Origin of the sequence: Pseudooceanicola nitratireducens (genome assembly GCF_900109195.1) — a bacterium.
Classification (GTDB): domain Bacteria; phylum Pseudomonadota; class Alphaproteobacteria; order Rhodobacterales; family Rhodobacteraceae; genus Pseudooceanicola; species Pseudooceanicola nitratireducens.
The window spans coordinates 1-57,671 of the sequence record NZ_FNZG01000003.1 but is presented as its reverse complement, the minus strand read 5'-3'; the positions used below and the strand labels follow the sequence as shown (position 1 = coordinate 57,671).

47 protein-coding genes and 2 tRNA genes (1 of these 49 running past the window's edge) are annotated in these 57,671 nt (G+C 64.6%); 33 read left to right on the top strand and 16 right to left on the bottom strand.

Features of this window, described 5'->3' with window-relative positions; translation table 11 throughout:
* Positions 1-545, bottom strand: partial view of a nucleoside triphosphate pyrophosphohydrolase gene (mazG, locus tag BMX99_RS10930; RefSeq protein WP_093451491.1) — the 5' portion only. 337 nt of this gene lie to the left of the window's left edge; the window shows 545 of its 882 coding nt (coding positions 1-545); its start codon is at positions 543-545; its stop codon lies off the left edge, out of view.
* Positions 546-609: 64 nt separating this feature from the next.
* Here mazG and BMX99_RS10925 point away from each other — a divergent pair, with 64 nt between their 5' ends.
* From BMX99_RS10925 to BMX99_RS10860, 14 genes are all read left to right on the top strand, one after another.
* Positions 610-1,770, top strand: coding sequence for a M20 aminoacylase family protein (locus tag BMX99_RS10925; protein WP_093451488.1), 1,161 nt, complete (start codon positions 610-612; stop codon positions 1,768-1,770).
* Between the two features lie 3 nt (positions 1,771-1,773).
* Positions 1,774-2,739: an agmatinase gene (gene speB, locus BMX99_RS10920; RefSeq protein WP_093451485.1), complete on the top strand. Its 966-nt coding sequence runs from the start codon at positions 1,774-1,776 to the stop codon at positions 2,737-2,739.
* Positions 2,740-3,072: 333 nt separating this feature from the next.
* A complete protein-coding gene (gene yajC / locus BMX99_RS10915) occupies positions 3,073-3,363 on the top strand; it encodes a preprotein translocase subunit YajC (protein WP_093451483.1) in 291 nt (96 codons plus the stop codon).
* A gap of 31 nt (positions 3,364-3,394) precedes the next feature.
* Entirely contained in the window at positions 3,395-5,026 is a 1,632-nt protein-coding gene (secD, locus tag BMX99_RS10910) for a protein translocase subunit SecD (RefSeq protein ID WP_093453202.1), read from the top strand.
* Between the two features lies 1 nt (position 5,027).
* Positions 5,028-5,996: a protein translocase subunit SecF gene (secF, locus tag BMX99_RS10905; protein ID WP_093451480.1), complete on the top strand. Its 969-nt coding sequence runs from the start codon at positions 5,028-5,030 to the stop codon at positions 5,994-5,996.
* A 34-nt stretch (positions 5,997-6,030) separates the two neighbouring features.
* On the top strand, positions 6,031-6,747 hold the full coding sequence (locus tag BMX99_RS10900) for a sulfite exporter TauE/SafE family protein (RefSeq protein WP_244525553.1): 717 nt from the start codon (positions 6,031-6,033) through the stop codon (positions 6,745-6,747).
* Between the two features lie 24 nt (positions 6,748-6,771).
* The gene (locus tag BMX99_RS10895) at positions 6,772-7,125 is read left to right on the top strand and encodes an Mth938-like domain-containing protein (protein WP_093451477.1); all 354 of its coding nucleotides are present in this window, start codon (positions 6,772-6,774) and stop codon (positions 7,123-7,125) included.
* A 106-nt stretch (positions 7,126-7,231) separates the two neighbouring features.
* Positions 7,232-7,849 carry a heme ABC exporter ATP-binding protein CcmA gene (gene ccmA / locus BMX99_RS10890; protein WP_093451474.1) on the top strand — a complete coding sequence of 206 codons (618 nt, stop codon included), beginning with the start codon at positions 7,232-7,234 and terminating at the stop codon, positions 7,847-7,849.
* A complete protein-coding gene (gene ccmB / locus BMX99_RS10885) occupies positions 7,846-8,502 on the top strand; it encodes a heme exporter protein CcmB (protein ID WP_093451471.1) in 657 nt (218 codons plus the stop codon). Before ccmA ends, ccmB begins: the two co-directional genes overlap by 4 nt.
* Before the next feature lie 64 nt (positions 8,503-8,566).
* Positions 8,567-9,298 (top strand): heme ABC transporter permease, encoded by a 732-nt coding sequence (locus tag BMX99_RS10880; RefSeq protein ID WP_093451468.1) that lies wholly within the window; start codon positions 8,567-8,569, stop codon positions 9,296-9,298.
* The gene (ccmD, locus tag BMX99_RS10875) at positions 9,298-9,453 is read left to right on the top strand and encodes a heme exporter protein CcmD (RefSeq protein WP_093451465.1); all 156 of its coding nucleotides are present in this window, start codon (positions 9,298-9,300) and stop codon (positions 9,451-9,453) included. Before BMX99_RS10880 ends, ccmD begins: the two co-directional genes overlap by 1 nt.
* Entirely contained in the window at positions 9,446-9,991 is a 546-nt protein-coding gene (locus tag BMX99_RS10870) for a DsbE family thiol:disulfide interchange protein (protein WP_170848753.1), read from the top strand. Before ccmD ends, BMX99_RS10870 begins: the two co-directional genes overlap by 8 nt.
* A 333-nt stretch (positions 9,992-10,324) precedes the next feature.
* Positions 10,325-15,601 (top strand): ExeM/NucH family extracellular endonuclease, encoded by a 5,277-nt coding sequence (locus BMX99_RS19805; protein WP_212632869.1) that lies wholly within the window; start codon positions 10,325-10,327, stop codon positions 15,599-15,601.
* 26 nt (positions 15,602-15,627) lie between these two features.
* The gene (locus tag BMX99_RS10860; RefSeq protein ID WP_093451459.1) at positions 15,628-16,170 is read left to right on the top strand and encodes a hypothetical protein; all 543 of its coding nucleotides are present in this window, start codon (positions 15,628-15,630) and stop codon (positions 16,168-16,170) included.
* Positions 16,171-16,294: 124 nt separating this feature from the next.
* On the opposite strand, the gene acnA is transcribed toward BMX99_RS10860, so the two are convergent.
* Positions 16,295-19,069 (bottom strand): aconitate hydratase AcnA, encoded by a 2,775-nt coding sequence (acnA, locus tag BMX99_RS10855; protein WP_093451456.1) that lies wholly within the window; start codon positions 19,067-19,069, stop codon positions 16,295-16,297.
* A 278-nt stretch (positions 19,070-19,347) separates the two neighbouring features.
* Here acnA and BMX99_RS10850 point away from each other — a divergent pair, with 278 nt between their 5' ends.
* Entirely contained in the window at positions 19,348-20,049 is a 702-nt protein-coding gene (locus BMX99_RS10850) for a DUF1223 domain-containing protein (RefSeq protein WP_244525554.1), read from the top strand.
* Between the two features lie 28 nt (positions 20,050-20,077).
* On the opposite strand, the gene BMX99_RS10845 is transcribed toward BMX99_RS10850, so the two are convergent.
* The 5 genes from BMX99_RS10845 to purB all read right to left on the bottom strand — a co-directional run bounded on the left by BMX99_RS10845 (position 20,078) and on the right by purB (position 24,897).
* Positions 20,078-21,013, bottom strand: coding sequence for a lysophospholipid acyltransferase family protein (locus tag BMX99_RS10845; protein WP_093451449.1), 936 nt, complete (start codon positions 21,011-21,013; stop codon positions 20,078-20,080).
* A gap of 9 nt (positions 21,014-21,022) precedes the next feature.
* The gene (locus BMX99_RS10840) at positions 21,023-21,922 is read right to left on the bottom strand and encodes a DMT family transporter (RefSeq protein ID WP_093451446.1); all 900 of its coding nucleotides are present in this window, start codon (positions 21,920-21,922) and stop codon (positions 21,023-21,025) included.
* 296 nt (positions 21,923-22,218) lie between these two features.
* On the bottom strand, positions 22,219-23,271 hold the full coding sequence (locus BMX99_RS10835) for a flagellar motor switch protein FliG (protein ID WP_093451443.1): 1,053 nt from the start codon (positions 23,269-23,271) through the stop codon (positions 22,219-22,221).
* A gap of 114 nt (positions 23,272-23,385) precedes the next feature.
* On the bottom strand, positions 23,386-23,538 hold the full coding sequence (locus BMX99_RS19690; protein ID WP_170848754.1) for a hypothetical protein: 153 nt from the start codon (positions 23,536-23,538) through the stop codon (positions 23,386-23,388).
* A gap of 54 nt (positions 23,539-23,592) precedes the next feature.
* Positions 23,593-24,897, bottom strand: a complete 1,305-nt coding sequence (gene purB, locus BMX99_RS10830; protein ID WP_093451441.1) for an adenylosuccinate lyase — start codon at positions 24,895-24,897, stop codon at positions 23,593-23,595.
* Positions 24,898-25,009: 112 nt separating this feature from the next.
* Between purB and BMX99_RS10825 the strand changes: the two genes are divergently transcribed.
* Together BMX99_RS10825 and BMX99_RS10820 are read left to right on the top strand one after the other, a co-directional pair.
* Positions 25,010-25,432 (top strand): DUF6314 family protein, encoded by a 423-nt coding sequence (locus BMX99_RS10825; RefSeq protein WP_093451438.1) that lies wholly within the window; start codon positions 25,010-25,012, stop codon positions 25,430-25,432.
* 174 nt (positions 25,433-25,606) lie between these two features.
* Positions 25,607-26,212 carry a biotin transporter BioY gene (locus tag BMX99_RS10820; RefSeq protein ID WP_093451436.1) on the top strand — a complete coding sequence of 202 codons (606 nt, stop codon included), beginning with the start codon at positions 25,607-25,609 and terminating at the stop codon, positions 26,210-26,212.
* A gap of 57 nt (positions 26,213-26,269) precedes the next feature.
* Here the strand turns inward: BMX99_RS10820 and glpD are convergent, their stop codons facing one another.
* From glpD to BMX99_RS19685, 6 genes are all read right to left on the bottom strand, one after another.
* On the bottom strand, positions 26,270-27,832 hold the full coding sequence (gene glpD, locus BMX99_RS10815) for a glycerol-3-phosphate dehydrogenase (protein ID WP_093451433.1): 1,563 nt from the start codon (positions 27,830-27,832) through the stop codon (positions 26,270-26,272).
* 7 nt (positions 27,833-27,839) lie between these two features.
* Positions 27,840-29,159 (bottom strand): HlyC/CorC family transporter, encoded by a 1,320-nt coding sequence (locus BMX99_RS10810; RefSeq protein WP_093451430.1) that lies wholly within the window; start codon positions 29,157-29,159, stop codon positions 27,840-27,842.
* Between the two features lie 74 nt (positions 29,160-29,233).
* Positions 29,234-29,713, bottom strand: coding sequence for a hypothetical protein (locus BMX99_RS10805; protein WP_093451427.1), 480 nt, complete (start codon positions 29,711-29,713; stop codon positions 29,234-29,236).
* Between the two features lie 92 nt (positions 29,714-29,805).
* Complete coding sequence (locus BMX99_RS10800) at positions 29,806-30,744, bottom strand: site-specific tyrosine recombinase XerD (RefSeq protein ID WP_093451424.1); 939 nt, start codon at positions 30,742-30,744, stop codon at positions 29,806-29,808.
* The gene (locus tag BMX99_RS10795) at positions 30,741-32,423 is read right to left on the bottom strand and encodes a hypothetical protein (RefSeq protein WP_139216906.1); all 1,683 of its coding nucleotides are present in this window, start codon (positions 32,421-32,423) and stop codon (positions 30,741-30,743) included. The genes BMX99_RS10800 and BMX99_RS10795 overlap by 4 nt, the downstream gene beginning before the upstream one ends.
* 52 nt (positions 32,424-32,475) lie before the next feature.
* The gene (locus tag BMX99_RS19685) at positions 32,476-32,625 is read right to left on the bottom strand and encodes a hypothetical protein (RefSeq protein WP_170848755.1); all 150 of its coding nucleotides are present in this window, start codon (positions 32,623-32,625) and stop codon (positions 32,476-32,478) included.
* Positions 32,626-32,760: 135 nt separating this feature from the next.
* Here BMX99_RS19685 and BMX99_RS10790 point away from each other — a divergent pair, with 135 nt between their 5' ends.
* The 12 genes from BMX99_RS10790 to BMX99_RS10735 all read left to right on the top strand — a co-directional run bounded on the left by BMX99_RS10790 (position 32,761) and on the right by BMX99_RS10735 (position 46,119).
* On the top strand, positions 32,761-33,306 hold the full coding sequence (locus BMX99_RS10790; protein WP_093451417.1) for a shikimate kinase: 546 nt from the start codon (positions 32,761-32,763) through the stop codon (positions 33,304-33,306).
* Positions 33,303-34,430 carry a 3-dehydroquinate synthase gene (gene aroB, locus BMX99_RS10785; RefSeq protein WP_093451414.1) on the top strand — a complete coding sequence of 376 codons (1,128 nt, stop codon included), beginning with the start codon at positions 33,303-33,305 and terminating at the stop codon, positions 34,428-34,430. The genes BMX99_RS10790 and aroB overlap by 4 nt, the downstream gene beginning before the upstream one ends.
* Before the next feature lie 247 nt (positions 34,431-34,677).
* The gene (locus BMX99_RS10780) at positions 34,678-36,324 is read left to right on the top strand and encodes a BCCT family transporter (protein WP_093451412.1); all 1,647 of its coding nucleotides are present in this window, start codon (positions 34,678-34,680) and stop codon (positions 36,322-36,324) included.
* A gap of 106 nt (positions 36,325-36,430) precedes the next feature.
* A complete protein-coding gene (locus tag BMX99_RS10775; RefSeq protein WP_093451409.1) occupies positions 36,431-37,861 on the top strand; it encodes a cryptochrome/photolyase family protein in 1,431 nt (476 codons plus the stop codon).
* Positions 37,862-37,964: 103 nt separating this feature from the next.
* Positions 37,965-39,173, top strand: a complete 1,209-nt coding sequence (locus BMX99_RS10770) for an SAM-dependent methyltransferase (RefSeq protein WP_093451406.1) — start codon at positions 37,965-37,967, stop codon at positions 39,171-39,173.
* A gap of 58 nt (positions 39,174-39,231) precedes the next feature.
* Positions 39,232-39,684 (top strand): TrgA family protein, encoded by a 453-nt coding sequence (locus BMX99_RS10765; protein ID WP_093451404.1) that lies wholly within the window; start codon positions 39,232-39,234, stop codon positions 39,682-39,684.
* Between the two features lies 1 nt (position 39,685).
* On the top strand, positions 39,686-40,804 hold the full coding sequence (locus tag BMX99_RS10760; protein WP_093451401.1) for an NUDIX domain-containing protein: 1,119 nt from the start codon (positions 39,686-39,688) through the stop codon (positions 40,802-40,804).
* Positions 40,805-40,858: 54 nt separating this feature from the next.
* Positions 40,859-41,890: a cysteine synthase A gene (locus tag BMX99_RS10755; RefSeq protein WP_093451398.1), complete on the top strand. Its 1,032-nt coding sequence runs from the start codon at positions 40,859-40,861 to the stop codon at positions 41,888-41,890.
* Positions 41,842-44,337, top strand: coding sequence for a DUF3772 domain-containing protein (locus BMX99_RS20010; RefSeq protein WP_280140394.1), 2,496 nt, complete (start codon positions 41,842-41,844; stop codon positions 44,335-44,337). Before BMX99_RS10755 ends, BMX99_RS20010 begins: the two co-directional genes overlap by 49 nt.
* A 237-nt stretch (positions 44,338-44,574) precedes the next feature.
* On the top strand, positions 44,575-45,225 hold the full coding sequence (locus BMX99_RS10745) for a DUF1236 domain-containing protein (RefSeq protein ID WP_093451393.1): 651 nt from the start codon (positions 44,575-44,577) through the stop codon (positions 45,223-45,225).
* 243 nt (positions 45,226-45,468) lie between these two features.
* Positions 45,469-45,834 (top strand): glyoxalase superfamily protein, encoded by a 366-nt coding sequence (locus tag BMX99_RS10740; RefSeq protein ID WP_093451390.1) that lies wholly within the window; start codon positions 45,469-45,471, stop codon positions 45,832-45,834.
* A gap of 195 nt (positions 45,835-46,029) precedes the next feature.
* Positions 46,030-46,119: transfer RNA gene (locus tag BMX99_RS10735), tRNA-Ser, on the top strand.
* A 136-nt stretch (positions 46,120-46,255) separates the two neighbouring features.
* Here the strand turns inward: BMX99_RS10735 and putA are convergent.
* The gene (gene putA / locus BMX99_RS10730; protein ID WP_093451387.1) at positions 46,256-49,690 is read right to left on the bottom strand and encodes a bifunctional proline dehydrogenase/L-glutamate gamma-semialdehyde dehydrogenase PutA; all 3,435 of its coding nucleotides are present in this window, start codon (positions 49,688-49,690) and stop codon (positions 46,256-46,258) included.
* A gap of 118 nt (positions 49,691-49,808) precedes the next feature.
* Between putA and BMX99_RS10725 the strand changes: the two genes are divergently transcribed.
* Together BMX99_RS10725 and BMX99_RS10720 are read left to right on the top strand one after the other, a co-directional pair.
* Positions 49,809-50,276 carry an Lrp/AsnC family transcriptional regulator gene (locus BMX99_RS10725; protein WP_093451382.1) on the top strand — a complete coding sequence of 156 codons (468 nt, stop codon included), beginning with the start codon at positions 49,809-49,811 and terminating at the stop codon, positions 50,274-50,276.
* A gap of 99 nt (positions 50,277-50,375) precedes the next feature.
* Positions 50,376-51,383 carry a LacI family DNA-binding transcriptional regulator gene (locus tag BMX99_RS10720; RefSeq protein WP_170848756.1) on the top strand — a complete coding sequence of 336 codons (1,008 nt, stop codon included), beginning with the start codon at positions 50,376-50,378 and terminating at the stop codon, positions 51,381-51,383.
* A gap of 38 nt (positions 51,384-51,421) precedes the next feature.
* Here the strand turns inward: BMX99_RS10720 and BMX99_RS10715 are convergent, their stop codons facing one another.
* Both BMX99_RS10715 and BMX99_RS10710 read right to left on the bottom strand, forming a co-directional pair.
* Complete coding sequence (locus BMX99_RS10715; RefSeq protein ID WP_093451377.1) at positions 51,422-51,886, bottom strand: disulfide bond formation protein B; 465 nt, start codon at positions 51,884-51,886, stop codon at positions 51,422-51,424.
* Positions 51,883-52,458 carry a YqaA family protein gene (locus BMX99_RS10710; RefSeq protein ID WP_093451374.1) on the bottom strand — a complete coding sequence of 192 codons (576 nt, stop codon included), beginning with the start codon at positions 52,456-52,458 and terminating at the stop codon, positions 51,883-51,885. The genes BMX99_RS10715 and BMX99_RS10710 overlap by 4 nt, the downstream gene beginning before the upstream one ends.
* Positions 52,459-52,629: 171 nt before the next feature.
* Between BMX99_RS10710 and BMX99_RS10705 the strand changes: the two genes are divergently transcribed.
* Together BMX99_RS10705 and BMX99_RS10700 are read left to right on the top strand one after the other, a co-directional pair.
* Positions 52,630-52,715: transfer RNA gene (locus tag BMX99_RS10705), tRNA-Leu, on the top strand.
* A 733-nt stretch (positions 52,716-53,448) separates the two neighbouring features.
* A partial coding sequence (locus tag BMX99_RS10700; protein WP_175480272.1) for an Ig-like domain-containing protein occupies positions 53,449-57,671 on the top strand: 4,223 nt, incomplete at its 3' end.

The window sequence follows — 57,671 nt, the reverse complement described above, 5'->3', positions numbered from 1 at the left end:
ACCTGATCGGTGGAAGGCCAGTCAAATCCGACCCTTGCGGCGCGTTTCTGAAGCTTCAGGGCACGCAGAAGGGCGGGCAGCCCCACGGCCACGTCATCCAGCACGCCGGTCGCCCCCTTGGCGGCGCGTTCGGCGGCCTTGACCTTTTCCCAGTCGCGGGTCTGCTGGTCGGCAGACTTGTCGCGGCTTTCGTCGCCGAAGACATGGGGGTGACGGCTGATCATCTTGGTTGCGACTTCGTCCGCCACATCAACAAAGCTGAAATGCCCTGCTTCTTCAGCGATTTGCGCGTGAAAGACGACCTGAAGCAGAAGATCCCCCAGCTCTCCCTGCAGCTCGTCCATGGCGTTGCGTTCGATGGCATCAGCGACCTCGTAGGCCTCTTCGATCGTGTAGGGCGCAATGGTGGCGAAGGTCTGTTCCACATCCCAGGGGCAGCCGGTTTCGGGATCACGCAGACGGCGCATGATGGCCAGAAGCTGGGGCAGCCCGCGGTCGTGCTGGTGAATCGGATCTTGGGGCGGGGTCTGGGTGCCTTGGGGCATTGCGGCTCCTCTCGGATTGCGATTTGGTGCCAAGGTGGCGAGCGTAATGACAGGAGTCCAGCCGATGCCCGTAATCAATCGTATCGCCGGGTTCGCCGACGAAATGCAGGGCTGGCGGCGCCACCTGCACCAGCACCCGGAACTGGGCTTTGACTGCCACCAGACCGCCGCCTTCGTGGCTGAACGGCTGCGCGAATTCGGTGTCGACGAGATCCATGAAGGCATCGCCAGGACCGGGCTGGTGGCGCTGATCCACGGGCGCGGCAAGGGCGGGGTCATCGGGCTGCGGGCCGATATGGATGCGCTGCCGATCGAGGAAGCCACCGGGGCCGACCATGCCTCGACCGTGGCCGGCAAGATGCACGCCTGCGGCCATGACGGCCACACGACGATGCTGCTGGGTGCCGCCAAGTACTTGGCGGAGACGCGGAATTTCACCGGCACCGTGGCGCTGATCTTTCAGCCCGCCGAAGAAGACGGCGGCGGCGGCGGTGTCATGGTGGACGAAGGCATCATGGACCGGTTCAAGATCGACCAGGTCTATGCAATGCACAATGCGCCGGGCTTTCCGGCGGGCATGTTCATGACCGGGCCGGGACCGGTGCTGGCGGCGGTCGATACCTTCCATGTGCATGTAAAGGGCGTGGGCGGCCATGCGGCCAATCCGCATGAGACCCGTGATCCGATTCCCTGTGCGATCTCGATCATCCAGGCGGTGAACACCATCGTGTCGCGCAACGCCTATGCGGGGGATGAACTTGTCGTATCGGTTACCCAGATCCACGCCGGATCGGCCGAGAACGTGATTCCCGACAAGGCCTATGTGAACGGCACCGTGCGGACCTTTGATCCGGCGGTTCAGGACCTGGTCGAGGCCCGGTTGAAAGAGATCGTCGACGGCCAGGCTGCGGCCTTTGGGGTCGAGGCGCGGCTGGGGTATGACCGCCATTACCCGGCCACCGTGAACGACGTCGCCAAGTCGGAATTCGCGGCCGAGGTGGCGCGCGATGTCTCGACCCAGGTGGAATATCGCGAGGCGCGCGAAATGGGGGCCGAGGATTTCAGCTTTATGCTGCAGGCGCGACCCGGGGCCTTCATGATGCTGGGGCAGGGCGTGGACAGTGCCGGGCTGCACCAGCCAGACTATGATTTCAACGACGAGATCGCGCCGATCGGCGCATCCTATTTCGTGCGCCTGGTCGAGCGCGCCCAACCGGTGGAGTGAGAGATGGCCCTTGAAGACGCCAAGACAGAAATCGACGGAGCCTTTACCCGCAAGGATCCCAAGGGGCTGGCCTATGAGAACGCCTTTGCCGGCGCGACCTCCTTTCTGCGCCGGACCTATACCAAGGACCTGAGCGGCTATGATCTGGCGGTGACGGGCGTGCCTTTTGATCAGGCGGTGACCAACCGTACCGGCACGCGGTTCGGGCCGCGCGCGATCCGCGAGGCATCGACCCTGCAGCCCTATGATCCGCCCTATGGCTGGGGCTTTGATCCGCTGTCCGAATTTGCCGTGGCGGATTACGGCGACCTGGCGTTCGACTATGCCAAGGTCTGGGAATTCCCCGATGCGCTTCAGGCGCATATGGCGGGGATGCTGGCCCAGGGCGTGGGGACGGTGACGCTTGGCGGGGATCACTTCATCACCCTGCCGATCCTGAAGGCGCATGTGGAAAAACACGGGCCGCTGGCGCTGATCCAGTTCGACGCCCATTCGGACACCTGGGCCGATGACGACATGGATCGGATTGATCACGGGACCTTTGTCTACAAGGCGGCCAAGCTGGGGCTGATCGATGTGGACCGGTCGGTCCAGGTTGGAATTCGCACGGTCTGTGACGATCATTGCGGCATCCATGTGATCGACGCGCCCGAGGTGCATCGCATCGGCCCGCAGGCGGTGGCGGATCGGGTGAAAGAGATCGTTGGCGATGCCAAGGCCTATCTGACTTTCGATATCGACTGTCTTGATCCGGCCTATGCGCCGGGGACGGGCACGCCGGTCTGGGGCGGGCTTTCCTCGGCCCAGGCGGCGGCAATCCTGCGCGGGATTGCGGGGGTCCACCTGACCGGCGGCGACGTGGTCGAGGTATCCCCGCCGTTTGATCATGGCGGGATCACCGCCGTGGCAGGGGCGCATGTGGCGATGGAGATCGCCTGTCTCTGGGCCTGGACCCGGCGGGGCGGCTGATCCGACTGCTCCCTACTTGCGCGCCGATCCGACGGGCGGGATCCAATTGCGCGCGCCCATAGGGGCGCGCAAGCGATTCAAGGCTGCCTTGCGGGGCAAGGCAGCGGGGCCTCCGGCGGGGATATTTGGGAAAACCAAAGAGGGGTGGGTCGCGTGCCAGCGTGGGCAGCGGGGTAGGCTGTTTGAAGAGAGGGCCTGTGCGGGGCTGTTTGCGGGTGGTTTCCAGGTGGTTTTCCGGGGCGGCAGGCGGGGCGGAGGCTTGCAATCCCGCAGTCGCGCCCATAGGTTCCGCCAAACCTTGCGGATCCCCGCACATACAGAAGGAAGACCCCCATGGAAGGTGGCGCAGTCGCCCAGTTTCTCCCGCTCATCCTGATCTTTGCGATCATGTATTTCCTGCTGATCCGTCCGCAGCAGAAGAAGCTGAAGGACCATCAGGCCATGGTGAATGCCGTGCGTCGCGGTGACCTGGTCGTGACCCAGGGCGGCATCATCGGCAAGGTCGTGAAGGTGCGCGAGGACGGCGAGGTCGAGGTCGAGATCGCCGAGGGCGTCAAGGTCCGCGTCATCAAGTCCACCCTGGCAGACGTGAAGTCCAAGACGGAGCCGGCCGAGGCCGCGTAAGTTCTGAACCTCCGGGCAAAGGGGCCGCATGATGCTGCAGATCGATCTGTGGAAACGTATTCTGATCTGGGGCACGGTGGCGCTTGGGCTGCTTCTGGCCCTTCCGAATGCCTATTATTCCCGCGTCGAGGGATACAATGACCAAGTGGCTGTCGGTCAGCCCGGCGAAGGCTGGGTTGACTGGCTGCCGTCGAACCTTGTGAACCTGGGCCTGGACCTGCGCGGGGGCGCGCATCTTCTGGCCGAGGTGAAGGTCGAGGATGTCTATGCCTCGCGCATGAAGGGCCTGTGGCCCGAGATCCGCAACCGCCTGCGCCAGGAGCGGGACGTCGTGGGCACCATCCGCCTGCAGGACGGCCCCGAGGACGAGCTGCGCATTCGCATTTCCAATGCGGATGCGATTTCCCAGGCGGTGTCGATCGTGCGAGAGATCTCGCGCCCGATCGTCAGCCTGACCGGTGCGGGCCAGAACGACATCGAAGTCACCAATGAAGGGCCGGTGCTGATCGTGCGCCTGTCGGAGGCCGAGCGGCTTGCGACGGATGACCGCACGGTGCGCCAGTCGCTGGAAATCATCCGCCGCCGGATCGACGAGGTCGGCACGCGCGAGCCGACGATCCAGCGTCAGGGGTCCGACCGGATCCTGATCCAGGTGCCGGGGGTCGAATCGGCCTCGGAACTGAAGGACATCATCGGGACCACCGCGCAGCTGACCTTTCAGCCGGTGATCCGCCGCACGACGGACGATCAGACCGTCGCGGGTCCGGGCAATTCGCTGCTGCCCTCGATGGACGAGGAGGGCCAGTTCTACGTGCTGGAAGACACGCCTGTCGTCACCGGCGAAGAGCTGGTCGATGCGCAGCCGTCTTTCGATCAGAACGGCCGGCCTGCGGTGTCCTTCCGGTTCAACCCGGCCGGGGCGCGCAAGTTCGGCGATTACACCGCCAACAACATCGGCAACCCCTTTGCCATCGTCCTGGACAACGAGGTCATCAGCGCCCCGGTGATCCAGAGCCATATTGCCGGCGGGTCGGGGATCATCACCGGCAACTTCTCGGTCGAGGAATCGACCAACCTCGCGGTTCTGCTGCGTGCGGGTGCCCTGCCTGCGGGGCTGGATTTCCTTGAGGAGCGCACGATCGGGCCGGAACTGGGGGCGGACAGCATCCAGGCGGGCAAGATCGCCTGTATCGTTGCCGGCATCGCGGTTCTGTTCTTCATGTGGGCGTCCTATGGGCTGTTTGGCCTGTTCGCCAATATCGCGCTGATCCTGAACGTGGGCATGATCTTTGGTCTGCTTAGCGTGATCGGGGCGACGCTGACCCTGCCGGGCATCGCGGGCATCGTACTGACCATCGGCATGGCGGTGGACGCCAACGTGCTGGTCTTTGAACGGATCCGGGAAGAGATGAAATCGGCCAAGGGGCCGGCCCGCGCGATCGAGCTGGGCTATGAACGGGCGCTGTCGGCCATCGTCGACGCCAATATCACGACCTTCATCGTGGCGGTGATCCTGTTTGTCCTGGGCTCGGGCCCGGTGCGGGGCTTCTCGGTCACGCTTGGGATCGGGATCCTGACGTCGGTCTTCACCGCGATTTGGGTCACCCGACTGCTGATCGTCACGTGGTTCGAACGGGCGCGGCCCAAGACAATCGAGGTCTGAGATGCGTTTGAAACTTGTACCCGAAAACACCAACTGGGATTTCTTCAAGTATCGGACCCTGACCTTCGGGGCCTCGATCGTGATGATGATCGCAAGCCTGGCGCTTTGGCTGACGGTCGGGCTGAACTTCGGCATCGACTTTCGCGGCGGCACGACCATCCGGACGCAGTCCGAACAGCCGGTCGACGTTGGTGCCTATCGCGACGCGATCGCGCCGCTTGGGCTGGGCGATACCTCGATCTCGGAGGTGTTCGATCCGTCCTTTGACGACGACCACCACGTGGCGATGATCCGCATCCAGGCCCAGGACGGCCAGGAAAGCATCAGCGCCGAGACCGTGACCCAAGTCGAACAGGCGCTGGAGGCGCTGGACGAGACCGTGCATTTCACCCAGGTGGAATCGGTTGGTCCCAAGGTCTCGGGCGAATTGATCCAGACCGCCGTGCTGGCGGTTGCGGCGGCGCTGGCGGCGATCTTGTTCTACATCTGGCTGCGGTTCGAATGGCAGTTCTCGGTCGGGGCGGTGGTTGCGCTGTTCCATGACGTGCTGATCACCATCGGGGTGTTTTCCCTGCTGCAGATCCGGTTCGACCTGGCGACCATTGCGGCGCTGCTGACCATCATCGGCTATTCGATCAACGATACCGTGGTGATCTTTGACCGGCTGCGGGAAAACCTGCGCAAGTTCAAGACCAAGCCGCTGATCGACGTGATGAACCTGTCGGTGAACGAAACCCTCAGCCGGACGCTGATGACATCCGGCACCACCCTGATCGCGCTGATCGCGCTTCTGGTGCTGGGCGGCGACGTGATCCGGGGCTTTGTCTTTGCCATCACCTGGGGCGTGGTGATCGGGACCTATTCCTCGGTCTATGTGGCGAAGAACGTCGTTCTCTGGCTGGGCGTGAAACGCGACTGGTCCAAGCCCACGGACACCACCGGCAACCAGTTTGCCAATGTGGATGCCTGATCTTCTGCCCGAGGGGGTCAGCTCCCTCGGGTTGATGCTTCTTCTTTTCACGACATTCGTGGCCGGCGTGGTCTATGGCTTTGCGGGCTTTGGCGCGGCGCTGATCTTCTTGCCGGTGGCGGCGCGGATCGTGCCGTTGGAGGTCGCGATCGCGGTCTTCAACATTTCGGCGGTGGCCTCGGTGTTTACCGTGGTGCCGCAGGCCTGGGGCAAGGTCGACCGACCGGCCCTGGCCTTGCAGATCGGTCTGGCCTGCCTTGCGGCGGTGGCGGGGATCTGGGTTCTGAAGACAGCGGATGTGACCTGGCTGCGCTGGACGGTCATCGCGGTGATCGGCGTGACGCTTCTGGCGCTGGTGTCGGGGTGGCGCTACCAGGCGCGGCCCGGACGGGCAACGCGCGGGGCCGTGGGCCTGGGCGCGGGGTTCCTGGGCGGGGCGACGGGGCTGCTGGGCCCGGTCGTGGTGATCTTCCAGCTGGCCGGACAGGACGGAGCCGAGAAGAACCGCGCAACGACACTGGTCTTCCTGACCGTGACCTCGATCCTGCTGCTGCCCCTTATGGCGCTGCAGGGAGTGATCACTTGGGCGGTTGTGCCGCTTGGTCTGATCCTGCTGCTGCCCTATGGTCTGGGCTCATGGATCGGGCGTCTGATGTTCCGGCCGGGGAACGAACGCGCCTACAGGGTGACGGCCTATGTGCTGGTCGCGGTGGCGATGGTCTTGGGGCTGCCGCTGTTCGATGCGGTCTGAGGGGCTTTTGACAGGAGGGGTGCGATGCAACTGAACGAAATCGACTATGGCAAGGCGCGGCCGATCGACGGCTATGGCGAAGGTTTCTTCCGCATCGGGGGCGCGGTGCACCAGGCCCCGTTGCTGGTCACCGCCGACAGCGTGCAGTCCTGGGGCGGCTATGACGACCTTGGGTCCGTTCTGGCGCTGGCGGGGCAGATTGATGTGCTGTTCGTCGGCACGGGGGCCGAGATGGCCTATGTTCCGGCTGCCTTCCGCGCGGCGGTCGAAGGCGCGGGCATCGGGGTCGAGCCGATGACAAGCCCAGCCGCCTGCCGCACCTTCAACGTCCTGCTGAGCGAGGGCCGCCGGATCGCGGCGGTCCTGTCCTCGGTCTGAAGCCCCCGAAGGCGGGAACCTGCACCGCAACCCAAGGGCGAAATTCTGTCTGTCCTGAACGGGATGGGTGCTTTTCGCCGCGCAACAAATCCGCTAGGTCGAATGTATGAGCTTGAAGGTCGTGGATCTTGGTGTGGCCCGCGGAGGCGTGCCAGTGCTGGAGGGGGTGAATTTCGCCGCCGATCCGGGCGAGGCCGTCGTGCTGACCGGCCCCAATGGGGTGGGCAAGACGACCCTGCTGCGCACGCTGGCCGGGCTGCAACCGCCCTATGCCGGCAAGATCATCCTGCCCGACGCAGAAGCGATCGCCTATGCCGGCCATGCGGATGGCATCAAGGCGGTGCTGAGCGTGCGGGAAAACCTGTCCTTCTGGGCGCGGGTCTATGGCCATGGCGATATCCAGCCCGCGCTTGAGGGCTTCGGCCTGATCGATCTGGCCGAGCGTCCGGCGGGCAACCTTTCTGCCGGGCAGAAACGCCGGCTTGGGCTGGCGCGTCTTGCGGTGACGGGGCGGCCGATCTGGGTTCTGGATGAACCGACGGTGTCGCTGGACAAGCAGTCCGTGGCGATGTTCGGCGCGGCGGTGCGGCGGCATCTGGACGGTGGCGGAACGGCGGTGATCGCCAGCCATATCGACATGGGGCTGCCGGTGCGCGTGATCGACATGACGCCGTTCCGCGCGCGCGCCAGCGTGTCGCGCCAATATGACGAGGCCTTCCTGTGATCGCGCTTTTCCTGCGGGACATTCGGCTGGCGGTGCGGGCCGGGGGCGGCTTTGGCCTTGGGCTGGCCTTCTTCCTGATCGTCATCGTTCTGGTGCCCTTTGCCGTGGGGCCGGAGACGGCGCTGCTGGCGCGGATCGCGCCGGGGATCCTTTGGGTAGGCGCGCTGTTGGCCTGTCTGCTGTCGCTGGATCGGATCTTTGCGCTGGACCGCGAAGACGGATCGCTGGACCTGATCGCGACCTCTCCGCTGCCGCTGGAAGGGGTCTGCGCGATGAAGGCGCTGTCGCATTGGGTTACCACGGGGCTGCCGCTGGTCATCGCCGCGCCGGTGCTGGGGCTGCTTATGTCGCTGCCGTCTGAAGGATACCTCTGGCTGGTGGTGTCGCTGGCGCTTGGGACGCCGGCGCTGTCGGTGATCGGCACCTTCGGGGCGGCGCTGACCGTGGGGATCAAGCGTGGCGGGCTGCTGCTGTCGCTGCTGGTGCTGCCGCTATACGTCCCGACGCTGATCTTCGGGGCCGAGGTCGCCCGCGCCGGGGCCACGGGGCTGGCGGTCGAAACGCAGCTGGTGCTGCTGGCGGCGGTCACCTGCGTCACCATGGCCCTGTTGCCCTTTGCCAGCGCCGCGGTACTCAGGATGAACCTGAGGTAGATCAAGGTCGGGCTGGCGCGAACGTGACTGTATCGCCAAAACGCCACAGGATAGAGGGGGACTCATGGGATCGATCTGGGAATACGCCAATCCGAAAAAGTTCATCGCCACGGTGGACCGGGTTCTGCCCTTCGTGGCAGGGCTGGCGGTGCTGTCGCTGGTGGTCGGTCTGATCTGGGGCTTTTTCTTCACCCCCGAGGATTACCGCCAGGGATCCACGGTAAAGATCATCTACTTGCACGTGCCTTCGGCGCTGATGGCGATCAATGCCTGGATGATGATGCTTGTGGCGTCGCTGGTCTGGCTGATCCGGCGGCACCATGTCAGCGCGCTGGCGGCGCGGGCGGCGGCCCCCGTGGGCGCGGTGATGACGGTGATCGCGCTTCTGACCGGGGCGATCTGGGGTCAGCCGATGTGGGGCACATGGTGGGCCTGGGATCCGCGCCTGACCTCGTTCCTGATCCTGTTCCTGTTCTACCTTGGCTATATCGCGCTTTGGGCGGCGATCGAGAATGACGATACGGCGGCGGATCTGACCAGCGTGCTTTGCATCGTGGGGTCGGTCTTTGCGGTGCTGTCGCGCTATGCAGTGAACTTCTGGAACCAGGGGCTGCATCAGGGCGCGTCGCTGAGCCTCGACAAGGAGGAAAACGTGGCGGATGTCTTCTATCACCCGCTGCTGGTCTGCATTGCGGGGTTCATCCTTTTGTTCATCGCGCTTGTGCTGCTGCGGACCCGGACGGAAATCCGGGCGCGGCGGACACGGGCGCTTCTGGCACGGGAGCGGATGACATGATGCCCGAACTTGGAAAATACGCGCAGGCGGTGCTGTCGTCCTATGGGCTGTCGCTGCTGCTGCTGGCGGGGCTTGTCGGGATCAGCGTCATCCGGTCGCGCCGCGTCGCACGTGATCTGCGGGCGGTGGAAGAACGGGTGAAGCGCAATGGCTAAGGTATCCTGGTTGATGATGGTGCCGCCGCTGGCCTTTGCCGCCTTGGCGGGGGCTTTCTATATTGGCTTGCAGCGGGAAGATCCCGATCAGCTGCCCTCGGCCTTCGAAGGGCGGGCGGCCCCGGCGGTCGAACTCACGCCCCTGGGCAACCTGCCGGGCTTTGACGCCGGGTCCCTGCGCACCGGAGAGGTCACGCTGGTGAATTTCTGGGCCTCGTGGTGCGCGCCCTGCCGGGTGGAACACCCCAGCCTGACCGCCCTGGCGGAAGAGGGCATCAAGGTGCTGGGCGTGAACTACAAGGACCAGCCCGACAAGGCGCTTGGCTTCCTTGAGGAACTGGGCAACCCCTATGCCGGTGTCGGCGCGGATCCCCAGGGGCGCATGGCGCTGAACTGGGGCCTGTATGGCGTGCCCGAGACCTATGTGATCGACGGAGAGGGCAAGATCATCCTGCGCTTTGCCGGTCCGGTCACGCAGCGCGTCATCGAAAGCGATATTCGTCCGGCGATCGAAAAGGCCCGCGCGGCGACCCAGTAGTTTAAGCCGTCGCGGCGGGGCTGGACGGGCAGGGTGCCTGCCTGCGCCATTTGTTCACCAGCGTTTTTGCAGGGATCAAAGGTCGTGGGACTGCATCCCGGGGCGGTCGCCGCCCGGGATCAACCCTGCATGGCACGTGACGCCTGGGGGCGTCGGGCCCGCCTGACCAAGCGGACCTAACGGCAAGCAGCGCCGTTTCCAAACCTTCAGCAAATCGTAGCAAAACCGTTACCGCCGCCCCCTAGCCCTGCACAGGTCAGAGGTGGGGGCCTCGTGGCTGCCAATGTGCCGTGCGATCCCCGCCCGATTTGCGTCAACTGGGTGGGCAGAAACATGCGTCGCGCGATTTATACGAACGATTTCAACGATTTTCTTGGGAATGGGTTTTCCTATGATCCGATCTACGGTCAGCTGGACCTGGATCAATGGACGGTCACCGGCTTTAGCGCCGAAGACGACCTGTCGCGCGGCGAGACCGCGGGCGATGTCACCACCGGTGGCCTTTATGCGCTGACGCGTGGCGGCGAGGACGGCAATGCGCTGATGATCCAGCCGACGGGTTCGGACTTCACGCCGGGCTCGTTGGTGCTGGACCTGAATTCGGGCGACAAGGCGCTGACGGATGTGATCGCCAGCTTTGACCTGCTGGTGAACAACAACGCCACGCGCGGCAATTCCTTTGATTTTGCCTATTCGCTGGATGGCACCACCTGGATCCCGCTCAGCTCGTTCACCTCGACCGCCGCGGCCGACAGCAACGGCTTTGTCGCCCAGACCGTCGCGGTGATGCTGCCGGATCTGGCCGCCGGCACCGATTTCCAGCTGCGTTGGAGCGGCGCGGACGTCGACGGCTCAGGCTCGCGCGACGAATTCGGCATCGACAACCTTGAGGTCACCGGCGTCGAGGTGATCGACAGCGAACAGGGTGTCTTCACGCTGGAACTGCTGCATATCGCGGATCAAGAGGCATCCTCGGGCGCGGTGCTTGACGCGCCGAACCTCTCGGCCGTGCTGAACGCCCTGCGGGCGCAGGACCTGGGCGAAGACGGTCTGGCCGACAATACGCTGACGCTGTCCTCGGGCGATGCCTTCATTCCGGGGATCTTCTACGACGCCTCGGAGGCCGTCTTTGGCAGCGCCGGGATCGCCGACATCCAGATCCAGAATGAGCTGGGCATCCAGGCGATCGCGCTTGGCAACCATGAATTCGACTTCGGGACCGAGGTTCTGGCCGATCTGATCTCGGGCGCGGCCCCGGGTACGATCCTGGGCGAGGACTTCGCAGGTGCGCTGTTCCCCTATCTGTCGACGAACCTCGACTTCTCGACCGACGTGAAGCTGGCCCCGCTTGAGGTCGCAGGCGGCGGTGATCCGCTGGCCAATACCGTGACGTCGTCGGTCGTGCTGGAAACCAATGGCGAAAAGATCGCCGTGATCGGGGCCACCACCCCGACGCTGGATCGCATTTCCTCGCCCGGGGGTGTGGGCATCCTGCCCGGTGACTTCGACGACACGCCGACCGCAGATCAGCTGGATGCGCTGGCCGCGCAGATCCAGGCCGAGGTCGACAGCCTGCTGGCCGCCGATGCCAGCCTGAACAAGGTGGTGCTGATGGCGCATATGCAGCGCATCAACATCGAACAGGACCTCGCCGCCCGTCTGGAAAACGTCGACATCATCGTCGCCGGTGGTTCCAACACGCGGCTGTTCGACGACAACGACCGCCCGCGCGATGGTGACAGCGATCAGGGCCAATACCCGATCTTCATCGAAAACGCCGGTGGCACCACGACCGCCGTGGTGAACACCGACGGCAGCTATAAATACGTCGGCCGCCTGGTCATTGACTTCGACGCCGAGGGCAACATCATCCCCGGGTCCTACGACGAAACTGTGTCCGGGGCCTATGCGACCGACGCGCAGGGCGTGGCCGACCTTGGGGCTGAGGGCCTGGTCGACGCGGAAGTCCAGCAGATCGCCGACGCGATCGAGGCGCAGATCATCGCCACCGAATCCAACGTCTTCGGCATCTCGGATGTCTTCCTGAACGGCAACCGGTCTGGCGTGGACGGCGACCCGGACGGGGTGCGCACGCAGGAAACCAACCTGGGCAACCTGACGGCCGACGCCAACCTGGCCGCCGCCAAGGAAGTCGACGAGACGGTCGTCGTGTCGATCAAGAACGGCGGCGGCATCCGGTCGTCCATCGGCGAAACCGTGGTTCTGCCCGGTGACGTGGTGGCCACCCGCCTGCCGAACGGAGAGCTGGTCGACAGCCAGGGCAATGTCATCAAGCCCGAGGGCGGGATCAGCCAGACCGACATTCAGACCGCGCTGGCCTTCAACAACGAGTTGTCGCTGCTGACCCTGACCCGCGAACAGCTGGTCGAGGTGCTGGAACATGGTGTCGGCGCGCTGCCGTCGGTGTCGGGCCGCTTCATCCAGATCTCGGGCGTGGAATTCTCGTTCGATCCCGATCTGCCTGCCGGCAGCCGCGTCGTGAACGCCGAAATCGTCGACGAGGACGGCAACCAGATCGCCGAATTGGTGCGGGATGGCGTGATCTCGGGCGATGCGACAGAGACCTTCCGCATCGTGACGCTGAACTTCATGGCCGGGGGCGGTGACGGCTATCCCTTTGCCAGCTTTGAAAACACCGACCGCGTCGATCTGGTCGTCGACGGGGCCGAGCGCACGGGGGAAGCGAGCTTTGCCGCCGATTACACCGAACAGGACGCCCTGGCCGAATATCTGGCCGACATGGAAGGTGCCTATTCGGACGAGGATCAGGATCCTTCCGGCGACACGCGGATCCAGAACCTGAACTACCGCGCCGACACGGTCTTTGGCGATGCGCCCGTTGAAGACAGCATCGTGATCAACGAAGTGCTGGCCTCGACCACCGGGTCTGACAGCGAATATATCGAGCTGTTCGGCACGCCGGGTGCCTCGCTTGCCGGGCTCAGCTTTATCGCGGTGGAAAGCGAAGATGCCGCCACCCCCGGTGACATCGACTTCCGCTACGACTTTGCCGATACGGATGTCCTGGGCGACAACGGGTTCCTGCTGCTGGCCAATGCGTTGGCGCAAAGCACCTATGGGGTCGAGGCCAACATCACCTTCACGGGCTCGATGGAGAACGGGTCGACCACCTATGCGCTGGTGGAAACCGCCAGCCTGACGGGTGACGCCGTGACCGGCGGTGAGGTCGTGATCGACACGGTCGCCAGCGTGGATGCCAACCCCGCCACTGTCTTCTTCGACGCGCCGGTCGTTGGCCCCGATGGCAGCTATTTCCCCGCCGGCGTCGGCCGGGTCGAGGATGGTGTCGACACCGATACCGCCGAAGACTTCCAGATCCTGAACTTCAACAATTCCTCCACCGTGAACACCCCCACGGCGGGCACCGGGCTGGGTGGCAACACCGGCAACCCGGATGGCGACATCGATGATGAACCCACGCTGATCAGCACGGTTCAGGGCAGCGGCGCGGACAGCCTGATGGTTGGCCAGACCGTGGTGATCGAGGCCATCGTCTCGGGCGATTACCAGTCGGGCGATGCGGACAGCTTCCGCGAACTCGGCGGTTTCTTCCTGATGGAGGAGACGGCGGATCGCGACGCGGACGCCATGACCTCGGAAGGGATCTTCGTCTACGAAGGCGCCACCCTGCTGACGGATGTGGCCGCGGGCGACCGGGTGCGCGTGCTGGGCACCGTGGTGGAACGTTTCGGCAAGACCACGATCGAAGCCGCAGAGGTCCGTGTCGAAGAAGCCGGGGCCGTCGATCCCCTGACCCTTGCCGTCACCACGACCCTGCCGGACTTGGACGACCGCGAGGCTCTGGAAAGCATGCTGGTCACCATTGACGAGGCGCTGACCTTCTCGGAAAGCTTCGACTACGAGGACTACGGGCAGGCGCTGCTGTCGACCGATGGCCCGATCTACCAGTACAGCCAGACCAACACGCCGGACGTGGACGGCAATGCCGCCTACCAGCAGGAAGTTGCGGATCGCACCATCCTGATCGACGACGGGTCCAACGGCGCGCGCAGCGATTATGACCCGATCACCGAACCCGATGGCGACCTGATCGGTGCCAATACGGATGCGGCGATGATGGGCCAGTCGGTCACCGGTCTGACCGCGATCATGGACTATGACTTTGGCGAATACCGCCTGCGTCTGCCGGAAGGTGTGGATTTCGATCTGGATGATGCCTCCAACCCGGTGCAGGAGCAGCCCGCCGACGTGGGCAGCGACTTCAAGGTCGGATCGCTGAACGTTCTGAACTACTTCACCACGCTCTCGGGTCTGATGGACAACGGTCAGTCCCCGCGCGGTGCGGAAAACGAGGAAGAGCTGGCCCGCCAGACCGCCAAGCTGGTGAACACGATCATCGGCATGGACGCGGATGTCATCGGCCTGGTCGAGATCGAGAACGACTTTGCCGGAGATACCTTCGCGCTGAAGACCCTGGTGGCCGAGGTCAACGCGACCCTGGGTTACGACGCCTGGGACTTTGTCGATCCGGGCCGGGAATTCGTCGGGGATGACGCCATCGCGGTGGCCTTCATCTACGACACCCGGTCGGTCAGCCTGATGGGCGGGGCCGCGGTTCTGGACACGGCCGAATTCCTGGATCCCCTGGGGGCCGAGACCAATGGCGACGCCTACAACCGCGCCGCCCTGGCCCAGACCTTCCAGGACATCGACGGCGGCGGCGTCTTCACCGCGTCGGTCAACCACTTCAAGTCCAAAGGCTCCCTCACCGGGGCCGAGGGCGACGTGGACCTGGGCGACGGGGCAGGGGCGAACAACGCCACCCGCACCGAAGCCGCCCGCATCCTGGCCGAATGGCTGGACAGCGACCCGACCAATTCGGGTGACGAAGATGTGGTGATCCTGGGCGATCTGAACTCCTACGCGAAGGAGGATCCGATCACCACGCTCGAGGCGGCGGGCTATACCGACCTGGCGCGGGCCTACGAAGGGGACGATGTCTATTCCTACCGCTTCAGCGGTCAGATCGGCACGCTGGACTATGCCATGGCGAATGAGGCGCTGACCTCTCAGGTGACCGGGGCGACGACCTGGAACATCAACTCCGACGCGCCGGTCTACTTCGACTACAATCTGGACGACACCTATACCTCGCCCAACACGATGCGCCCGACCGATCAGGGCCTGTTCGACGCCGACAGCGCGCTGCGCGGCTCGGACCATGACCCGGTGATCATCGGCCTGGATCTGGAGGACGGCCGTCCGCTGATGCTGGTCGGATCCCATGGCAACGACCGTCTGAACGGCACCGAGGCGGATGAGATCATCATCGGCAACGGCGGCCGCCTGGACGTGGTTCGCGGCGGGGCCGGGGCGGATACTTTCGTCTTTGTCGATCAGGACAGCCTGCGCGAACAGCTGCGCATCCTGGACTTCGACGTGACCGAGGATCTGCTGGCCCTGAATGGGGCCGAGGTGCTCAGCACCCGGGTGCTGGGCTCCAACCTGCTGATCAACCTCGACGGTGGCAACGACAGCATCTTCCTGCACGGCGTGACCGACTTCAACGACGTCATGCTGACCCAAGACACCTTCGCCTTCGTGTGAATGACCTGACGACAAAGGATAAACCAATGAAACTTTTCAAATCCCTCGCCCTGGCGGCGCTGATCGCCGCACCCGTTGCCGCCCAGGCGACCACTGCGATCTATGAAAGCGGCGGCGACGCCTTCGTGGCCCAGTACGACGTCGACTGGTTCGACGGCGGCTTCTATGACGACAACCTGGACGATCTCGACATTTCGGTCACCGGAGAGCTGGAGGGCGCAAGCCTGACCGCATCGCTGATGGTGTCCGACAGCACCGGCACGCTGCTGTCGTCGGATACGGTCGTGGGCTCGGTCTGGGATATCGTCGATCCCGATCCGGAGGCGACGCTGGACCGCCTGACGCTGACCTTCGGCAACCTGACCGGGTCGGCCGCGGCGCTGTTCGGCACGACCGCACGTGTGGTGTTTTCCTTCTTCGAGGAAGATGGCGACAACGGCTATTTCCCCGAGGTGAACGCGCAGGTCTTTGCCGGCACGACCACCCCGGTGCCGCTGCCCGCGACGCTGCCGCTGCTGGCCTTTGCCGTGGCGGGTGGCCTGGCCATGGGGTCGCGCCGGAAGGGATGATCCCTTAGGGTTCTTGAACACAAACGGCGCGTCCCACAGGGGGCGCGCCGTTTTTGCTTTCTGGCCTGTGACACGAAAAACGGGGGCTCGAAAGCCCCCGTTTCGCATCACTGTCAGCGTCGGATCAGGACGCCTTGGCCAGGTCGCGCAGCACGTAGTGCAGCACGCCGCCATGTTCGATGTATTCCTTCTCGATCGCGGTATCGATCCGGCATTTCAACGTGATCTCCTTGGTAGAGCCATCGGCAAAGGTGATCTGGGCCGGAACCTCTTGCAGCGGTTTCACGCTATCCAGCCCGGTGATCGACACCGTTTCCGCACCGGTCAGGCCCAGGGTCTTGCGGGTATCGCCGCCGGTGAATTCAAACGGGATCACGCCCATGCCCACAAGGTTGGACCGGTGGATGCGTTCGAAATTCTCGGCAATCACCGCCTTCACGCCCAGAAGCGCAGTGCCCTTGGCCGCCCAGTCGCGCGACGATCCGGCGCCGTATTGTTCGCCCCCGAAGATCACCAGCGGCGTGCCCTGTTCCTGATAGGCCATGGCCGCGTCGTAGATCGAGGTCTGTTCCCCGTCCGGGCCAAGGGTGTAGCCGCCTTCGACATTGTCCAGCATCTCGTTGCGGATGCGGATGTTGGCGAAGGTGCCGCGCATCATCACCTCGTGGTTGCCGCGCCGCGACCCGTACGAGTTGAATTCCCGCACCGGCACCTGGCGGTCCAGCAGGTATTGCCCCGCAGGCGTGGTGTCCTTGAACGACCCCGCCGGAGAGATGTGGTCCGTGGTGATCATGTCGCCCAGAAGCGCCAGCACACGGGCGCCTTCGATATTGGTGATCGCGCCCTTCTCCTTGGACATGCCCTGGAAATAGGGCGGGTTCTGGATGTAGGTCGAGCTTGCGGGCCAGTCATAGGTTTCCTGCTTGGGAACCTCGACGCCGCGCCACTTTTCGTCCCCCTTGAAGACATCGGCGTATTTCGACTGGAAGGCCTCGCGCGTGACGGTCTTTTCGACCAGCTCGGCGATTTCCTCCTGGGTGGGCCAGATGTCCTTCAGGTAGACGTCCTTGCCGTCCTGGTCCTGGCCGATCGGGTCGCGGGTGATGTCGACGTTCATGTCGCCGACCAGCGCATAGGCCACCACCAGCGGCGGAGAGGCGAGGTAGTTCGCCCGAACGTCCGGCGAAATCCGGCCTTCGAAGTTGCGGTTGCCCGACAGGACCGAGGTGCCGATCAGGTCGTACTTGTTGATCGCCTTGGAGATCGGCGCATCCAGCGGACCAGAGTTGCCGATACAGGTGGTACAGCCATAGCCCACAAGGTTGAAGCCCACCTTGTCCAGGTCTTCCTGCAGGCCCGCGGCCTCAAGATAGGCCGACACGACCTGCGACCCGGGCGCAAGCGAGGTCTTGACCCAGGGCTTGCGGTTCAGGCCCAGGGCCGCGGCCTTGCGCGCCACCAGGCCGGCCCCGATCATCACGTAAGGATTCGAGGTGTTGGTGCAGGAGGTGATCGAGGCGATCACGATCGAGCCGTCGTGCAGCTGGTAATGGCCGCCGTCGGTTTCCACATAGCCGCGCTTGTGGCTGCCTTCGTCGCCGGGGATGTCACGCGGCTCGGGCTGGCCGCCTTCGCCTTCCCAACGGATTTCTTCCTTCGAGGACGCATCTTCACCGGCGCGCACGCCCTTCACATATTCGCCAAAGGCCTTCGCGGCCTTGTCCAGCGCAATATAGTCCTGCGGGCGTTTCGGGCCCGAGATCGCGGGCACGATGGTGCCCATGTCCAGCGTCAGCGTGTCGGTGTAGATCGGCGCATAGTCCGCGTCGCGCCAGAAGCCGTTTTCGCGGGCGTAGGCCTCGACCAGGGCGATGCGATCCTCGTCCCGGCCGGTGTTGCGCATGTAGCGCAGGGTTTCGTCGTCGATCGGGAAAAAGCCGCAGGTGGCGCCGTATTCGGGGGCCATGTTAGCGATGGTCGCGCGGTCGGCCAGCGGCAGGTTGTCCAGGCCCGCGCCGTAGAATTCGACGAATTTGCCCACGACGCCCTTTTCGCGCAGCATCTCGACCACCTTCAGCACCAGGTCGGTGCCGGTGGTGCCTTCGATCATGCGGCCGGTCAGTTCAAAGCCGATGACCTCGGGGATCAGCATGGAAATCGGCTGGCCCAGCATGGCGGCCTCGGCCTCGATCCCGCCGACGCCCCAGCCCAGAACGGCCGCGCCGTTGACCATGGTGGTGTGGCTATCGGTGCCGACCAGGGTGTCGGGATAGGCGACTTCTTCGCCGTTCTGGTCGGTGTCGGTCCAGACGGTCTGGGACAGGTATTCCAGGTTCACCTGGTGGCAGATGCCGGTGCCCGGCGGCACCACACGGAAGTTGTTGAACGCGGTCTGGCCCCACTTGAGGAAGGTGTAGCGTTCCATGTTGCGTTCATATTCCCGGTCCACGTTCATCTGGAAGGCGCGGGGATTGCCGAATTCGTCGATCATCACGCTGTGGTCGATCACCAGGTCGACCGGGTTCAGCGGGTTGATCTTCTGCGCGTCGCCGCCAAGCGCCTTGATGCCGTCGCGCATCGCCGCGAGGTCGACCACGGCCGGAACACCGGTGAAATCCTGCATAAGAACGCGGGCCGGGCGATAGGCGATTTCATCCGGGTTCTTGCCGCCGTTCTTGCCCCAGTCGGAAAAGGCCTTGATGTCATCGGTGGTGACGGTCTTGCCGTCCTCGAACCGCAACATGTTCTCTAGCACGACCTTCAGCGCGGCGGGCAGTTTGCTGAAATCGCCCAGGCCGGCCTCTTCGGCGGCGGGGATGGAATAATAGGCATAGCTCTGGGATCCGACCTTGAGGCTGCGGCGCGTCTTGGCGGTATCCTGTCCGACGGTGATGGGCATGGTGGCTCCCTTCCTGTGATGAGGGTTTAGCTGCAGGTTTTGTGCCCCAAGGCCGGAAACGGTTCAAGGGGCGCGTGTTTTGTTGTGTACCACGGTATACATTAGGGGTGACCCGCAGCCTTTCAAGACCAACGCACCAGCTGACAAATTGTTCTCGGAATATCTCGAAACATTGATTGGTTGTTTCATCCGGCTTTGACTAGGTAGATGTGGACGGGATGGACAGGTCCGGGCGGATAATGGGGACGCTTATGATCGGCAGAATTTGCTTTGCAGCGATGGTATTTATCGGGGTCGTGACGGCCCCGGTCCGGGCAGAGCAATCTGGCGAACCCCCCGTGGTGGTCGAGCTTTATACATCGCAGGGGTGTTCGTCCTGTCCGCCGGCGGATGCCTTCCTGGCGGTCCTTGCGGCGCGGGACGACGTGATCGCCCTGGGGTTCCATGTGGATTACTGGGATTACATCGGCTGGAAAGACGTCTTTGCATCGCCCACATATTCGGCACGTCAGAAAGCCTATGCCAAGGCGGCGGGCCGGCGGTCGATCTATACCCCCCAGATGATCATCGGAGGCGAGGTCGACGTGGTCGGCAATCACCCGATGGACGTGACCGACCAGATCGACCTGATGCGCGACCGCCCGGTGCGGGTGAAGCTGATGCTGCAACGCGGGTCCGGGGATGCGGTCATCATCGCGGCCGAGGCCGTGTCGAAGGCCGCCCAGGCCGAGATCGCCGCGCCCCTTCTGGTGCAGGTGATCCGCTACAAGCCCGAGGCGCACGTGGAAATCACCCGGGGTGAGAACGAAGGCCACCGGCTGGCCTATACCAACATCGTCACCAAGTGGGACGTGCTGGGCGAATGGCAGCCGACCGAACCCTTCAAGGCCCAGATCGCGGCCCCGGGGGATGAACCGGTGGTGGTGCTGATCCAGCAGAAGGGCCCGGGCCGGATCGAGGCCTCGGCGCAGCTGCGCTAGGGGTTACTGGATACAGGTTCGGGGGCTGTCAGGCCTCTGCGTCCACGTCCGGGGACAGATCCGCGGCCTCTTCCCGACCGGCGATTTCCTTCCAGCGGCGATGGATCCACAGCCACTGGCCGGGATTGTTACGCACCCGCGCCTCCAGGCTGTCATTCAGGTGCTGGCCCATCTGTTCGGGCGTGGAATGCGGCACCGGATCCTCGAACACCAGCCGGAAGGACAGCCCGTCTTTCTGGCGGATGCCATAGCAGGGAATGACCACCGCATTCAGCTTCAACGCCATTTCCGGCACGGAAAGCGCCGTATAGGCGGTGTGGCCAAAGAACCGAAGTGCCGCGCCATGGTGGAAATGCTGATCCGTCAGCATGGCCATGATATTGCCCGCACGGGTGAATTTCATCATCTCGGCCAGCCCGCGACGGCCGCGGGGAAAAACCGGCTCTGATGTCTGGGCGATGGCCTTCACGTAGTGGCGGTTGAAGTAGACGTTGTTCAGCGGCCGATACAGCCCGCCGACCTGGCCGTATTCCATCGCCACCCGGGCACGGATCGCGTCGTAATTGCCGAAGTGCCCGGAAATCAGGAAGATCGGTCGTCCCTCGGCCTTGGCGGCCTTCAGTGCCTCCCAGCCCGGACCCTCGGGGGTGATGGCGCGCAGGCGGTCCTTGAAGGCAGGGCCGGAGTAGATCTCGATCAGGGTGCGGCCGGCGTTGTCGGGCACGGCACGGGTCAGTCGCGCGACTTCCGACGGCGCAAGATCGGGCCAGACCTGGCCCAGGTTCGACCGGATGCGGCGCGGCCAGCCCGCCAGAGGGGCCACGACCCGCGACACCAGCCAGCCGGTCAGCGGCACGCGCCAGCCATAGGGCAGGGCAAGCGCCAGCCGCACGATGGCGGTCAGCGCCAGATGGGTCAGATATTGCCCGATCCGCTGGCGCAGCGGCAGTTCACTGGGGGTCATGAGCGCGGCCTATCGCGTGTCCTTGGTCTTCAGCTCGGCCACCTGCGGGGCGGCCTGTGTCTCTCGGTACCAGACATACAGGCCGGCCGCGACGATGACCACAGCGCCGACGATGGTCCAGACATCGGGGAATTCGTCAAAGAAGATGACACCCCAGAGCGTGGCAAAGATCAGGCCGGCATAGGCAAAGGGGGCCAGCATCGCGGCCTCACCCGCGGTGAAGGCGCGGATCAGCAACAGCTGACCGGCCGTGCCAATCCCGGCCAGGGCCAGCATCAGTGCGATGGTGCCTGTGTCGGGCGTTTGCCAGTTCATCGCGGCAATCGCCGTCATGACGATCGATCCGACCATCGCGGCATAAAGAAGCGAGGTCCAGGGATCTTCGCGATTGCCGACAAAGCGGGTGGCCAGCGCATAGGCCGAATAGCAGACCGCAGCGCACAACGGAAAGACCGCCGCCCAGCTGAACACGCCCGAGCCGGGACGGATCACGATCATCGCGCCGATCAATGCCGCAAGGATGCCCAGAATCCGGCGGGGTCCCAGTTTTTCCTTCAGGAAGATGGCCGCACCCAGGGTGATCAGCACCGGGTTCACATCCATGATCGCCGTCATTTCGGCCAGGCCGAGATAGCTGAGGCCAACAAAGAACGACGCCGTGGCCCCAAGCAGGAAGATCGAGCGCAGGAACTGGAAGCCGGGGAAATTCGTCCGGGCCACGCTGCGCAGGCGCGGCGCGACCAGGATCAGCACCAGAACCATCTGGCCCGAATACCGCGCCCAGAGCGCCATGATCGGCGAGGACCGGACCGAGATCGCCTTGGCCGTGGCATCCATCAGCGTGAAGAGGAAAATGGCGCTGATCATCAGCAGGATCGCGCGGTTTTGCGGTGTCAGGCGGGACCACATGGTCGGCGTCTCAGCTTTCAGTCGTCTTGGTCATGCACCTGCCATAGGCGGCGCAGGGTGCCATGTCCAGCCAGCGGGGGGGGCGGGGCGTTGTGGGGTCGGTGTTGCGCGTGGCGTGGTTTGCTTGGGGCTGGCTGGCTTGGTTGACGGTCGGGCGGCAGTGCGGGTGCCGACCTGACCGCAATCCGCCGCCAGCCACTCCCGCGGCCGACGGGCGCAATCATCGGCTCAATGCGGAATGCCCACGGCAAAGCCAAAGGTACCCGCCGGGATCTCGACCCGGAGGCAAGCGAACCTTAATCCTCGTCCTCCTCTCCGGCGATCAAAAGAAGCTCCCCACTGGTTTCAAGCTCGCGCACCATGGTGACGATTTCTGTCATCGCGGCCTCGGCGTCCTTGGGTTTGACCTTGCCGGCATCCTTGACCTCTTCCCTGATGGCGTCGGCCATGCGGCCGGACATGTTTTCCAGAATGTAATCGGCGGCGCGCGTGGCTTCGGGCGTGGTGCAGCCGCCGATGGCGGTGACAAGCACGGATTGATCGATGCCGCGCACGACCTTGGGGATGTCGCGGGGCGCGATGCGGTCGGGGATGTTCATGAAGGTGAAGATCGCCTTGCGCACCCGGTCGGCAAAATCCTTGTCCGTCTCCTCAAGGCCGGTCAGCACGTCATCGCGGGTCGCGGCGGTCGAGAAGTTGAGGATGGCGCCCACCCGTTCCTCGGGGTCGGTGTCAAAGGCCCCTTCGTTGACCGTATCCAGCTGGGCGGCCAGGGAAATCCCGATCCGTTCCAGCGCGTCGGGGGTGACGCTGGTGGTCTGGCTGACCGCATAGGTGATGCGCCGCGCCTTTTCGCCGGGCAGCAGGCCCAAAAGCTCGGCCGCGGTGGAAATATCCAGCTTGGACAGGATGATCGCCGCCACCTCAAGGCTTTCGCTTTCGATGATCGGCACCAGTTTCTTCGGGTCCAGCTTGCGGATGCGGTCCCAGGGGTCGCCGGTCTGGCGCACCCCGGCTTCTTTCCGCAGGCGGGCGGCGGTATGGGCGCTGATCCGGCCGTCCAGCACCGACAGCGCGCCGGCGACGCCGCGGGGGAAGGTCAGGCCCAATGCTTCAAGTTCCTGCGCGAATTCCTCGACCACGTCGTTCAGCTGATCGCGGGTGATAGGCCGCATGCCGCCCAGGATCCGTGTCAGGTCGATCTGCAGATCCTCGGGCAGGTCCTGCAGGGGCACATCCGCCCCATGGGACAGGGCAAGACGGATGATGATTGCGGCCTTCTGGCGGCGGGTCAGCGCGGACCCGACCGGAGCCGACCCGATCCGGGCCAGCGGAGTAAGCGTGTTCATGATCTACCCGATTGCAGACACCTGTTGGCGCAGGCTAACCGGAAAGAGGTGAACAAAGCCTGAAATGACCTGGGAAAACGCGGGGCACCCGGGCGCAAAAGCCCAAGAACAGCCTTAACTGGAGACGGGTTCGCAGGACTTGGACTGATCGTTCCAGGTGGTCCCCTGGGCACAGCTTTGCGCCTGATGGGCTTCGGAACAGGTGGATTGCGCGGTCACGAGGCCGGGCAGGGTCATCAGGATGACCAATAGCGTGATGCGGGTCATGGCAGGCTCCCTTTCGATAAGAGAGCCTACCATGGAAGGGTCATTTCCCCAAAATCATTCGCCGAAGACGCGGGCGAAGATCGTGTCGACATGCTTGGTGTGATAGCCAAGGTCGAACTTTTCGTTGATCTCGTCCTCGCTCAGCGCGGCGCGGACTTCGTCATCGGCCAGCAGTTCCTCGCGGAAGTCGGTGCGGTGATCCCAGACCTTCATGGCGTTGCGCTGCACCAGACGATAGGCGTCTTCACGCGACACGCCGGCCTGGGTCAGGGCCAGCAGCACCCGCTGAGACATGACCAGCCCGGGGAACTTGTTCATGTTGTCCAGCATGTTCTGCGGATAGACCAGCAGGTTCTCGATCACGCCGGTCAGACGCGACAGGGCGAAGTCCAGGGTGATGGTGGTGTCGGGGCCGATGTTGCGTTCCACGGAGGAATGCGAGATGTCACGCTCATGCCAGAGCGCCACGTTCTCCATCGCGGGGATGACGGCCATGCGGACCAGACGTGCGAGGCCGGTCAGGTTCTCGGTCAGGACCGGATTCTTCTTGTGCGGCATGGCCGAGGAGCCCTTTTGCCCCATGGAGAAGAATTCGGCCGCTTCCAGAACCTCGGTGCGCTGCATGTGGCGAATCTCGATCGCGACGTTCTCGATCGAGGACGCGATGACGCCAAGCGTGGCGAAGAAGGCGGCGTGACGGTCGCGCGGGATCACCTGGGTCGAGATCGGCTCGGGGACGAGGCCCAGCTTGTCGCAGACATGTTCCTCGACCGCCGGGTCGATATTGGCAAAGGTGCCGACAGCGCCGGAAATCGCGCCGGTGGCAATCTCGGCCCGGGCGTCGCGCATACGGGACAGGTTGCGGTCCATTTCCGCGTAGAAGCGCGCGAAGGTCAGGCCCATGGTGGTGGGTTCGGCGTGGATGCCGTGGCTGCGGCCGATGCGGATCGTGTCCTTATGCTCGTAGGCGCGTTTCTTCAGCGCGGCCAGCAGGGCTTCGAGGTCGGCGATCAGGATGTCGGCGGCGCGCACCAGCTGCACGTTGAAACAGGTGTCCAGCACGTCGGACGAGGTCATGCCCTGGTGTACGAACCGCGCCTCTTCGGAACCGACATGTTCGGCCAGGTGCGTCAGGAAGGCGATGACGTCATGTTTGGTCACGCGCTCGATCTCGTCGATGCGGGCCACGTCGAATTCGACGTCCTTGGCTTTCCAGACGGCGTCGGCGTTTTCGCGTGGGATCACGCCAAGGTCGGCCATGGCGTCACAGGCGTGGGCCTCGATCTCGTACCAGATGCGGAACTTGGTTTCCGGCGACCAGATGGCAACCATGTCGGGGCGGGAATAGCGAGGGATCATCCAAGTCTCCTGATCTGCCTTGAAGGGATGGGTTGCGCGCCTCTTACCGCCGGGGCATCAGGGGGACAAGTCTACAAGCAGGGGGACCGGGGCGGCCCGGTGTCGCGGAGCCATGGATCTGAGCGATTTTGAAGGCGACTGGATGCTCGACCGGCGGGTGGTGAATGCCGTCGGCCCGGATGCGGTGTTCACCGGCACAGCGCGCTTTGCCCGCAATGGCGCGGAACTGGTGCTGACCGAAGCCGGAGAGATGGTGATCGAGGGCCAGGCCCCCATGCAGGGGCAGCGCGTCTATCACTGGCGGCAGGGCGGCGCGGGGATCGAGGTGTTTTTCGATGACGGCCGGTTCTTTCACCTGATCGCGCCCGGCGCGCAGGTCGAGGCGCATCACGATTGCCCGCCCGACATCTATGACGTGCGCTATGATTTCAGCGGCTGGGATTTGAACGACGGGCCCAGGTGGCGCGCGGTCTGGCAGGTCAAGGGCCCGCGCAAGGACTATCGCATGGAAAGTCATTACACCCGCCAACCTTAAGCCAGCTTAGGGTTTTCAAGGGGATTTGCGGGTTTGCAAACAGGTCTGCTTAGCAAAATCGGACTTTGCAACTTCCCGGTGATCTGTCCGTTCTAGGCGCTTGCTCTTTGCCCATGCCTGGGGCATCACAGGGAAAATGATACGTAATCGTTACGTGGGGAATGGAGGAAAGACATGTCCCAGACTTCGACAGCACGGGTTCTGACCGACGCGTTCGGCCCGACGGAAGGTGCCGCGCTGCGCCTGAAGCAGGCCGCACTGGTCATCGCCGGTATCGCGCTGCTGGCCATCTGCGCCAAGATCAAGGTTCCGGTCCCGGGTTCGCCCGTCGCCGTGAGCATGGGGACCTTCGCCGTTCTCGGTATCGGTGCCGCCTATGGCGCGCGCCTCGGCCTGGTCACCATCATGGGCTACATGCTGATCGGCATGCTGGGCTTTGACATCTTCCAGTCCTCGAGTGCCGAAAAGAACGGTCTTGAGTACATGATGGGCGGCACCGGCGGCTATCTGGTCGGCTATGTCATGGCCACCGTCCTGCTGGGCTGGCTGGCACAGCGTGGCTGGGACCGCTCGGTCGTCAAGATGGCGCTGGCGATGCTGGCGGGCAACGTGCTGCTGTACGTTCCGGGCCTGCTGTGGCTGGGCACGCTTTACGGCTGGGACAAGCCGATCCTGGCATGGGGCCTGACGCCCTTTATCCTGGGCGACGCGCTGAAGCTGGCGCTGGCCGCGCTGGTCCTGCCGGCAGCCTGGAAACTTGTTGGGCGCGCCCGCGGCTGATCAGGGATCTTCCTGAATTCGAAAGGGCGCTCTTCGGAGCGCCCTTTTTCTTTTGTCTCAGGTGTTTGTGGTCAGATGTTCAGACAGGGCTGCAACCTGTTCCGGGGACATCTGCAGCCCCAACTTGGTGCGGCGATAGAGGATGTCTTCGGCCGTATGCGCCCATTCCTGCGTCTTCAGATAGCGCACTTCGGCCTCGCTTAGGCCGGCACCGAAATCCCGGCCCAGATCCGCGGCAGATCGGGCATCGCCCAGGACCATGGGAACGCGGGTGCCATAGCAGGACAGCATGCGATTCAGCACCTTTTCCGGGACAAAGGGATAGCGGTCCACGTAGCCCTCTAGCAGCTGCGCGCGATCGGCGCGGGCAAAATCCCCGCCGGGCATGGCGGCATCGCGGGTCCAGGCGGGCCCCTTGGTGCCCTGATGCGACTCGACGGCGCTCAGGGCGGATTCCGACAGACGCCGGTAGGTCGTCAGCTTGCCGCCAAAGATGTTCAACAGCGCGCCGTCCACGTCGCGGCGGATGACGTAATCGCGGGTCGCCGCAGCGGCGGCGCTGGCGTTGTCGTCATACAGCGGACGGACACCGGAATAGGTCCAGCACACGTCCCCGGGCGTCACGGGGGTGGCGAAATACTGGCTGGCCATGTCGCAGAGATAGGCGATTTCACCGTCGCTGATGCGGGGCGGTTCGGCGGGATCGGGGTGATCTTCGTCCGTGGTGCCGATCAGCGTGAAGTCTTCCAGGTAGGGAATGGCGAATATGATCCGCCCGTCGCTGTTCTGGAAAAAATAGGCGCGGTCATGGTCGAACTTGCGCGGCACGACGATATGGCTGCCCCGGACCAGGCGGATGTTGTGCGCATCGTTCTGGCCAAAGACGTCGCGCAGCACCTGGTCGACCCAGGGACCGGCGGCATTGACGATCTGGGTCGCGGTGACCTCTTCCCGGCCTTCGGGGGTGGTCAGGGTCACCTGCCAGCCGGTGTCGGTGCGGGTCGCGCTCTCGACCCGGGTGCGGGCGAAGATGCGCGCGCCGCGGTCCTGGGCGTCGATCAGGTTGGCGATCACCAGGCGGGCGTCGTCGACCCAGCCGTCGGAATATTCAAAGGCGGTCTTCAGATGCGATTTCAGCGGGGCACCGGCGGGATCGCGGCTCAGGTCCAGCCGCCGGGTGCCGGGAAGGGTGCGCGTGCGGTCCAGCGTGTCGTACAGGAACAGCCCCATACGGACGAGCCAGGCGGGGCGGCGGCCCTTCATCCAGGGCATGACAAAGGACAGGGCGCGGGACACGGGGGTAGAGCTGTCGAACCGCATCTCGGGGTCGTAAGGCAGCACGAAGCGCATCGGCCATGAGATATGCGGCATGTTGCGCAGAAGCACCTCGCGCTCTTGCAGCGCCTCTCGGACCAGCCGCAGTTCCAGGTATTCCAGGTAGCGCAGCCCGCCATGGAACAGCTTGGTCGAGGCCGAGGAGGTGGCAGACGCGAAATCCCCCATCTCGCACAGACAGGTCGCATAGCCGCGCCCTGCGGCGTCCCGGGCGATGCCGGCCCCGTTCACGCCGCCCCCGATAATCAGAAGGTCATAATGGGCGGGCGTCTTGGCGTCGGTCATGTCGGGATCAGTCGCGCGGCTGCGCGGTCAGGGGGCGGATCTTGAGGCGGGTGATGCGGTTGTCCTTGCGGGCCAGGACCTCGAACCGGTAGCCGTGGAAAACAAAGACCTGGCCCGAGTTCGGGATCATCTGCGCCTCGTGAATGACGAGGCCGGCGACGGTATTGGCCTCATCGTCGGGCAGCGCCCAGTCCATCGCGCGGTTCAGGTCGCGGATCGTCATGGCCCCGTCGATCACGTATTGGCCGTCCTCGGTCGGGCGCACCACATGTTCGGCGTCGGGGTCGAATTCGTCGGTGATCTCGCCCACGATCTCTTCCAGGATGTCTTCCAGCGTCAGCAGGCCGCGCAGGGCGCCGTATTCGTCCACCACCAGGGCAAAGTGGGTGCGCTGGTTCAGGAACTGGCGCATCTGTTCGTCCAGCGTCGTGGTCTCCGGCACGAAGTAGGGCTTCATCATCACGTCCGACAGCTTGAAGTCGGTAAAAGCATCGGTCAGCGACCGGTCGGTCTGGACCGACAGCGTGTGCATGGCGCGCAGCAGGTCCTTGGCGTGCAGGATGCCGATGATGTTCTCGGGGTCGTCCTTGTAGACCGGCAGGCGGGTGTGGTTCGATTGCAGACATTGCGCCAGAAGCTCTTGCGGCGGGGTGGCGGCATCGATCATCTCGATCCGGCTGCGGTGCAGCATGATTTCCTCGACAAAGCGGTCGGACAGGTCCAGCGCGCCCAGGATGCGGTCGCGGTCCTCTTTTTCCACCACGCCTTCGGAATGGCCCAGCTGCAGGGCACCGGCGATTTCTTCGCGCACGGCCAGGATGCGGCTGTCGGGATCGACCTGGACCCCAAGGACCCGCAGAACGCCGCGCACCAGGATGCGGATCGCCCCGACCAGCGGGGAAAACACCGTGACGATCACCTGGATCGGCCCGGCGACCCCTGCGGCGGCCTTTTCGGCGTTGGTGATGGCATAGGTCTTGGGCAGCACCTCGGCGAAGATCAGCACCAGGGCGGTCATGACCAGGGTGGCCAGCGCCACGCCGCTGTCGCCGAACAGGCGGGTGAACATCGCCGTCGCCAGCGAGGTCGAGAGGATGTTCACCAGGTTGTTGCCCAGCAGGACCGAGCCGATCAGCTTTTCATTGTCTTCGGTGATCTTCAGGGCGCGTTCGGCCCCGCGCGATCCCTTGTCGGCCTGGGTGCGCAGCTTGCCGCGCGACGCGGCGGTCAGCGCGGTTTCCGAGCCCGAGAAAAAGCCGGACAGCACCAGCAGCAGCAGGATCGCGCCGCCGGTCAACCAAAAGGCCGTGTCCAATTCGCCTGCCATGTTCCGTGCTCCGTCTCGGGGTGGTTCACAGGGTTATGGGGTGCAGGGCATAGGGGTTCAAGGGTGATCTGGGATCACGGAGGCGTCCGGCGCAGTGACGGGCCCGGTGACTGGCGGTGCATGGCAGCGGCGCGCGCCAAAAGCTGGACCGTTCGGTCCGGCAGCGGGTGATCGCGCCGGGCATAGACCGACAGCTGACCATCGCCCTGCCAGTGCCATCCCGCCTTGTCGGCAAACCCCACAAGATCGCCCAGAAGCTGGCCGTTCAGCGGCGTGCAAAGGGTGCTTTGCAGGCTGCGGTCATGGCCAAGGCGCAGGGGAAGCGGCGGAAGATCGGGAAAGACATCGCGCGCCGGATCCAGAAGTGCCGACAGGAAGGGGGCGCCATCCATCCGGCCCAGCCAGCGATACAGCCCGGCCTGGGTGTCGATGCGCAGGATGGCGTCCTGTCCCGGCCCCGTCAGGCGGCAGACAAGATACAGCGTCATCGGCAGATCCTGCGCAGGCAGGGTGCGGGGCAGGGAAGTCAGCAATAGAAGGATCAGCAACCGCATCTGGGGCACCTTCGGTCGGGTGCTGCCATTGGGCCGAAACAGGGTTAAGATGCCGTGAAGATCCGGTTAACCCGGTCGGTTTCAGCTGCGGTTCACGCGCGGTTCAGGGGGTGGTGGGTTTCCACCAGCTCTTTCAGGCGATGTTCCAGCACATGGGTATAGATCTCGGTCGTGGCGAGGTCGGCGTGGCCCAGAAGCGTCTGGATCGCCCGCAGGTCGGCGCCGTTTTCCAGAAGATGCGTCGCGAAGGCGTGGCGCAGCGTGTGCGGAGTGACCTTCGACGGCGACACCCCGGCGGCCATGGCGATTTCCTTGATCAGAATGTAGAACCGGTGGCGGGTCAGATACCCCTCGGCCGAGCGGGAGGGGAACAGGAACCGCGACGGCTGTTCGCCGCGTGGCAGCGCATCGTCCTGCGCCTGCCGGTCCGCCAGCCAGTCCAACAGCGCGGCGCGGGCGGGAGGGGACAGCGGCACCATGCGTTCCTTGCCGCCCTTGCCGCGGATCAGCAGCATGCGCGGATCGCCCTTGGCGGCGGCAATCGGCAGGGACACGAGTTCGGTCACCCGCATGCCGGTGGCGTACAACAGCTCCATCAGGCAGGTGTTGCGCAGCCGGTCCGAGGGGCTGCGCCCCTGGGTGCGTGCGGCGTCCAGAAGGGCGGAAACCTCTTGCGTGGTCAATGTCTTGGGCAGCTTCTTGGAGCGCCCGGGGCCGCGAATTTCGATCGCGGGATTGTCGGTGCGCCAGCCTTCCTCGAAGGCAAAGCGATAGATCTGGCGGATCGCGGACAGACGCCTGGCGCGGGTCGCCTTGCTGAGCCCCTGGGCGTCGCAATCGGTCAGATAGGCCTCGACGTCCGCACGGGTGGCGGTGTCGATCCGGCGGGCCTTGCGGTCCATCCAGGCGGCGTAATCCTTCAGGTCGCGGCCATAGGCAAGCAGGGTGTTGCGGGACGATCCCGCCTCGGCCGCCTGGGCGTCGAGGAAGGTGGAAATCCAGCGCTGCGTGACGGCCAGATCGCTGGTCATAGCCCACGCTCCAGCAGCATCAGTTGCAAGGCGGCGCGGCGCGAGGTGTCCTCCAGCCCCATGCGGCGCAGGGCGGCCAAGGCGGGGGCGATGTCCTTGGTCGCGCCCTCGGCCCCCTGGGCCAGCAGCGCCATGGATTGCAACATCGCCTCGCCCAGCTTGCCCTGTTGCAGGTCCAGCCGGATCAGGGTCGGAAGCTCGGTCTCGGGGGCGAAGCCGCGCTGGATCGCCTGGGCGGTGACATCGGGCGCGGTTGCGGTGCCCGGTTCGCCCACGGCCAGCGCCGCCAGGAACTTGCGCCGCGCATCGGGGCGCGGCAGGCGGGCGGCAAGGGTTTCGTATTCGGGCGAGAGCATGGCCATGTCGAAAAGGATATTCGCGATCTGGTCGGCGTCGATGTCGTCACCCCTGGCCGCGCCCAGATCCATGTCGACCAGCGTTACCGCCCAGAGCCGGGCAAAGGGTACGTCCAGCGCGGCGGCCTGAAGCGCGGACCAGGCAGCGGGCAGGGCGCGGGCGGCACGGTCCCGGTTGCTGGCGCTGATCGCGGCGTCCAGCTGCTGGATCGCCTCGACCCGGTCCCAGGGTTCCCCCGAGGCGGCGGGTTCGCGTGCAGTATAGATGCCCAGCAGCCGGTTTTCGGTCAGCGCGCCGCTTTGGGTCAGGCGCTCGGCGGCCTCGATCTCGGCCCGCCAGCCAGAGGTGCCGCGCAGATCGGTCATCGCGTATGCGCGCGGCAGGCCGCCCGTGGGCAGCGGGGTGCCGATCGCCTCGGCCAGACGGAAAGCCAGGGGCGAGGGGCGCGCAGGCGGCGGCAGGGGCGGCGTTTCCTCGGCCAGTTCGGGATCGAGGTAGAGGCGCAGCAGCGTTTCCTCGGACTGGGTCAGCATCCCAAGGGCGGCGGCATTGCCAAAGGTCAGCACGGCGAGGTCGTATTGACCCAGCATGGCCCGGCAGAAGGTCAGCGCCGCGTCCGAGGGCGACAGCGCCGGGCGGTCGCGCAGGGCGGAACAGGCGCGATGATCGTCGCCCGCCAGAAGCGACAGGTCGAACCAGCGCGCAAAGATTGCCGGATGGCTGGTCGGATCGGCCCGTTCGGCCAGCGCCAGCGCGGGATCGACGGCGCCCATGGCGGTCAGCTTGTCGATGCGGGCCAGCAGGAAATCATGCCCGGCCGTTCGATTGGCCGTCTGGTTGGATCCGGGCGCTTCGGGCGGCAGCGTCTCGGCCAGCAGAAGCGAATACAGCAGCGATTGCAGGGCCGGGGTGTCGGTCAGATCCAACGCGTCGATCCGGCGGGTCAGCGTGGCAGGAAGCGACCCCTGCCAGAGGTCTGCGGGCAGCCCGGTCACACGGCGCGGCAAAAGGCCCACGGCCCCGGCCTGCTGCGCGTTCAGCGCATGGGTCGTCACCTCGGGCTTGATGATGCGTTCGGCCACCGGCGGTTCGGCCAGGTCACCAAGCGGCGGGCGTGGGGGCTGAAGGGGAATATTCAGCTCGGGTGCCGGACGCGGCAGGGCCGCGAAATCGCTGCCCTGGTCCAGCCAGTCGATGGCGGAAATCGGACGGTTCGCTTGCGATTGGACCTGATACTGGGCCTGCGATTGCGCCTGGACGCCGCCCGGCTGTGCAGCCAGCAGAACCACGGCAAGCGCGGCCCGCAACGGGGCTGTCGGCAAGAATGCGCCGGCCCGGGGCAAAGACCCCGCCGACCGCGCTATTGCTGCCGATCTAGTCCGCATCCAGAACCACGGGGGTCCGAATCTCGGCCTTGTCGGGGGTGAAGTCCACGCCGAAATAGGGGCCGATATAGGCATAGCCCGTCAGGCCGATGCCCCCCAGAATGATTAACAAGATCAGCCACTTGATCAGTCGTAGCATAAATAGTCTGCCTCTGCCTTCCTGCCTTTTTCCTGCAATATAGCTGGCCTTTTGCCCAAGATCACGTCATTCAACCGTGAACCATCGAAAACCGGGGCGCCGAGACCCCGAAAACGACGAGTGATACGGGACGAAATGGGCTGGACGCTGAAGAAGACCATCGTGATGGTTGGCATGATGGGGGCAGGGAAGACGGCCGTGGGCCGGGCCTTGGCCGAAGAGCTGGGCGTGCCTTTCCTGGACACCGATCATGAAATCGAAACCGCGGCCTCGATGACCATCGCCGAGATCTTCGACCGCGATGGCGAACCCTTCTTTCGCGCGCGGGAAACCGAGGTCATTCAACGGCTTCTGGATGGGCGGCCCTGTGTGCTTTCGACCGGTGGCGGGGCCTATCTGGCCGACCGCAACCGCAGCCTGATTTCGCAAAAGGGCGTAGCGGTCTGGCTGAACGCGGATCTCGAACTGTTGTGGAGCCGGGTGAAGCACCGCAACACCCGCCCGCTGCTGAAGACGCCCGACCCCAAGGGGACACTGACCGCGTTCTATGAAAAACGCGTGCCGATCTACCAGCAGGCGGATCTCGAGGTTCCCGCCTCGCCCGACATTTCGGTCCAGGACATGGCCGCCCGCGTGGCCCAGGCCGTGGCGCAGCGCCCCGACGTATTGGAGAGAAAATGACCGCCGAAAATCCTCAGACGGTTCACGTCGCCCTGGGCGATCGCAGCTATGACATCCAGATTGGAGAAGGGCTTCTGGCGCAGTCCGGGCGCTGGATCGCGCCGCTTCTGGCGCGCCCCCGGGTGGCCGTTCTGACCGATGAAAACGTGGCGGCCCAACACCTTGACGCCTTCCGCGCCGGCATGGCCGCCGAGGGGATTGAGGTCGTCGCCCTGTCCCTGCCGCCCGGTGAGGCCACCAAGGGGTGGGAGCAGTTTTCCCGCGCGGTCGAATGGCTGCTGGAACAGAAGGTCGAACGCCGCGACGTGGTTGTCGCGCTTGGTGGCGGCGTGATTGGCGATCTCGCGGGCTTTGCCGCCGCCGTGCTGCGCCGGGGCGTGCGGTTTGTGCAAGTGCCGACCTCGCTTCTGGCGCAGGTGGACAGTTCCGTGGGCGGCAAGACCGGGATCAATGCGCCGCAGGGCAAAAACCTGATCGGGGCGTTTCATCAGCCCAGCCTGGTGCTGGCGGATACCGGCGTGCTGGCGACCCTGCCGGAACGGGATTTCCTGGCCGGTTATGGCGAGGTGGTGAAATACGGGCTTCTTGGCGATGCCGCGTTCTTCGACTGGCTGGAAGGAAATGCACCGAAGATGGCCGCCGGTGACATGGCGGCGCGGATCCACGCCGTCCGCCGGTCGTGCCAGATGAAGGCCGATATCGTCGCGCGGGATGAAACCGAACAGGGCGATCGTGCACTTCTGAACCTGGGTCATACCTTCTGTCATGCGCTTGAAAAGGCGACGGGATATTCCGACCGCCTGCTGCACGGCGAAGGCGTGGCCATCGGCTGTGCGCTTGCGTTTGAACTGTCGTCGCGTCTGGGCCTGTGTTCGCAGGAAAGCCCCAGCCGGGTGCGGGCGCATCTGCGCGACATGGGCATGAAGGTCGATCTGGCCGACATCCCCGGCGATCTGCCCGCGGCCGAGGAACTGTTTGCCTTGATGGGGCAGGACAAGAAGGTCGTCGACGGGCAGATCCGCTTCATCCTGGCCCGCGGGATCGGAGAGGCCTTCGTGACCTCGGACGTGCCAAGTGACAAAGTCATTGCGCTTTTAGATGAACGTCTTTCCGCAAGGCATTGATCTGGAAAAGTAAAGGCTGATTTGGTCAGCCTGACTGCCGGGATTTCGCGACATTTCGTAGTCTGTTTGCGACACGCCAATGTCGCAGTTGCACAATTATGCGCCGCAGATGCATGTTGATCCGATCACTTTTGCGCTACCATTGCCCCCAAGGGACGCGCCCTTTTAACCGGGGACGTCGCCTTCCATTAGCCCGAAAACAATACCTGGCCGTCAGAGCCGGGGGGCTTTCCTTACGGGGGATACAATGACGGAAAACAGTGACGAAACGGCTCCGGGCATCCCGGCACCCGAGGGGGCCGCGGCGGTGATCGACACCGATTACGAAGTCGGACAGAACAATATCGACGGGCAGGTCGGGCCCTTCGGATTTGACATCCACAACCCGGTCTTCCTGATTTCGGGCCTCGCGATCGTGGCCTTTGTCTTCTACACGCTCGCGCTGCCCGATCAGGCGGGCGCGGCGTTTTCGTGGATGTTCGGCGCGGTGACGAAGGGCTTTGACTGGTTCTTCCTGGGCGCGGCGAACATCTTTGTGCTGTTCTGCCTTTTCCTGATCGTCTCGCCGCTTGGCAAGGTCAGGCTGGGCGGGGCCGAGGCATCGCCGGATTATTCCTATGTCGGATGGTTTGCGATGCTGTTTGCGGCCGGTATGGGCATCGGGCTGATGTTCTATGGCGTGTCCGAACCGATGAGCCATTTTTCATCCGCTATGGGCGGCACCGCTGCCGAAGGCGGGGTGCGCACCGACTGGGCCCCGCTTGGCGCGGCTGCCGGGAACGAAGCCGAGGCTGTGCGCCTTGGCATGGCGGCGACGATCTTCCACTGGGGGCTGCACCCCTGGGCGATCTGCGCGGTCGTGGCGCTGGCGCTTGCCTTGTTCAGCTATAACAAGGGCTTGCCCCTGACGATCCGGTCGGCCTTCTACCCGATCCTGGGCGATCGCGTCTGGGGATGGTGGGGCCATGTGATCGACACGCTGGCGGTCTTTGCCACGCTGTTCGGTCTTGCGACCTCGCTCGGGTTCGGCGCGACGCAGGCCAACGCGGGTCTGAACGAATTGTTCGGCATCCCGATCGGCCCCTCGACCGAGGTGATCCTGATTTTCGCCATCACCGCCATTGCGCTCATCTCGGTTCTTCGGGGCCTGGACGGCGGGGTGAAGGTGCTGTCGGAAATCAACATGGGGCTGGCCTTCCTTCTGCTGGTCTTCGTGCTGATCGCCGGGCCGACCCTGGCCACCCTGACGGGCTTTGCCGACTACCTGGTGGCCTACGTGCAGTACCTGCCGGCGCTGTCGAACCCCGTGGGGCGTGAAGACGTGAACTTCATGCAGGGCTGGACCTCGTTCTACTGGGCCTGGTGGATTTCCTGGTCGCCCTTCGTCGGCATGTTCATCGCCCGCGTCAGCCGGGGCCGCACCGTGCGGGAATTCGTGATCTGCGTGCTGCTGATCCCCTCGCTGGTCTGCGTGCTGTGGATGTCGGTCTTCGGTGGCGTTGCAATCCAGCAGGTGCTTCAGGACGGCTATACCGCCGCGCAGGAAGCCCCGCTTGAACTGAAACTTTTCAAGATGCTCGACGCTCTGCCGCTGGCCTCGATCACCTCGTTCATCGGGATCATTCTGGTCATCGTCTTCTTCGTGACCTCGTCGGATTCCGGGTCGCTGGTGATCGACACGATCACGGCGGGTGGCAAGGTCGACGCGCCGGTGCCGCAGCGGGTCTTCTGGTGCATCTTCGAAGGCGCCGTGGCCATCGTGCTGCTGCTGTCGGCGGGCGGCCTGGGATCGCTGCAATCTATGGTGATCTCGACGGGTCTGCCGTTCACCATCGTGCTGCTGGTGATGTGCTTTGCGATCTACCGCGGTCTGCGGTCCGAACGCCGGGCCTGAGCCATCCGGTCAAAACGATTGAAAGGGGGCGCTTCGGTGCCCTCTTTTTTGTGGGAATCTTCGTGCCGGACTTGATCCGGGGCCCGGCCCGCTACGTATCAAGACTATGAGCGAGAAGAAAAAAACCATCCTGTGGCTGCGGCGTGACCTGCGGCTGGGCGACAATCCGGCACTGGTGGCCGCCGTGGAACGGGGCGCGGTGATCCCGGTCTTCATCCATGACGACAGCGTGGCGGGCCTTGGGGCCGCGCCGAAATGGCGTCTGGGGCAGGCGATTGCGGCGTTTCAGTCCCGCCTGGAAGAGGCCGGATCGCGGATGATCCTGCGCCGTGGCCCCGCGCGCGAGGTGCTGGAGGATCTGGTTGATCAGACTGGGGCCGATGCTGTCTATTGGTCGCGGCTGTACGATCCGCAGGCCATCGAACGCGACAGCCGCATCAAAGAAGCCCTGAAGGATCAGGGGCTTGAGGTGCAAAGCTTCAACAGCCACCTGATCTTTGAACCCTGGGAGGTCGAGACCAAGCAGGGTGGCATGTATCAGGTCTATTCGCCCATGTGGCGGGCGGTGAAGGATCGTGAGGTCGACGCGCCGCTGAGCGAGCCGAGCCTGTCAGGGCCGGAGAGCCGCCCCGACAGCTGGCCCGACAGCGAGGACCTGGAAGACTGGAAGATGGGGGCCGCCATGCGGCGCGGGGCGGAGGTTCTGGCGCAGCACTGCAAACCGGGAGAGGCCTCGGCGCTAGCGCGGCTCTCGGCGTTTTCGGCGCATCATATGGACGGCTACAAGGCGCGGCGGGACTTTCCCGGCGAAGATGCCTGTTCGGGCCTGTCCGAATATCTGACCTACGGCGAAATCTCGCCCCGGACACTCTGGCACGCGGCGCTGCGCGGCGAGGCGGCGGGCAAGGCCGGCGCGGAACATTTCCGCAAGGAAGTTGTCTGGCGCGAATTTGCCTACCATCTGCTCTATCACACGCCGCGTCTGGTGGATCAGAACTGGCGTGACGGCTGGGAGGATTTCGACTGGTCCGAGGATGAGCGCCGGCGCGAGGTCAAGGCCTGGAAACAGGCGCGCACCGGGGTGAAATTCGTCGATGCCGCCCTGCGCGAGATGTATGTGACCGGACGGATGCACAACCGGGCGCGGATGGTCGTCGCCTCGTACCTGACCAAGCATATGCTGGTGCATTGGCGCGTCGGCCAGAAATGGTTCGAGGATTGCCTGACCGACTGGGACCCGGCCTCGAACGCCATGGGCTGGCAATGGGTGGCGGGCTGCGGACCGGACGCCGCGCCCTATTTCCGCGTCTTCAACCCGGACACCCAGCTTGAGAAATTCGACCCCGACGGCACCTATGTGCGCGCGTGGATCGCCGAAGGCTCTGCCCGGCCCACCAAGACTGCGCTGTCCTACTTCGACGCCGTGCCGCAAAGTTGGGGGCTGTCGCCCGATGACGCCTATCCCGATCCGATCGTGCCGCTGGACGAAGGGCGCAAGGCGGCGTTGGCGGCCTATGAGGCGCTGAAATCCGAATAAGTGCCCTCGACATCGGGGTTTTTGTGTTAAAGTTTTGTTAAAGTCGCCCCGGGGCCGCAGGCTTCGGGGATATCACCTGACGGATATGACAGGAGCATCCGCCATGATCCGAACCGAGATTTCCGGGGAAACCGGGCTGCCGCGCTACTTCGGCAAGGTCTTCCAGATGGCGTCTCAGATGCCCGTCGGGCGGCTGGACTTTCACCTGTCGGATGGCCGGATCTTCCGGGCCGAAGGCGCGCGCCCCGGCCCCGTGGCCGAGCTTCACGTGCACAACGACGACATCTTTGCCCGGCTGATCCGCGAAGGCGACCTGGGCTTCTGTGACGCCTATCTTGAAGGCTGGTGGTCCTCGCCCGATCTGCAGGCCTTTCTGGATCTTCTGCATGCGGGCAATGACGAACTTTATGACGGCTTCCCGGGCATGGCCCTGGTGCGCGCCTATGAACGGATGCGCCATTGGATGAACCGCAACACCAAGACGCAGGCGCGCAAGAACATCTCGTATCACTATGATCTTGGGAATGAATTCTACGGTCTGTGGCTGGATGACAGCATGACCTACAGCTCGGCCCTGTTCCAGACCGGGCAGGAAAGCCTCGAGGCGGCGCAGCGGGCTAAGTACAAGTCCATGGTCGATCAGATGGGTGTGCAGCCCGGCGATCACGTGCTGGAAATCGGCTGTGGCTGGGGCGGTTTCGCGGAATATGCCGCGAAGGAACGCGGGCTGCGGGTCACCGGTCTGACCATCAGTGAAGAGCAGTTGAAGTACGCGCGGGAGCGTATTGAAAAGGCGGGACTTTCCGACCTTGTTGATCTGAAGCTTCAGGATTACCGCGACGAGACGGGGCTGTATGACGGCATCGCCAGCATCGAGATGTTCGAGGCCGTGGGCGAAAAATACTGGCCGGTCTATTTCAACGCGGTGCGCGACCGGCTGCGGCCCGGACGGTCCGCCACGCTGCAGATCATCACCGTGCAGGACCGGCGCTTTGAGACCTATCGAAAAGGCGTTGATTTCATTCAGAAATACATCTTCCCCGGCGGTATGCTTCCCAGCCCCTCCGCCCTGCGGGCAGAGGTCGAGAAGGCAGGCCTAACCCTTAGAAAATCAATCGAATTCGGCCCTAGCTACAGTCAGACGCTGCGGCGCTGGCACAGCACCTTCAACGACCACTGGGACCGCATCGCGGACATGGGGTTCGATGACCGCTTCCGGCGGATGTGGAATTTCTACCTGACCTCTTGCGCGGCGGCCTTCGAGGGCGGTAACTGTGACGTAACGCAGATCACGATTACGCGGCCTGCCTGATCCCGGAGGCCTGAGCAGTCTGACACCAGCGGATCGGGCCTGATAAGGGAGAAACCCGATGCCCACTGCTGCCAAGGTCATTGCAGCCCTTTGTCTTGCCTTTGTCGCCTGGGTCGTCTCGGGCTTGTCGAAACAGGTGCTTGGTCTTCTGGATACCGGCAACCTCGTGTTGGTGTCGGTGGTCGTGGGGGCCGTCTGCGGCTGGTCCATCCTGGGCCGCAGGGCCGACCGGGGGGAACTGGGATACGGCAATGCAATCGGCGTCGGCCTGACCGCCATGGCGATGGTGGTCTTCTGGGTCATGCTGGCCGTCTGCGTCAAAGAAAGCTTCGACGTCGCGGTCAGCCGCCGGTTTCATGACCCAATGAAGGTGATCTATGGGCTGCTGCCGATCGCCAAGAAGTACGGCCAGGTTTTTCTGAACACCGACATCCTGATCTGGCTTGGGGCCGGGGGCGCGGTCTCGGGGATCCTGGCGCATATGGCCGGGAAGAAGTGGCCGGGGCGCTAGGATGGTCAAACCTGTTTTCCTGTTCGGAACGCTGCGCGACCCGCAGCTGCTGGATCTTGTCGCCGGTGAGCCGGTGGTGCAGGAACCCGCAGTCCTGTACGGCTGGCGGATCGCCGGGGTAGACCAGGCGGTCTATCCGGTGCTGGTGCGGTCGGACGGCGATCAGGCGCAGGGTGCGGTGATCCGGGTGTCGCAAAAGGCGCTGGACCGGTTGGTCCATTATGAAGACGCCTTTGGCTATGACATCGAGGAAGTCGAGGTCGTGACCGACGCAGGGCCCGAACAGGCGCTGGTCTTTCAGCCGATCGAAGGCGGGCCTGCGCCGCATGGCGACTGGGCGCTGTCGGACTGGCAGGCGTCCTCGGGCGCGCGGTCACGCTTTGCCGCGCAGGAGCTGATGTCCTACATGGGCCGCTTCTCGGGCGGGGCGCTGCAGTTCCGCCGCGCCCAGGCCGAGGCCCGCGCCCACAGCCGGGTCGAGGCGACGCAGATGCCGCGCCCGCAGGTCGGCACCGATATCCCCGCCTCCGAGGTGCAGGTGAAAAGCCAGCAGGCCGATCACGCCGGATACTTTGTCACTGAAACCATCCAGCTGCGCCACCCGACCTTCCAGGGCGGCCTGAGCGAAGAGATCACCCGCGAAGTTTTCGTTGCGGCCGAGGCGGTTATCCTGCTGCCCTATGACCCCGTGCGCGACAGGATCCTGCTGGTGGAACAGTTCCGCATGGGACCCTGGCGGCGCGGTGCGACCTATCCCTGGATGCTGGAACCCGTTGCTGGTCGTGTCGATCCCGGCGAAACCCCGGAAAGCACCGCCCGGCGCGAGGCCGTGGAAGAGGCCGGGCTGACCCTGCGCGGGCTGGAACGCATCGGATCGGGCTATCCGACGCCGGGCTATTCCACCGAATATTTCCACGTCTTCCTGGGGCTCTGCGATCTGCCCGACGGTATCGAAGGGCACCACGGCGAGGCAGAGGAACACGAAGACATTCGGACCCATGTTCTGGATTGGGCGCAGGCAGAGGATCTTTTGTCCCGGGGAGAGGCGGACAACATGCCTCTTGTTCTCGCCTTGGTCTGGCTTTCGCGCGAACGGTCCAGATTGCGCGCCACCGCTTGAGTTGCCCGTGGCACCCAGTTACATCTGAAGGGCAAGATGTGAAAGGATAGCCCCATGCTCGTCGCTCAGGATCTGGCCCACGCGGTCGGCAATACCCCGATGATCAAACTGCGCAAGGTCAGCGAGGAAACGGGCTGCACCATCTTGGGCAAGGCCGAGTTCCTGAACCCCGGTCAGTCGGTCAAGGACCGCGCCGCGCTGTGGATCATCAAGGACGCCATCGCCAAGGGCCAGCTGGAGCCGGGCGGCACGATCGTCGAAGGCACCGCCGGCAACACCGGCATCGGCCTGGCGCTGGTCGGGGCGTCGATGGGGTTCAAGACCGTCATCGTCATCCCTGAAACCCAGAGCCAGGAAAAGAAGGACATGATCCGCCTGGCCGGCGCGCATCTGGTTCAGGTTCCTGCGGTTCCCTACAAGAACCCCAACAACTACGTGCGCTATTCCGAACGGCTGGCGGCGGAACTGGCGACGACCGAAGCGCATGGCGCGGTCTGGGCGAACCAGTTCGACAACGTGGCCAACCGCCAGGCGCATATCGACAGCACCGGGCCGGAGATCTGGGAACAGACGAACGGCAAGGTCGACGGCTTCGTCGCCTCGGTCGGGTCGGGCGGCACGCTGGCCGGTGTTGGCCTGGCGCTGCAGCCCAAGGGCGTGAAGATCGGCCTGGCCGATCCCATGGGCTCGGGCGTCTACAGCCTGTACAAGGATGGTGAGGCCAAGCCGGAAGGCGGGTCGATCACCGAAGGCATCGGGCAGGGGCGCATCACCCGCAACCTCGACGGGTTCCGCCCCGACATGATGTACCAGATCCCCGATGAAGAGGCGCTGCCCTACGTCTTTGATCTGCTGGCCGAAGAGGGCATCTGCGTCGGCGGATCCTCGGGCATCAACATCGCCGGCGCGGTGCGCCTGGCGCGCGAGTTGGGCCCGGGTCACACCATTGTCACGGTGCTGTGCGACTATGGCACGCGGTATCAGTCGAAACTGTTCAACCCCGCGTTCCTGAAGGAAAAGAACCTGCCCGTGCCGGAATGGATGGATGGCTCGCCGCGCTCGATCCCCGGCGTGTTCGAAGAGTGATCGAAAGACTAAGACAGGCCGCCCTTTGGGTCGTGCTGATGACCACGCTGCTGATCGGCAGCGTGGTTTCCGTTTTTGCGCAGGACATCGATTACGACGCCTGGGTAGATGTGGCCGCCCGCGCCGAGACGGCAATCGGGGCCGAGGCGGCCTCGGAACAGGCGTTCGAGGTGCTGCGGGAAGAGCTGACCAATTGGCGTCAGACCTTTCAGGCCGCCCGGTCCCAGAACGCCGCCGCGATCGAGGCCGTGCGCGCCCAGATCGACGCCCTTGGCCCAAAGCCCGAAGAGGGCGAGGAAGCCCCCGAAACGGCGCAGCAGCGCGACACGCTGAACACACGGCTGAACGATCTGCGCGCGCCCGTGCAGCGCGCCGAGGTCGCCTATAGCCGGGCCGACGCGCTGATCGCGCAGATCGACCGTATCCTGCGTGACCGGCAGGCGGACCGTCTGCTGGAACTGGGTCCGACGCCGCTGAACCCGGTGCTCTGGCCCCAGGCGGTGACGGCGCTGGTCGACTTCTTCACCCGCACCGCGGATGACATCCAGAACAATTGGACCAACCCGGCGCGGCGCGCGGACTTCCAGCAAGTCCTTCCCATGACGGTGTTTTTCCTGACGCTGGCCTTCATCCTGACGCTGCGCGGGCGCTACTGGGTCGAACGGCTTGCCTCGCGCCTGCAGGACCGGGACCGCACGGCGGAACGCTGGCTGGCGGGCTTTGTCGTGTCGATCGGGCAGATCATCGTGCCGGTCGTCGGCTTCATCTGCCTGGCGATCGCGGGGCTGTCGACGGAAATGCTGGGTGCCCGGGGCGAGATGCTGGTGCAGGCTCTTCCGGCGGCGGGGTTCCAGTTCTTCGCGGCGCGCTGGCTGGGCGGGCGGCTGTTCCCGCGCACCGACAAATTCGAGCTTCCGCTGGCGCTTGACGGGATCCGCCGGGCCGAGGGGCGCATCCACGCGCTGACCCTGGGGCTGGTGCTGTTCCTGATCGAACCGCTGCGTCGCATCCAGGATTTCGCTGGTTGGGGGGCCGAGGTCACCTCGGTCCTGACCTTCCCGCTGCTGGTGGTCGCGGCGCTGGCGCTGCTGCGTCTGGCGCAACTTCTGCTGCGCCACGCCAAGGAAACCGCCGAGACCGAGGTGGATGTCAAAAGCCGCCTGCTGACCATCCTGTCGCGGATCACCATGGCCGTGGCCGTCGCCGGGCCGATCTTTGCCGCCATCGGCTATTTCAACGCCGGTGAGGCGCTGGTTTATCCCACCATCGCATCGCTTATGCTGATGGCGCTTCTGGTGGTGCTGCAGCGTCTGGTGGACGAACTTTACATCCTGTTCACCCGCAACCGCGACGGCGTGAAAGAAGCGCTGACCCCGGTGCTGGCCGGATTCGCGCTGGTGCTGGTGTCGATCCCTGCCTTTGCGCTGATCTGGGGCGCCCGCGTCACCGACCTGACCGAGCTTTGGACACGGTTCCTTGCCGGTTTCTCGCTTGGGGATACGCGGATCAGCCCAACCGATTTCCTGACCTTCGTGGTGATCTTCGCGATCGGCTATGTCGCCACCCGCATGGTGCAAAGCGCGCTGCGGACGACGGTGCTGCCCAAGACCAAGCTGGACGTGGGCGGTCAGAACGCCGTCGCCTCGGGCATGGGCTACGTGGGGATCTTTGCCGCCGGGGTGATCGCGGTCACAAGTGCCGGGCTGGACCTGTCGTCGTTGGCGATTGTCGCCGGTGCGCTGTCGGTCGGGATCGGTTTCGGCCTTCAGAACATCGTGTCGAACTTCGTGTCGGGGATCATCCTGCTGATCGAACGGCCCGTGGCCATCGGCGACTGGATCCAGGTCGGCGGGCAGATGGGCTATGTGCGCGACATCTCGGTCCGCTCGACCCGGATCGAGACCTTCGACCGCACGGATGTGATCGTGCCCAATGCGGATCTGGTGTCCGGCACGGTGACGAACTGGACGCGCGGCAACCTGGTCGGGCGCATCATCGTTCCGGTCGGGGTGGCCTATGGGTCGAACACCCGCCAGGTCGAGAAGATCCTGCAAGAGGTGGCCGAGGCCCAGCCCATGGTGCTTCTGAACCCGCCGCCCTTCATCCTGTTCAAGGGGTTCGGTGCGGATTCCATGGATTTCGAGATCCGGGCGATCCTGCGCGACGTGACCGCGATCCTGCAGGTCCAGACCGAGATGAACCACCAGATCACCGAACGATTTGCCGAGGCCGGGATCGAGATTCCCTTTGCGCAGCGCGACATCTGGCTGCGCAACCCCGAGGCCCTGCGCCCGGACACCGCGCCGCCCGCCGCCACCCCGGTGGCAGAGCCGCTGACCAGGGACGAAGCCCAGGCCGCCGAACAGCAACTGACGCCCGAGGATCTGCCGGGGTCCCAAGACGGTGAGACAGGCGATGCTTCGGGCGACGGGGGCGAGGGTCGATAAGACCGGCCGCCCGGTCGAAGAGACGCCTGTTTCCCCTGCCGCAGGGCGGCGCATGACGCATGCAAAGGACCCGACGCTCGCTGGCGTCAACCGGCGGGGTTCCGCCGAAGCCTCTGAAGTTTCTCGGAACATTCCTGATTTGCGCGGGTTGGACACCCCACACGACGACGGCACCGACCACAACGGTCTGCCTGTCGGGAAGGGGCCGCACCGGTCCCGCAATGAAGGAGTAAGACTATGTTCGCCAAGACCCTCGGCCTGAGCGCCGCAGCCATCCTGACCGCCACCACCGCGATGGCCTCGACCGATGCGACTGCCACCACCGATCTGAACCTGCGCGATCTGCCCGACCCGCGCGGCGCGATCCTTGATGTCATCCCCGGTGACGCCATGGTTTCCGTCGACGAATGCGTTCTGGACGGCGCATGGTGCAAGGTCAGCTATGAAGGTACGCAGGGCTGGGCCTATAGCCCTTACCTGACCGCTTCGCTGGATAACCAGCCGACGGTTGTCTATCAGAACGTCTCCAAGCTCGACGTGGAAACCGTTGACGTGAACAAGGACGACCGTGAACGCGCCGCCGCCATCGGTGGTCTGGGTGCCGGTGCTCTTGCCATGTCGCTGATCGGCGGTCCTGCCGCCGTGGCCGGTGCCGCAGCTGTTGGTGCCATCGCCGGCAACGAAGCCGTGCCCGAGAAGACCGTGACCTATATCACCGCCAACCCGGTTCAGCCGGTTTATGTGGAAGGTGAAGTGGTCGTTGGTGCCGGCATCCCGCAAGAGGTCACCCTGACCGCGATCCCGGAAAGCGACTATCGCTACGTCTACCTGAACGGCAACCCGGTCGTGGTGGACGGTGAACGCACCATCGTGCGCGTGATCCGGTAACCATCCCCGGTTGATCCAGCCTTGGATCAAGGCCTGTCCCGTATCCCGGGGCGGGCCTTTTCCTTTCGCGTTCAGGTCAAGGGGGCGGGGCGTTGACCTTGGGCCGCCTGCGCGCGATGGTCGCCGCAGGCCAGCCCCTTGCCAGCCCCAAGTCCCTGTATGACGCCCCATGACCCGCGTCCGGCCCGACACCGGGACCGATGCGGGGCGCGCGTCACAAGACCCAAGCGAAGGAGCAGCCCGATGCAGATCACCGAAACCTGTCCCATTTTCCGCAGCTTTGACGAAGGCAAGGCGCGGGCCTTCTACCTTGACTGGCTGGGGTTCAAGGTGCAGTTCGAACACAGGTTCCACCCCGGAGCGCCGCTTTACATGGGGATCCAGCGGGGCGGGCTGGTGCTGCATCTGTCGGAACATCACGGCGATGCCACCCCCGGCAGCATAACGTTCGTGCGGATGCGCGCCGTGAAGGCCCTGCACGAAGAGATCATGGCGCGGCCCTACGCCAACAACCGCCCCGGGTTGGAGGACGCCCCCTGGGGCCTGACCTTTGAAGTGATCGACCCCTTCGGCAACCGTCTTCGTTTTGCCGAGGCTCAGGAAGGCTGACGACCCGTCACGTGGCATGCGCAGCCGCAGGGGCATCATGCGGAAATGGCGCGGCGATCCGGCCAACGGACCGGGCCAACGGACCCGGCCAAAAGAGCTGGTCGGGGATCTTTTTGACAGTTTTTTGTCAGAACCTGCAAAAGGTGTGAAAATACGGGTTGAACCCCCCGCCGGGCATTGTGTATGAGCGGCCTCGGAGAGGTGGCCGAGTGGTCGAAGGCGCACGCCTGGAAAGTGTGTAGGCGGGGAACCGTCTCGAGGGTTCGAATCCCTTCCTCTCCGCCACAACCCCCTGAAATCTATTTTGGATTTGCCGCTTGTATGGGTGCTTTGCCTGTCGCGTCGGGGGTGTGAAACGCAAAAACCCGGCCCCCAAGGGGCCGGGTTTTGTCGTGTCAGAACCGGGGGATAAGTCGGTTGATCAATTTTCCCCGGCCAGAAGGGCGGCATTGCCCCCGGCAGCGGTGGTATCGACGCAGAGGTGGCGTTCCTGGCAGGCGTGGCCGCGGTCCGGCAGCCCGGTGATCAGCGGCAGGATCGGCCCCGGACGTTCGCACAAGGCGTCCGCATAGGCGCGCGCCGTGCCCGCATCGCCCCACCAGACCAACCCGCCGAAATCGGGCAGATCCGCCAGCCTGTCTGCCGGCAGCGCGGCGACGGGCAGGGCGATGCCGCCCAGGGCCTCGATCCGGGCGATCTGCGCCTTGCGCGCGGCCTCTCCCGGTCCGGCGCAAAGCACCGGGGGACGGGGCAGGATCGACAGGCGGTTCAGCTCTCCGGTCGGGCCGGGCAGGACGTGCTGCGTGACCTGTGCCTTCCTCGGCGCGGTTAGCGCCTTGGACAGGGCGGCGACATCCGTGGCCTTCGCATCCTCGGCCTGGGGCTCGGGCGCGGCGCGGCGGGTGAACCGTGCCAGGTAGGTCGGGCCGCCCGCCTTGGGACCGGTGCCTGACAGGCCTTCGCCGCCAAAGGGCTGGGATCCGACGATGGCGCCGATCTGGTTGCGGTTGGCATAGATATTGCCGGCATGCACGGCCTCGGCCACCTGCTGAACCCGGTCGTCGATGCGGCTGTGCAGCCCGAAGGTCAGCCCATAGCCGGTGGCGTTCACATCGGCGATCACCCGGTCCAGATCCGCCGCGCGATAGGTGGCGACATGCAGCACGGGGCCAAAGACCTCGCGGCCCAGGTCGCCGATGCCAGCGACGCGGATCAGCGCGGGGGCCACGAAGGATCCGTCCTGCGGGGCGGTCAGGCGGTGGATCAGGCGACCCTCGGCTGCGGCGGCCTCGACATGGGCGGTGATCTCATTCGCCGCCTGGGCGGTGATGATCGGGCCCACGTCCGTCGCGATGTCCCAGGGGTTGCCCAGGGCCAGTTCGTCCATGGCCCCGGTCAGCAGCCGAAGGAAGGGCTTGGCGATGTCTTCCTGCACGTACAGGCAGCGCAGCGCGGAACAGCGCTGACCCGCCGACTGGAAGGCCGAGGCGACGATGTCGCGGATCGCCTGTTCGGGCAGGGCGGTGCTGTCCACGATCATGGCGTTCAGCCCGCCGGTTTCCGCGATCAGCGGCGTGCCCGGGGCGCAGCCCTTGGCCATGGCCGCCTGGATGCGCCGCGCGGTGGCGGTGGATCCGGTAAAGGCCACCCCCGCCACGCGCGGGTCCGAGGTCAGCGCGGTGCCGATCACCCGGCCTTCCCCCGGCAGCAGTTGCAACGCCGTGGCGGGCACGCCCGCCGCCAGCAGGTGGCGCACCGCCCAGGCGGCGATGGCGGGCGTCGTTTCGGCCGGTTTGGCCAGGACGGCGTTGCCGGTGGCCAGGGCCGCGGCAATCTGGCCGGTGAAGATGGCCAGGGGGAAGTTCCAAGGGCTGATGCAGGTGAAGATGCCGCGTGCGGGCGCGTCCTCTTGCGCGGCGCGGGCGGCGTAGTAGCGCAGGAAATCCACCGCCTCGCGCAGTTCGGCGACGGCGTCGGCCAGGGTCTTTCCGGCCTCGGTGGCAAGAAGGGCGAAGGCCTCGCCATAATGCGCCTCGTAAAGGTCGGCGGCGCGGTTCAGCACCTCCGCCCTTGTGGCGACGGGCGCATCCCAGGGGCGGGCGGCGGCCAGCGCGCGTTCGGCATCCCGGGTCGAGGCCATCTGCGTGGTGCCGATCTTCGCGCCTGTCGCCGGGTTCAGGTTGTCATGGCTGGTCCGCGTCTCGGCCCGGTCACCGGTCTGATCATCGGCCAGGATCGGCGCAACGGTCAGCTTACCCAAAGGCGCACGGTCGGCGTCGATCTGCGCCAGCGTGGTGACATCCTGAAGATCCCAGCCGCGGGAATTGCGCCGCTCGGGCTGGAACAGGTCCGGGCCATGGGTCAGCTGCTGATCGCGGGGCCGGTCCAGCGCGGCAAAGGGGCAGGCGGCGACCTCCTCGGGGGGGACGTCCTCGTCGACGATCTGGTTGACGAAGGACGAATTCGCCCCGTTTTCCAGCAGGCGGCGCACCAGATAGGCCAGCAGGTCGCGATGCGCGCCGACGGGGGCGTAGATCCGGCAGCGGGTGCCTTCGCGCTTTAGCACGATGTCATGCAGCGCCTCGCCCATGCCATGCAGACGCTGGAATTCAAAGGCCTCGTGCGGCAGATCGCGGGCCATTTCCAGCACGGCGGCCACGGAATGGGCGTTGTGGGTGGCGAATTGCGGATAGATCCGGTCGGTCAGCGACAGCAGGCGGCGGGCCAGGGCGATGTAGCTGACATCGCTGGCTTCCTTGCGGGTGAAGACGGGGAAATCTTCCAGCCCCTCGACTTGGGCCAGCTTGATTTCGCTGTCCCAGTAGGCCCCTTTGACCAGACGCACCATGATGCGGCGGTCGTGGGTTTCGGCCATCTGGTACAGCGCCTCGATCACGTCACCGGCGCGGCGGCCATAGGCCTGGGCGACGATGCCGAAACCTTCCCATCCGGCCAGCTGGGGATCGGCCAGCGTGGCCTCGATCACCTTCAGCGACAGGGCCAGGCGGTCGGCCTCTTCCGCGTCGATGTTCAGCCCGATACCGGCGGCGGCGGCCTGACGGCAGAGGTCGGTCAGAACGGGCACCAGTTCGGCCATGACGCGCGGGGTCTTGGCGACCTCGTAACGCGGGTGCAGCGCCGACAGCTTGACCGAGATCCCGGGGTTCGACCGCACGTCCGCCCCCTTGGCGGCACCGGCGATGGCGGTGATGGCATCGGTATAGGCGCGGGCATAGCGATCGGCATCGGCGCGGGTCATCGCCGCTTCACCCAGCATGTCATAAGAGTAGGTGAAGCCGTTGGATTCCTTGCGCTTCGCGCGGTCCATCGCGGATTGGATCGTCTCGCCCAGAACGAACTGACGGCCCATCTGGCGGATCGCGGCCCCGACGGCGTTGCGGATCACCGGCTCACCCATGCGGCGCACCATGGACCGCAGGGTGCCGGCCACGCCAGGTTCCTTCTTCTCAAGCACGCGGCCGGTCAGCATCAACCCCCAGGTCGAGGCATTGACCAGAGGAGAGGTCGAATGCCCCAGGTGCGAAGACCAGTCCGACGGCGCGATCTTGTCTTCGATCAGCGCGTCGATGGTGGCGGCGTCCGGCACGCGCAGCAGCGCCTCGGCCAGGCACATCAGCGCCACGCCTTCCTCGGTCGACAGGCCGTATTCGGCCAGGAAGACCTCCATCAGACCGGGGTCCGAGGCATCGCGGATCTCTTTGACCAGGGCGGTGGCGCGGGTGACGATGGCGGCGCGGGCCGGGCCATCCAGGTCGGCCAGGGCGATCAGGTCGGACAGAAGCGCGGCTTCATCGCGGTGTTTGTTGCGGTCCCAGGCGGGGTTGATGTCGATCATGGGGTGTCTCCAGGTGTTGGGACCAGAATACAGGGTTTCGCATGGGCGGTTTTCCTGCAATGCTGTGATCGAAGGCCGTTTGGCCTGAATTTTGGCCCGATCTTAGGCGATATGATCCATGAGTGACGCGCAGCTTGATACTTTCGATCACCGCATCCTGTCCGTGCTGGCCGTGGATGGACGGATTTCCATGACCGCGCTTGGGGCCCAGGTCGGGCTGTCCAAGACGCCCGTGACCGCGCGGGTCAAACGGTTGGAGGCCATGGGCGTGATCACCGGCTACCGGGCGGAACTATCGGCGGCCAAGCTGGGGCTGGACCACGTGGCCTTTCTGGAAGTGCGGCTGTCCGACACGCGCGAGGCGGCGTTGAAGGAATTCAACGCCGCCATCCGCAAGATCCCCCAGGTCGAGGCCTGTCACATGATCGCCGGCGGCTTCGACTACCTGGTGAAGATCCGCACGCGGGACATCGTGGATTATCGGCATGTGCTGGGGGAACAGATCTCTCGTCTGCCGTATCTCGCGTCGACCTCGACCTATGTGTCGATGGAATCCGTGCGCGATCATGGGGTTGTGTCGCCCTGAGCATCGGTTCCGCGCCCTTTCGCTTAGACATTTCCCGATCGCTTCGCCATGATCAGGGAAGGGAGCAGGGGCAGGACCGACGGACGAAGGAAGACAAGTGTGACGGCCAAGAAGATCACCATCAAGGACGTGGCGCGCAAGGCGGGTGTCTCGGTCGGGACGGCCAGCCGGGCGATGAATGCCGCGCCGGGGGTCATGGCCCGCACCAAAGAGATCGTCGAACAGGCCGCGCGGGATCTGGGCTATCGGCCCAATGCCGCCGCACGGGCGCTGCGGTCGCGGTCGTCGCGCTTGATCGGCTGTCTGTTCTCGGATCTTGAAAACCCGCTTTATACGCGGCTGTTCAACGCCTTGCAGGACAAATGGGCGGAAGAGGGGTTCGTCACCCTGATCACCGCCAGTTCGGAAAAGCTGGACCGGGAAGTCCGCGCGATCCGCACCTTTGCCGAACGCGGGCTGGACGCCATCGTCATCGCACCGGGCAACCAGGACGACCCAGAGCTTCTGAAACTTCTAGAGGATTTCCCGGCCCCGATCTTCATCGTCGACCGCGATATGGAGACCGAGGCCGACCGGGTGCTGTTCGACCACGCAGAGTCGATCCAGGAGGCCGTGCAGCACCTTGTGCATCTGGGTCACCGGCGGATCCTGCCGGTGTTTTCCCAGCTGGCCACGCGGCCCGGGCTTTTGCGCCACGCGGCCTTTGACGCCGCTATGGCCGCGGCGGGGCTGGAGGTGCCGGAAAAGGTGATGCCGGTGACGCCCAATTCGTCCGTCTTTGCCGAGGTGAAGGCGGTTCTGGCATCCCCCGACCGGCCGACCGCGTTGCTGGTGCAGGGGTCCGTGGTGCTGTCCTCGGTGCTGAATGCAATCGCCAATGCCGGGCTGCGCGTGCCCGAGGACGTGTCCCTGATCGCTGTCGGCGACAGCCCCATGGCCGAGGAACACGTGCCGCCGATCACCGCCCTGCGGTTGGAGCGCGAGATCCTGATCGACCGGGTCTCGGCGCAGGTGCTGGGGCGGATCCGGGGCGATCGCGGACCGGCGCAGACCAGCCATATCCGCTATCGCCTGGTGGATCGCGGTTCCTGTTTCGACCTTCGGTAGTAGTTTAAAACCGGCTCTCAGGTGTCTGAAATCAGGTGTTAATCCTGCGTCAGCGCGGCCTTGACCCAGATCGCGGCCAGCACCAAGGCGATGATCGCGTTCCATGAAGCCATCGACAGGCCAAGCATGGACCAGGCGACCTCGTCACAGCGGATCAGCGGGGCGTTCATGATCTTGTCGAAAAGCTCATCCGCCGACAGGTTGCCCATCCCCGAGGACGTGCAGGTCGACGGGCCTTCCCACCATCCGCGTTCCACCCCGGTGTGAAAGATCCCGATGCCGGCCGTCGCCAGCGCGGCCAGCGCGCCCAGCCAGGCCAGCAGACGGTTGCCAAGCGCCAGGGCCAGCGCGCCGATGGCGATGGCGGCGGCATGGGGCCAGCGCTGCCAGAGGCAGAGCTTGCAGGGCGCAAGCCCGCCGATGTGTTGAAAGGCGAAGGCCCCCAGAAGCAGGGCCAGGGATCCGCCGGCGGCGATCAGGGTCAGGGTACGGAACTTGGTCATAGGAAGCGTATCACTGCGAAACCGCCCAGGAGGGCAAGGAAAAAGATCGTGAAGACAAGGCCCAGACGCTTTTCGATAAAGCTGCGCACCGGCGGCCCGAAGTAGAACAGCAGCCCCGCCACGATGAAGAACCGCAGCCCCCGCGCGATGATCGAGGTGACGATGAAGGTCGCCAGCGGCATGCCCGTCCAGCCGGCCATGATGGTGATGACCTTGTAGGGAAAGGGCGTAATGCCTGCGCCCAGCACCGCCCAGAAGCCCGCATCGACGAAGGTCTGGTTGAAGGCCTCCATCGCGTCGCCCTTGCCCATGGCCGCCAGGATCGGCTGGCCCAGGCCTTCGTAGGCCAGCGCGCCAATGGCATAGCCCAGCATGCCACCCAGGACGGATGACACCATGGCCACGCCGGCGATCAGCCAGGCACGCCGGGGTGCCGCGATGATCATCGGGATCATCAGCAGGTCGGGCGGGATCGGGAAGAACGAGGCCTCGATGAATGAGATGAAGGCGAGCACCCACAAGGCGTTGTGGTGTTCGGCCATACGGATCGTCCAGTCGTAGAGTTTGCGCATGTCTCTGCCCGGTTTGCCTGACCTTTTGTCCAGTCGCAGGAAACACGCGCAGGTCACAGGGTCAAGTCATGTGGGCCGGGCGGGGCAGTCCAGTGGCCCGCATTCCCGCTGGACGTGGTTTGCATCTTTGAGTAGGAGGTTCGGACCGGATCCGCGGATCCGGCCAGAGGTGCCCAAGTGGCGGAATGGTAGACGCAGGGGATTCAAAATCCCCCGGCCGCGAGGTCATGTCGGTTCGAGTCCGACCTTGGGTACCAGCATCTCTTGATAATCCAGTTTAACGCTGAACCGCCCGGCACAGCCCCCGGAATGCGGTTTGGGAATTCGTTTACGATTCGGGCGTTTACCCTGTTTGGTGCCATATTCCCGGAACCAATCCCGTATCGCCCCTGCGATTGGTGACGAAGCTTGGACAAAAACGGGGCGGATCACGGCGAATTGTGTGCGGATTTTGGCGGACTTCGGCCCGGCTCCGATGCCTCAGGTTGACGCAAGGTTCGCCGAAAGGTTGTGGGGTTAGGGACTGGTTAAGCTTTAATTTTCCCTTAATTTCTGTGGGCAAAGGGGGGATGGTGCCGTGAGGCCTGGGTCAGCTGGCTGCCGCAAAGCGTGTGAAACCGGGGCAAAGCGGGCTGAAATGGGGCGCGGCGACGGCCCGCCGACATTAATTTTCCGAGGTTTTTTCCTTTGTTCGACATGTTCAGGGGCTTAAAACATCAAGTGCCCGACTGGGTGGGCACCAATCAGACGGCCATGGGGCGGCTGTCGACTGTCATGCATCCAAGGGATGTGTACCCGGTTTCGGGGCCCGGTCGATCATTCGGCCAGGCGGGACGCCACAAGGCAGAAGGACCATGTGTCCAGCGCCGGCGGTCCAGGCACGACCCAAGGATACAGGACAATGGATTTGGATGACGGTGTCGCGGCGCGCGCACCGGCCGCAACACCGGACGGATCAGTCTGATCCCGATGGTCACGAAGGGTGAGACTATGACTGGGTTCTTTTTCTGGGACTGGCTTAAGCACGATCACGACTCGCACGGGTCCGGAGGGTCGACCACGACCACGCCGACCCCGGCGCCCGACGGATATGTCGAAGGCACCAATGGCGCGGACACGATCGGCGCGGGTTACACCGACAGTGACGGCGACAAGATCGACAGCAATGACGCGCTGCTTCCCGGAGAGATGGGCGACGATGACATCGTGATCGCCGGTGACGGCGCAGACGTGGTGCATTCCGGTCAGGGCAATGACGAAGTCTATGGTGGCGGAGCCGGTGACACGGCCTACGGAGGCCAGGGCAATGACGTGATTTATGGTGACGAATCCCGCGATAGCGCGCCCGGGGGATCCTCCGTCACCAAATCCTACGACTGCAAAGACCTGATCAATACCTCTTGCGATGGCAACAAATGGTTCGACTGGGGCCATCTGAGCTTTGACAAGCTGTCCCACAAACATGCCTGGGACCAGAAGCTGACCTTCGAGCTGGACAAATCCGTCCTGCTGAAGGGCCTGGTCTTCGATGACGCGCATCTGGGCGCGAAGGTGAAAATCACCGCCGAAGACGGCAAGATCCTGTTTGAAGGCCAGGTGAACACCCAGGCCGATGCCTATACGCTGGACCTGAACATCGACGCCGCCGCCAAGATCGAACTGTGGACCAATGGCTCGTGCCAGGTGACCCAGATCGATTACCACGAAGGTGGTTTCGACGGTCTGGACGCCGGTGTGCCCGGTGCGGACAGCCTGGAAGGCGGTTCGGGTGATGACACGATCTTTGGCAACGAAGAGAACGACACCATCAAGGGCGACGAAGGCAACGACGTTCTTTACGGCAACGAAGGCGACGATTCCGTCGAAGGCGGGCAGGGGGATGACCTGATCTTTGGCGACAATGGCTCGCATTCCGGTCCCGGAACGCCCGGCGGCTCGGGCGAGCGGGAAAGCTTTGAATGGGACAAGGCCCCGGATCCGAACGGATCGGGCGGGATCGACAACCAGGACGACATCTCGGGCGGGTTCACGCAGAACACCGGGTCGGTGGATGTGAACTTCTCGGTCGTGACCTCGAACAAGACGCCGGAAACCCGGTTCGAAACCGACACCCAGAAGGTGCATTCGATCAACACGGGCGGGGCCGAGGCGGACAAGTCCTCCTCGATGGCGTCGCATCTGAACAGCACGGGCGAAAGCGCGACCTATGCCTGGGACTTCAGCTCCTCGGTCGGGAATGTGTCGTTCCGGATCAATGACATCGACGCGGATTCCAAGGTCATCATCAAGGCCATCGGCCCCGATGGCATCCTGACCGAAATCGACGTGCAGGCGGAATGGGGCACCCATCTGACCCTGACCGACGCCGACGGGATCGGCGGCAAGGAAGTCGTGACCCATTTGGGCAGCGACCTGGCCCCCGATGACAGCCCGGCACATTCGGTGCTGGTGAACATCCCCGGTCCGGTGGCGCAGCTGCAGGTCACCCATGTGCAGAACGGCGATCACACCTCGGAAATTAACGTCACCGACATCTATTTCGACGCGCTGGAAGACACCGGCGGGATTGGTGGCGGCGATGACGTGGCCGGCGACGATACGCTTCTGGGCGGCTCGGGCGACGACACGATCTATGGCAACATGGGCGACGATTCCATCGAGGGCGGCGCAGGTGCCGACCTGATCTATGGCGACAACGGCGACATGGATGCCGGCGGTTCCGACGACGGTCCGCGCGAAAGCTTCAACTGGCAGCCCGTGTCCCAGGGCCAGGCCGACAGCACGGTCACCCAGAACACCGGGTCGGTCGATGTGACCTACACCCGGATCAAGGACACCGGCCGCCACGAATCCGAAATCGACAACAACGCCGATCTGAACACCAGCGGGATCGACACCGGCGGTGAGACGATCGACGGCAATTCGGGCCTGAAGTCCCAGACCAAGGGCGACGGCAACGAAGGTGATTTCCAGTGGGAATTCTCTCAGCCCGTCACCAATGTCGACTTCAACATCAATGACCTGGACACCAACGGGGTCGTCACGGTCAAGGCCTGGGATGCCGATGGCAACCCGATCGAAGTCACGCTGACCGGCGGTTCGGGCATGAGCCTGTCGGACACCGACGCCGTGGCCGGTGCCGATCAGGCGCGGTCCAACGTGGGCGATCTCAGCTCGGGTTCGGATGCGAACAACCTTCAGGTCTCGATCGCCGGTCCGGTGTCGAAGATCGTGGTGGAACATGCTCAGGATGGCGCGACCAACTCGGGCATCTATATCACCGACCTCTACTTCAACGTGCCCGACATGACCGGGAACCCCGATTTCGATGGCCAGGGCGGCGACGATACGCTGGCGGGCGGCGAAGGGGCCGACACGATCTATGGCGAAGGCGGCGACGACACCTTTGTCGTGCGCAGCGCCGATGAGGGCGCGGGCGATCAAATCATCGGCGGCAATGGCCCGGTCGAGATTTTCGACCACGACGTGCTGGACCTGCGCGGTGCCGGCCCGGTGACCATCGACAAGGTGATGGATGACACCGACGCCCAGTCCTACAAGGGCACCGTGACCTTCGCAGACGGCCGCACGCTGGAATTCAGCCAGATCGAAGAGATCCTCATTGACGAGGATCCGGTGAACGAAGCCCCGGTTGCCGGCAATGACGCGGCCGAGGGCGACGAAGACACCGTGATCACCATCGACGTGCTGGAGAACGACAGCGATCCGGATGGCGATGCGCTGAGTGTGACTGATGTGACCGATCCGGCCAACGGCTCGATCGAGATTGTCGACGGCAAGCTGGTCTATACGCCGGATGCCGATTTCAACGGCACCGATACCGTGACCTATACGGTGACGGACTCCGAAGGGAACACCGACACCGCCACCGTGACGATCACCGTGAACCCGGTGAACGACGCGCCCGTCGCCAATGACGATGCCGTCAACACGCCCGAGGATCAGCCGGTCACCTTCGACCCGCTGGCCAACGACAAGGATGTGGACGGGGACGAGCTCTCCATCGTCGGTACTCCGGTGTCCGCCAATGGTGGTGAGGTCGTCGTGAACCCCGACGGCACCGTGACCTACACGCCGCCGGCTGATTTCAACGGCACGGACACGATCACCTATACCGTCACGGATCCCGACGGTCTGACCGACACCGCGACGATCACCGTCACGGTTGGCCCCGTGGCCGATGCGCCCGTGGCAGAGGATGACCTGGGCGCAGGCGACGAAGACACCGTGATCACCATCGACGTGCTGGAGAATGACAGCGATCCGGACGGCGACGCCTTGACCGTGACCGATGTGACCGACCCGGCCAATGGCTCGATCGAGATTGTCGACGGCAAGCTGGTCTATACCCCTGACGCCGATTTCAACGGCACGGATACGGTGACCTACACGGTGACGGACTCCGAAGGGAACACCGACACCGCGACCGTCACCATCACCGTGAACCCGGTGAACGACGCGCCCGTCGCCAACGACGACGCCGTCAACACGCCCGAGGATCAGCCGGTCACCTTCGACCCGCTGGCCAACGATACGGACGTGGACGGGGACGAGCTCTCCATCGTCGGCACGCCGGTGTCCGCCAACGGCGGAGAGGTCGTCGTGAACCCCGACGGCACCGTGACCTACACGCCGCCGGCTGATTTCAACGGCACCGACACGATCACCTACACCGTCACCGATCCCGATGGTCTGACCGACACCGCGACGATCACCGTCACGGTCGGCCCCGTGGCGGATGCTCCGGTGGCCGAGGATGACCTGGGCGCAGGCGACGAAGACACCGTCATTACCATCGACGTGCTTGAGAACGACAGCGATCCGGACGGCGATGCTCTGACCGTGACCGATGTGACCGACCCGGCCAATGGCTCGATCGAGATTGTCGACGGCAAGCTGGTCTATACCCCGGATGCCGATTTCAACGGCACCGATACCGTGACCTATACGGTGACCGACTCCGAAGGGAATACCGACACGGCCACCGTCACCATCACCGTGAACCCGGTGAACGATGCGCCCGTGGCCGAGGATGACGCGGACACGACGGATGTTGTCACCCCGGTGACCATCGACGTGCTGGCGAATGACAGCGACGTGGATGGCGATGCGCTGACGGTGACGTCCGTTGAGGATCCGGCGAACGGCTCGGCCGCGATTGTGGACGGCAAGATCGTCTACACGCCGGACGC

Excerpts from the sequence above, each read along its gene's own strand:
- BMX99_RS10755 (WP_093451398.1), top strand. The coding sequence starts at position 40,859 with ATGCTCGTCGCTCAGGATCTGGCCCACGCGGTCGGCAATACCCCGATG.
- BMX99_RS10880 (WP_093451468.1), top strand. The coding sequence starts at position 8,567 with ATGGGATCGATCTGGGAATACGCCAATCCGAAAAAGTTCATCGCCACG.
- acnA (WP_093451456.1), bottom strand. The coding sequence starts at position 19,069 with ATGCCCATCACCGTCGGACAGGATACCGCCAAGACGCGCCGCAGCCTC.
- BMX99_RS10805 (WP_093451427.1), bottom strand. The coding sequence starts at position 29,713 with ATGCGGTTGCTGATCCTTCTATTGCTGACTTCCCTGCCCCGCACCCTG.
- secD (WP_093453202.1), top strand. The coding sequence starts at position 3,395 with ATGCTGCAGATCGATCTGTGGAAACGTATTCTGATCTGGGGCACGGTG.
- BMX99_RS19805 (WP_212632869.1), top strand. The coding sequence starts at position 10,325 with ATGCGTCGCGCGATTTATACGAACGATTTCAACGATTTTCTTGGGAAT.
- BMX99_RS10740 (WP_093451390.1), top strand. The coding sequence starts at position 45,469 with ATGCAGATCACCGAAACCTGTCCCATTTTCCGCAGCTTTGACGAAGGC.
- BMX99_RS10845 (WP_093451449.1), bottom strand. The coding sequence starts at position 21,013 with ATGACCCCCAGTGAACTGCCGCTGCGCCAGCGGATCGGGCAATATCTG.
- BMX99_RS10870 (WP_170848753.1), top strand. The coding sequence starts at position 9,446 with ATGGCTAAGGTATCCTGGTTGATGATGGTGCCGCCGCTGGCCTTTGCC.
- BMX99_RS10770 (WP_093451406.1), top strand. The coding sequence starts at position 37,965 with ATGATCCGAACCGAGATTTCCGGGGAAACCGGGCTGCCGCGCTACTTC.
- BMX99_RS10850 (WP_244525554.1), top strand. The coding sequence starts at position 19,348 with ATGGTATTTATCGGGGTCGTGACGGCCCCGGTCCGGGCAGAGCAATCT.
- BMX99_RS20010 (WP_280140394.1), top strand. The coding sequence starts at position 41,842 with ATGGATGGATGGCTCGCCGCGCTCGATCCCCGGCGTGTTCGAAGAGTG.
- BMX99_RS10860 (WP_093451459.1), top strand. The coding sequence starts at position 15,628 with ATGAAACTTTTCAAATCCCTCGCCCTGGCGGCGCTGATCGCCGCACCC.
- putA (WP_093451387.1), bottom strand. The coding sequence starts at position 49,690 with ATGATCGACATCAACCCCGCCTGGGACCGCAACAAACACCGCGATGAA.
- BMX99_RS10775 (WP_093451409.1), top strand. The coding sequence starts at position 36,431 with ATGAGCGAGAAGAAAAAAACCATCCTGTGGCTGCGGCGTGACCTGCGG.
- BMX99_RS10840 (WP_093451446.1), bottom strand. The coding sequence starts at position 21,922 with ATGTGGTCCCGCCTGACACCGCAAAACCGCGCGATCCTGCTGATGATC.
- aroB (WP_093451414.1), top strand. The coding sequence starts at position 33,303 with ATGACCGCCGAAAATCCTCAGACGGTTCACGTCGCCCTGGGCGATCGC.
- secF (WP_093451480.1), top strand. The coding sequence starts at position 5,028 with ATGCGTTTGAAACTTGTACCCGAAAACACCAACTGGGATTTCTTCAAG.
- ccmD (WP_093451465.1), top strand. The coding sequence starts at position 9,298 with ATGCCCGAACTTGGAAAATACGCGCAGGCGGTGCTGTCGTCCTATGGG.
- BMX99_RS10825 (WP_093451438.1), top strand. The coding sequence starts at position 25,010 with ATGGATCTGAGCGATTTTGAAGGCGACTGGATGCTCGACCGGCGGGTG.
- yajC (WP_093451483.1), top strand. The coding sequence starts at position 3,073 with ATGGAAGGTGGCGCAGTCGCCCAGTTTCTCCCGCTCATCCTGATCTTT.
- BMX99_RS10710 (WP_093451374.1), bottom strand. The coding sequence starts at position 52,458 with ATGCGCAAACTCTACGACTGGACGATCCGTATGGCCGAACACCACAAC.
- speB (WP_093451485.1), top strand. The coding sequence starts at position 1,774 with ATGGCCCTTGAAGACGCCAAGACAGAAATCGACGGAGCCTTTACCCGC.
- BMX99_RS10900 (WP_244525553.1), top strand. The coding sequence starts at position 6,031 with ATGCTTCTTCTTTTCACGACATTCGTGGCCGGCGTGGTCTATGGCTTT.
- ccmA (WP_093451474.1), top strand. The coding sequence starts at position 7,232 with ATGAGCTTGAAGGTCGTGGATCTTGGTGTGGCCCGCGGAGGCGTGCCA.
- BMX99_RS10765 (WP_093451404.1), top strand. The coding sequence starts at position 39,232 with ATGCCCACTGCTGCCAAGGTCATTGCAGCCCTTTGTCTTGCCTTTGTC.
- BMX99_RS10780 (WP_093451412.1), top strand. The coding sequence starts at position 34,678 with ATGACGGAAAACAGTGACGAAACGGCTCCGGGCATCCCGGCACCCGAG.
- BMX99_RS10725 (WP_093451382.1), top strand. The coding sequence starts at position 49,809 with ATGAGTGACGCGCAGCTTGATACTTTCGATCACCGCATCCTGTCCGTG.
- glpD (WP_093451433.1), bottom strand. The coding sequence starts at position 27,832 with ATGACCGACGCCAAGACGCCCGCCCATTATGACCTTCTGATTATCGGG.
- purB (WP_093451441.1), bottom strand. The coding sequence starts at position 24,897 with ATGATCCCTCGCTATTCCCGCCCCGACATGGTTGCCATCTGGTCGCCG.
- BMX99_RS10745 (WP_093451393.1), top strand. The coding sequence starts at position 44,575 with ATGTTCGCCAAGACCCTCGGCCTGAGCGCCGCAGCCATCCTGACCGCC.
- BMX99_RS10715 (WP_093451377.1), bottom strand. The coding sequence starts at position 51,886 with ATGACCAAGTTCCGTACCCTGACCCTGATCGCCGCCGGCGGATCCCTG.
- BMX99_RS10790 (WP_093451417.1), top strand. The coding sequence starts at position 32,761 with ATGGGCTGGACGCTGAAGAAGACCATCGTGATGGTTGGCATGATGGGG.
- BMX99_RS19685 (WP_170848755.1), bottom strand. The coding sequence starts at position 32,625 with ATGCTACGACTGATCAAGTGGCTGATCTTGTTAATCATTCTGGGGGGC.
- BMX99_RS10760 (WP_093451401.1), top strand. The coding sequence starts at position 39,686 with ATGGTCAAACCTGTTTTCCTGTTCGGAACGCTGCGCGACCCGCAGCTG.
- BMX99_RS10810 (WP_093451430.1), bottom strand. The coding sequence starts at position 29,159 with ATGGCAGGCGAATTGGACACGGCCTTTTGGTTGACCGGCGGCGCGATC.
- BMX99_RS10820 (WP_093451436.1), top strand. The coding sequence starts at position 25,607 with ATGTCCCAGACTTCGACAGCACGGGTTCTGACCGACGCGTTCGGCCCG.
- BMX99_RS10800 (WP_093451424.1), bottom strand. The coding sequence starts at position 30,744 with ATGACCAGCGATCTGGCCGTCACGCAGCGCTGGATTTCCACCTTCCTC.
- BMX99_RS10925 (WP_093451488.1), top strand. The coding sequence starts at position 610 with ATGCCCGTAATCAATCGTATCGCCGGGTTCGCCGACGAAATGCAGGGC.
- BMX99_RS10835 (WP_093451443.1), bottom strand. The coding sequence starts at position 23,271 with ATGAACACGCTTACTCCGCTGGCCCGGATCGGGTCGGCTCCGGTCGGG.
- BMX99_RS19690 (WP_170848754.1), bottom strand. The coding sequence starts at position 23,538 with ATGACCCGCATCACGCTATTGGTCATCCTGATGACCCTGCCCGGCCTC.
- BMX99_RS10895 (WP_093451477.1), top strand. The coding sequence starts at position 6,772 with ATGCAACTGAACGAAATCGACTATGGCAAGGCGCGGCCGATCGACGGC.